Genomic DNA, 57,671 nt, shown 5'->3' on the forward strand with positions numbered 1-57,671 from the left:
GCCCTTTCGCATACATGCGACCTATGGGGAAACCATAACCAACATGCTGGATGTAATAGAAGAGGTAAACCATGAAAGCAACGGGAAGCTGTCATCCAAAAGATGGCTTTTTGATCATGCTGAAACAGTTAAAGACAAGGATTTAGAACGTATCAAGGCCTTAAACGGGGGGATTGCCATACAGGCTCGCCTAGCCTATGCCGGTGAGTATTTTGTGGAACGCTATGGAGCTGATAAGGCAAAACAGGCACCGCCAGTTCGGAAGATGATGGATCTGGGACTTCCGGTAGGAGCCGGAACCGACGGTACCAGAGTGGCAAGCTACAATCCTTGGCCGGCTTTATACTGGTTGATTACAGGGAAGACTGTTGGGGATTTTCAATTGGCCGAACCTTCAAACCGGTTGTCAAGAGAAGAAGCATTGCACTTATATACACAGGGAAGCGCATGGATTTCTGATGAGGAAACTGTAAAAGGAACGTTGGAAAAGGGAATGTTTGCAGACTTTGCTTTATTATCCGATGATTATTTTACGATTCCTGAGAAAGAAATAAACACTATAAAATCACTGCTTACCGTAGTAGGTGGTAAGGTTGTTTTTGCTTCAGATGAATATAAAAGTATGAACCCAAAGTTACCGGAAGTAATGCCAAACTGGTCTCCAATTAATTTTTACGGAGGTTATCAGAACAACTAAATTAATTATTTACTATTTAAACAAAGATATAATGAGCATGACAACAAAGACAAAGTGGATTATTGACACCGCACACTCCGAGATCGGCTTCAAAGTAAAACACATGATGATTTCTATGGTGACTGGTTATTTTGATGATTTTTATGCAACAGCTGAAAGCAGCAATGATGATTTTATTGATGCGGATTTTAGCTTAAGCGCTAAAACGAATTCTGTCAATACAAAAAACAGTGATAGGGATTCACACTTAAAATCTGATGATTTTTTTAATGCGGAAAAATATCCCGAATTATTATTTAAGTCAACATCCTTTGATGGAGAAACCTTAGTAGGGAATTTAACTATCAGGGATATTACCAAAGAAATTAAAATAGATGTTGATTTCAATGGTTTGGCCATAGATCCTTATGGTCAGACAAAAGCTGGTTTTGAAGCTACCGGAACTCTAAATAGAAAGGATTTCAATCTTACTTGGAGTGCATTGACCGAATCCGGAAATATTGTAGTGAGCGATACTGTGATATTAACTATAAATGCTCAATTTATTAAATCAGTTTAGTGCTTCAGTTCTAATATAAGTGTTTTGTTTAATGCACTTGATGTGAGGATCCTATACAAATTGTAAGTTGTGAAATTTATTGCATGTGTTTTACTTTTCATCACTTTTCAATTTGCTACATGTGCTCAGGAGTTTAGTTTGTTACGTCAGAATGATGATTTGAGAATGTTGGATACAATCAGAAATAATAAAATGTATCAGAATCTAAAAGCAATTAATCTATTTGAAAAAACCACACTTTCAATTGGTGGAAGTTGGAGGTTTCAAACTGAGTCATTTATTAATGAAGAATTTGACCGAGAAGGCAGCCAGGATAATATCTGGTTTTTAAATAGATTTTTAATTCATAGTCATTTGAAAGCAGGAAATTCTTTTGAGCTGTTTGTAGAGTTAGGGAGTAGTTTGGTGTTTGATAAAACCGAGATTTCCCCAGTTGACGTGGACAGGCTTTATGTAAACCAGTTGTTTGCCAAATACCAATTCACATCAAAATGGGATGCTGCCCTGGGGAGATATAATATGCGATTAGGTTCTGGAAGATTAGTAGATGTACGGGAAGGCCCCAATGTAAGAAGGTCATTTGATTTTGTTGAGTTTAATTATTTAAACTCGGGCTTCAAGTTGAAAACATTCTTCTCCATTCCTGTTCGATCAGAGCCAGGGGTATTCAAAAATGATTATTTAAATTTTAATGAAACCTTTTCGGGTGTTTACACTTCGACCAACATTTCCAGCACAACGGATTTGGATGTCTATGTTTTATATCAGAAAGACAATGATGCAATCTATGCCAGTGGTAAGGAAAATGAGCGGAGGGCATCTGCAGGGATCAGGCATTTTGGCAAATACAAGAAGCTAACATACAATAATGAAATGGTTTATCAATTTGGAAAATTTGGGGATCAGGCTATTTCGGCCTGGACACTTTCCATTAATATAGAAAGAGAAACAAGTCTTTTTGGGAATCAAATGGCTTTGGGTGTAAAAACAGAAGCTATAAGTGGGGATAAAGACGCTGCTGACGACAAATTGAACACCTTTGACGCGCTTTATCCCCGGGGGGCTTATTTTGGTAGAGTTGCACGGTTTGGTCCATCCAACTTGATCGATTTTCATCCTTATGTCAATACGTATTTCAATAAGTTGGAAGTGTCATTTGATTATGCTGCCTTTTGGCGGTATTCCATGCAGGATGGAGTCTATGGAGCTGCATTGACTTTGGATTATCCGGTTATTGGTAACGGAAGATTTATTGGACATCAGCTAGGGACAATACTCGGTTACCAGCTCAACAAGTTTATTTTCTTTGAACTTGAATCTAATGTGATTTTCCCTGGAGAATTTCTCCAGACCAGTAATAGAGAAGATACATTATATCATTTTGTACTTACTTCTGATATAAAATTTTAAAACTAATAAATTATGGAGATACTGTTAAAAGAAGAAGGTGCCAAAGGATCTGCAACTGCAAAAGAGAATGGCAGAAGTATAGGTACAATGACCTATTCCATAGCGGGAAAGGAACTGATTATCATTGATTCCACCTTTGTGGAGCCAGAATATAATGGTAAAGGTGTAGGTAGGAAAATGTTAGATAAAATCGTGGAAATGGCCAGAGAGAAAAAAATCAGGATTATTCCCTTGTGTCCTTTTGCCGCAGCTATGTTCCGAAAGTCGGATGATATTAGGGATGTCTTAAAATCATAAATCACGAAATTATGGAAACTATTAAAAAATACCAGAAGGATAATTTAACCATAATCTGGAAACCCCAAAAGTGTATCCATTCCGGTGTGTGCGTAAAAACCCTGCCAAAGGTCTATAATCCAAAAGCATCACCATGGATTAGACCGGAAAATGCTTCATTAGAAGCTCTAAAGAATCAAATTAATGCTTGTCCATCAAAAGCATTAAGTTACTTGGAATCGTAAAACAAATCTTATGCAACACCACATTCTTATAAATATATGTGCAATTTTTGGAGTAGCTACAGCTGTAATCATTATTTGCAGATTTCTTAAGATAAGATATATTATCGGCTATCTTATTACAGGTGTTTTACTTAGCCCAAATACATCAAGCTATTTTGCAGACATGGAAGAGGTTGAAGTATATGCTGAAATAGGAATTATATTGCTTTTATTCACTATTGGTCTTGAATTCTCGTTTACTAATCTTAAAAAAATCCAAAAATATGTTTTAGGAGGAGGTAGCGCACAAGTGTTTTTTACTATTATTATAACTACAGTACTTATTTGGCTTGTGATGCGACCCAGCTGGGAAGAAAGTGTATTTTGGGGGTTTTTATATGCGTTGAGTAGTACTGCTATTGTAATAAAAACATTGCAGGATTCCAATAAAATAGCTACACCCCATGGTAAATTTATTCTTGCAGTTTTATTGTTTCAGGATATTATGATTGTACCGCTGATGCTATTCACACCGATTATCGCTGGTGAAGGGGGAGATCTGTGGGCAGCACTAGGTTGGTTATTGGGCAAATTAGTGTTGATGGGAGGTATAGCCTATATACTGACCCGATTTGTGATTCCTTATTTCTTAAAAACCGTAATGAAAGTACAAAGCCAAGAAGTGTTTTTAATAGCCACCGTATTTATAGTGACCGGTATCGCGTTACTTACCGAGCAGTTGGGGCTATCTCTTGCTTTAGGTGCTTTTATCGCAGGGTTGATTATTGCTGAAACGGATTATAATCACATGGCCATTTCTTGTTTTTTGCCTTTTCGGTACGTGTTTATGAGTTTCTTTTTCATATCGATGGGCATGCTACTGAACTATGGGATCTTTATGACCGATTTGGGCTGGATTGTGTTTTGGATACTATTTGCATTTGCTGTGAAGGCATTAGCTGGAATACTTGCAGTAAAAGCTTTGGGACTTGAATGGAAAACAGCTTTTGCTGTTGGGTTCTCAATCGCTCAAATAGGGGAATTTTCTTTTGTACTTGCACAAAGCGGATTAAAGTATGAATTGATAAGTGCCAATAATTATCAAATATTTTTGGCGGTATCTATAATACTAATGTCTTTAACACCATTCATAGTGTCTAATGCTGAACGAATATATCCAATGTTTAAAAAATTAACTATAAGAAATGGATAAGCCGAAATTACAACTATACGGAACTGATTGGTGTCCCAAGTCAGCTGTCCTACGCAATTATATGCAAAGTAAATGGATAGAATTTGAGGATTTTAATGTAGAAACGGATGCTGAGGCAAATGCAAGCATACGTGCACTATATGATGGAAAATTAAAATTCCCCACAGTCATGATAGCTAATGATTTTATTAAAAACCCATCAGTGCCACAACTCAATGAATTCTTACTGAAGCATAATATCGATCATTGATAACATAGATTTTGATATACAATAATTCATCTGTTCCACTAAAATATATACATAATGACTGATCCACGATTTCCGGTTTTGACCCAAAAACAAATCAGTACCCTCAAGGAATTTGGTACTATAATGACCTTTGAAAAGGAAACCGCACTTTTTCAGGTTGGTGACCGCGACTATGATTTTTATGTCGTTTTGGATGGAGAGATAAATATGAAGGATCCACATGATGATAATCGTGTTTTGGCTACTCATATGATCAATGAGTTTACCGGCGACAGCAGTATGTTGTCCAATAGAAGCATTCCATTTAGTGCATATGCCTCCCAAGGGGCAAGTGTCTTGCGCATAAAGCCTGAGGTCTTGAAAGGAATTATTTCCAAACACAGCGGTATAAGCGATGTCCTTTTAAGTGCATTTCTCCTAAGGCAAGAGGTTATGCTAAAAGAGCTAAGTGGGGGAATAAAAGTGATTGGCTCCGAAAAATCCAAAGAGACCTATAGTCTCCGGGACTTTATGGATAAAAACCACATCTGGCACTCCTTTCTCAACATTGATGAATCAATTGAAGCCAAGGAACTGCTGGTAAGCTTTAATCTAAGTTATTCCGATTTGCCAATTCTTATCAGTATGTCCGGTGAAATTCATAAAAATCCCACTATAGCTGAACTTGCAAAATTTACAGGTGTATTGATGGATTTCGAGGATGCTGTCTATGATGTTTTGGTAGTTGGGGCAGGGCCTTCTGGGTTGGCTGCGAGTGTGTATGCCGCTTCAGAGGGATTAAGTGTGGTGACCATTGATGGCAATGCTCCCGGTGGACAAGCAGGGAAAAGCACAAAAATTGAAAACTACCTGGGCTTTCCAACGGGTATATCAGGACATGATCTTGCTAATAAGGCCTATCTCCAAGCTCAAAAATTTGGATGTACTATTTCCATTCCCCATAAGGCAGAAAAAGTGGAATATAATGGCGATTACTTTACACTGTGTGCCTCAAATGGAAAACATATCAAGGCAAAATCCATCATTGCTGCCACTGGAGCCGAATATAGACGGCTTCCTATAGAAAACATCGAAAGTTTCGAAGGCAGTGGCGTGTTTTATTCCGCTACCGGTATGAATGCCTCCGCCTGCAAAAATGAATTGGTAGGTGTGGTAGGAGGTGGAAATTCAGCAGGACAGGCTGCCTTGTTCTTGGCTGATCACGCCGCTGAGGTGCATGTCATCATCCGGGGCAATGACCTTGGTGACAAGATGAGTGATTACTTAGTACAAAGAATCTATTCCTCACCCAATATCATTGTCCACACTAACAGCAATGTCGTCCAACTAAATGGCGCCCACCATTTGCAATATTTGGTGCTGGACACAAGTGGAAAAAACCAAATTATAGGGATAACAAACTTATTCACTTTTATCGGGGCAAAACCCTGTTCAGAGTGGCTAAAAGGAATTGTATCAATGGATGATAAAGGATTTATCCATACGGGGGTAGATGTCGTGGAAGAGGCGATGTCCACATGTTCCATCTTTGATCACAGGAGACCACAATCTTTGGAAGGAAGCATACCTGGCTTTTTCGCTGTGGGAGATATAAGGAAAGGTTCTGTAAAACGGGTGGCTTCCGCTGTGGGCGAAGGTTCCATGGCCATTAGTCAGGTTCATCAATACCTGGCTGAATTAAAAATGAACAAAGTAGAACAACAATGATGGAGGATCCCAAAAAATATTGTGAGCATTTGAACTATGGGAAATTCAAAACCACCAGGACCAAGGTGTGCGAAGAATGTGTGAAAACAGGAGGCAAATGGATTCATTTACGACACTGCCAGACCTGTGGAGCAGTACTTTGCTGTAATTCATCCCAAAACCAGCACGCACAAAAACATTTTGAAGCAACCGGCCACCCGGTAGTTACTTCAATTCTTCCCAAACCATGGTCAAAATTTGCTTGGTGTTACATAGATAAGCTCAAAAGACCTTTAAACTAACCCAACGTCTTTATTCAATTTCAACCACATAAATCAACTATTATGAAATACACCGAATCATCAATTGCCGCATTTATTTTCATTTTAATCAACTTAACTACAAGTGTTATGGCACAAACAATTCCAGGGGAAAAAGACCCGAATATTTCAAAGGATACCAGGGCATTCCTTAAAGTCCTGAATAGTGGCGATGGGCCGCCTTTGGAGAAATTATCCCCAAAAGATGCCCGTCAAGTTCTTGTGGGGGCACAAAATTCAGTGTCCTACGATTATAGTGACATTGAAGAATCCGAAAAAACCATCATTCAGGATGGTCAAACCATCACCCTGCATATCGTAAAGCCGAAAGGTGCCAAGGATAACCTACCGGTGTTTATGTTTTTCCACGGTGGGGGATGGGTGTTAGGTGACTACCCAACGCACAAACGTTTGGTTAGGGATTTGGTGGTAAAAAGTGGTGCGGTGGCGGTTTTTCCTGATTACACACCAACTCCCGATGCCCAGTTCCCAGTGGCAATCAATCAAGCCTATGTGGCGACCAAATGGGTCAGTGAAAATGGAAATTCTATAGGTGTTGACGGATCTCGATTGGCTGTTGCCGGTAATAGTGTGGGTGGGAATATGTCCACTGTTGTGGCATTAATGGCAAAGGAAAATGAAGGGCCTAAACTGGCTTTTCAGTTATTGCTTTGGCCACTTGTTGATTCTGACACAAAACGCCCTTCCTATGAAAAGTTTGCGCAGGGGAGGTTCCTGACCACCCCTATCATGGAATGGATGTGGGATATGTATATCCCTAATCCAGAAGAACGTAAGCACAAGTATGTCTCCCCGATCAACGCTTCCTTAGAAGAGTTGGCAGGATTGCCTCCAGCATTGATTCAGGTTGCTGAAAACGACATCTTATATGATGAAGGAGTTGCTTACGGTCGAAAACTGGATGAGGCAGGAGTCCCAACCACTATTACAGTATATAAAGGGATGATACATGATTATGGAATGTTGAATCCTTTGTCCCACATTCCGGGTGTACAGGAAGCATTGAATCAAGCTGCGGCAGTATTGCGCGAAGCCTTATTTACAAAATAGGATTTTCATTAAAAATGACGCGATTGGTTAGTGTTGCTAAGCGGATAAAAATAGCAGTAGTGTACAATCGCGTCTATTTTAACTAGAATAAATTAATGAATAAGAAAATTGTATTAATAACAGGGACAAATAGTGGGTTTGGATGGCTTACAGCCAAAGCGGTTGCTTCACTTGGTCATAAGGTTTACACTTTTCCTACTGAAATGTCCCAAAAGATCCAATCTGGCTCAGACACATCAATTGAAGGCGCTTATGAAGTGCTGACTGAAGCTCAGAATAATTTCTTCAGTGCCGTTGGCCAACTACTCGAAAGTGTAAATCCTAATCCACAAGATGTGGCAGATACAGTAGTCAAATTGATTGATTCTCCGAAAGGACAAAGACCATTAAGGACGGTGGTTGACCCGACAACTGGAAAATATGTAAAAACTGCTAACGACACTGTACAAGCTGAATATGAAAAAACATTAACAGCATATGGAATGCAAAATCTTCTAAAGTAGATTATTCCTACCAATAGAGTGATTCGGTTTCTCCGAGCTAATCTATTGTTTAATTATAAAAGAAAAAATTATGAAAAAATTATCCCAAATAGGTTTAGATATAGAAAAAAGTAAAGAATTATCAATTTTACTAAACGAATTATTAGCCAATTACTCCATATTCTATCAAAATGTTAGGGGTTATCATTGGAATATTCAAGGTGATAAGTTTTTCGAATTGCATTCAAAATTTGAAGAATTGTACAATAATTTATTTCTTAAAATTGATGAGATCGCTGAACGTATATTAACACTTGGTTTTAATCCAAATTATAAGTTTTCATCTTATTTAAGTACTACTTTGATTAAAGAAAGTAATCTGGCGTCGAATGGAAAAAATTCTATCCAAGAAATCCTAGAATCAATTCAAATACTTTTATCCAAGCAAAGAATTTTACTAGAAAAATCAGAAGAATTAAATGATGCAGGAACAAATGATTTAATGAATGATTATGTAAGTGAGCAAGAAAAGCTGGTCTGGATGTACTCAGCTTATTTAAAGTCTAATTAATATAAAGTACTAGTCAGTATAATGATTCTAGGATTAACACTTGTCTTATTTTCTTTCAATTCAGAGAGTATAGGAGAGGCTAAGATGTTTAATGAAAAAAATTTAATTAATAAAAACCAAAATGAAAAAGAAAATTATAATTATCGTGTCCAATGCAAACGTGATTGGCCCGAACAACAGAAGAACAGGAATTTTTCTTCCTGAAGTGGCACATCCTTATGCCGAATTTACTCAGGCTGATTACCAGATTGATTTTGCGAGTCTGACTGGAGACACGCCTTATTTGGATGCCCTAAACCTGGCAGATGATCCCGATAACCTGAAATTTTTAACAGGAAAAGGATGGGAAGCCATGCAAAAAGCCAGAAAGCTATCGGAAGTAAACGTGGATAACTATGATGCCGTGTTTGTCCCTGGTGGGTTGGCCCCTATGGTCGATATGCCCGAAGATGAACTGCTTAAAAGTATCATTACCAAAACCTATGAACGAAATGCAGTAGTGGGCGCTGTATGTCACGGTCCTGTAGCTTTATTAAATGCGAAATTAAGTGACGGAACATACTTGGTAAGTGGAAAGAATATCACTTCGTTTACCGATGAGGAAGAAAATGCCTACGCAATAGCAGACGTTCCTTTTTTGCTGGAAACAGCTTTGACCGGACAGGGAGCAAAATTTCACGCTGCCGCTCCATGGTCCGATCATAGCATAGCAGATGGTAACTTGGTAACAGGACAGAATCCTGCCTCAGCCAAAGGAGTAGCTGAAAAAATGATAGGTATTTTAGAATCTTCTGATAGATAATAAAACCCTAATTTGGGGATGCCAATTTTTAAATAAAAGCATTTGTAGTAGGAAGAAAACTAAAACTCATTATAAAATATGGAAAATCAAGATCAGGTACATGTATTTGCTACATGGAAAGTTAAGCAAGGTGAAATAGACAAGGTCTTAGACTTGTTAAAGACGGTTAGGAAAGAAAGCCTCAGGGAGTCTGGTAATCTTTTTTATAAGATCCATCAAAGCAATACGGATTCAAACACATTGATTCTTTTTGAAGGGTATATCAGTGACACTGCCGTAGAAGCACACCGTAATACGGCTCATTTTCAAGACCTGGTCATTGGAAAGATCGTTCCTCTACTGGAAAAAAGAGAGATTGTTTTAACAACTCCATTGAACTAAAGGAAAAACAGAAAATGATGTTGAACAATTAGGCACAGGACAATTTAAAACAGCACTTATCCGAGACCACGAAAAGATGGTTTGGTTTCTACGCTCGCATAAAAAAAATATTATGGAAAGCATTATAAAGATTTTATCCCCTTACGATCAAAGTTTAATAAAGGAGTTGCCTTTGATTCAAGCCCGGGATCTGGAGAAAATAATCAATGCAGCTCAAAAGCTTTTTGATGATCAATCTCTCTGGATTCCGGCATATAAAAGAATTGAAATATTAGAAAAGGCCGCTTCAATAATGAATACCAAGATCGAGGAATTAACTTTTTTGGCTTTAAGCGAGGGTGGTAAACCCTATAAAGATTCAAAGGCGGAAGTACTCAGAGCTATCAAAGGGGTTAAATTAGCTGTAGAGCATATATCCCATATAAAAGGGGAACAGGTGCCTATGGCATTAACCGAAACATCCCTTAACCGGTTGGCATTTACGCAAATGGAACCCATTGGAGTAGTTGCCGCGATAAGTGCATTCAATCATCCGTTAAATCTCGCAGTACATCAAATAGTTACCGCAGTTGCAGCGGGTTGCCCAGTCATATTCAAACCGGCCATGACCACACCTTTATCAAGTATGGCCCTTGCTGATATTTTACAGGAAGCGGGATTGCCGTCAGGATGGCTTCACGTTATCATGTGTGGTAATGAAGTTGCAGAATTATTGGTTACAGATCCTCGTATAAATTTTTTCTCCTTTATAGGTTCAGCAAAAGTAGGCTGGTACCTAAAAAGTAAACTTTCACCAGGTACCAGATGTGCATTGGAGCATGGTGGGGCCGCACCGGTTATTGTTGAACAAGATGCGGATTTTGATGAAATGATCCCAGATCTGGTAAAAGGTAGTTTTTACCATGCAGGCCAGGTTTGTGTATCTGTTCAGAGAATTTATGTACATCAGGAACTCTTGGACTTATTTATAGAAAAGTTTCTAAAGGCCACAAATAAGTTAAAAGTCGGAAATCCATCAGAAAGTGATACAGATGTGGGGCCGTTAATCACTCCCAAGGAAGCCGACAGGGTAGAGGAATGGGTATCTGAAGCAATCGCAGATGGCGCTAAATTACTTTCAGGGGGAGAAAGGATTTCTGAAACGCTTTATCAGCCTACAGTGCTTCTTAATCCTTCAGAAAGTTCTAAGGTTTCCAGCAAGGAAATTTTTGGCCCGGTGGTATGTATTTATCCATTTACAGACCGTGATGAGGCTATCAAAAAGGCCAATGCACTGGATGTCCACTTCCAGGCAGCCGTTTTTACTAAAAGCTTGGATATAGCTTTGGATACTGTAAAAAAATTAAACGCTACCGCTGTTATGGTGAACGACCATACTGCATTTAGGGTGGACTGGATGCCATTTGGAGGTAGGGATGCCTCTGGTATTGGGATGGGAGGTATATCCCAGTCTATGGACGATATGACAAGAACAAAAATGACTCTATTTAAAAGCAAGTTTCTATAATCTGGGTATCAACATAGCAGTTTCCAGCTGTGAGGTGATGTGCTGGTTTCAGCTATTAAAGAATAAGGGATAAGATAAATTATGTAAGGGTATTTTATGTGCTGTAAACTAATATTAATCAGCTTGTTTGTTTAGTTATAATCGAGATTAAAAGCTGCATGGAACCTCTCGGAACTGGGGATTTACAAGCCAATTTATGACAAATTCAAGAATTATAAATAGTCATTACTGTCCCGTTAAAATTATTTAATGTTAAAACTGAAGAACTTATGAAATCAATATTTGAAGAAATCCCCTTGATAAAAAACGAAGATAAAAAGCGCTTCGAAATAGAGATAGAGAAGAAATTTGCCTTTACCAATTACGGTGAATTTGGGAGCCAGATAGCTCTTGTACACACCGAAACTGACCCTGAATTGGAGGGGACAGGAGCAGCAAGTGCTGTAGTGGAAAAGACCTTACATTATCTCGAGGATCATAATCTAAAATTGTTGCCTTTCTGTCCCTTTGTATTCGCTTATATCAAAAGGTTTCCTGAATGGAAACGCATTGTAAGTAAAAAATTTAAAGGGTATGATAAGCTGTAAAAACTATGCAGACTCAAATGGAAACATAGGATAATTTAATAGATACGTTAAGCGTCCTAAAGAAAAATGGGTATGTGTAGGATTTCTACATAAATAAATCAAAGTAATATGTCTGTCTGCCTTTTAAATCAGTTTAAAGCAGCTGCGATCAAATCAGAATCGGTGGTCGGCTTCATTAATTATTTTGACAATAGCGATATGTATATTTTGGAAAAGTTGAATGACAATGACATCCAATCGGTTTATTTAAACTTCTATAAAGGTCCCCTAAGTAAATATTTCCAAGAACTGGACTCTTCTTTTGGGAATACTCATTAAAACTTCAAATGTCAATGGAAAAAGTAAACAATACCACTGAAGGCCAAGACTTGCATTCTGAATACAGTCACATCATTATTGGAGGTGGATCCGCCGGAGCTGTCTTAGCCAGCCGCCTGAGTGAAAATCCAGCGTTTCACATTCTCCTCCTTGAAGCTGGGGAAGCATTTACAGAGGATAAGTACCCCGAGCTCTTGAGCAACAGTCAGATAATAGCTGCCAACGGAGACAGTAGGTATGATTGGGGATACCAATCGGTACCCAATGATGCAGGTCATGTTATCCCGATTCCCCGCGGTAAAGTATTAGGTGGAAGCTCGGCAGTCAATGCAGCTGTAGCCCTAAGGGCCATTCCCAACGATTTCAAACGATTTGTTGATATGGGCCTAAAGGAATGGTCATGGGAGCACGTATTGCCCTACTATAAAAAACTGGAAAAATCCAACAGCGGTGAGGAGGCGTGGCACGGGCATACCGGTTACCTTCCGGTGAACCAGCTTCATCAGATAGATCTCTCGCCTATGCAGGCTGCTTTTATGGAAGCGGCCAAATCAAAAAAATACGAAGAGATTGTTGACTTTAATGGGGAAAAGCAATACGGAGTCGGTGCGTACCCGGTCAACATTGTCAACGGTAGCCGGATGAATACAGGCATGACCTACCTCAATCAATCAGTAAGAAAAAGGCATAATTTGACTATTATGGGTAATGCCCTTGCCGATCGAGTCTTGTTTGAGGACAAAAAAGCAATAGGTGTTGTACTGTCCGATGGAAGATTGTTTAAGGGCAGGGAGATCATTTTATCCAGCGGTACTTATGGTACCGCCGCTATCTTACAGCGATCCGGTCTAGGTCCTAGAGAGGTTCTACAACCTATGGGGATACCAGTCATCGCCGACCTTCCTGTTGGAAAAAATATACAGGACCACCCATTCTATTTCAACACTTATGCATCAGATCCAGAGAAAATCGGCAGGCTTTCGCCTGTGACCGGTGTGAACTTATGGACACGTTCTTCTTTTGCAGGGCCGGATGAACTGGACCTTCATATTACCGCAGGTCACCTCTTCGATTCGGGGTTAAGCCCAACCAATTCCGGGTATGTGATAGGAGTTGCTCTGACCAATCCAAACTCACGAGGCTATGTAAAAATTATCAGCCGTGATCCGGAAACCCCGCCAATGATTGACCTTAATTTCCTAAGCAGCCAGGAAGATGGTCAAAGATTGCTTGAAGGTGTTAAGCTCTCAAGGGAGCTAGCCAGGACACCGCCGCTGAAAGACATGACGGTAATGGAATTGACCCCAGGTTGGGATATTACCGATGATAATCTGATGCTGGCTTCTATCAATCAAAATCTGCAGACTTATAACCACCCTGTCGGTTCAGCACCTATGGGGCCTAAAGAAAGTACAAATGCAGTTGTTGATGTGTGGGGAAAGGTCTTTGGTGTGGAACGACTCCGGGTGGTGGATGCCTCGATATTCCCGAGTTTTATTTCATCCGGACCAAATGTCACGGTTATCATGGCGGCGGAAAAGATTGCTGATGCGGTTAAAAGAGAAAACATTTAAAATTAAAGATACAATACATGCTAAATATAACTGAAAAAGCCTTGGCGCTGGAGCCTAAACTTCACTGGATCAACAATGAGTGGGTGGACAGCCAGATATATAAAGACAGTATCAATCCGGCCACAGGCGAGGTAATTGGCCGTTTTGCTGACGGAGGTAATGAAACTGCAGAAGCAGGAATAGCTGCAGCAAAAGCAGCATTTCAGCACAGCGATTGGAAGACCAACAGAATCCTCCGAGCCAAAGTCTTAAATGAGCTCGCAGATGCCTTTGAGGAATACGGTGAAAAATTGATCCATATTCTTTCATTGGATAATGGAAAGGTTAAAGCTGAAGCCAGCATGGAAGTTGGTGGGGTTCCATCAAAACTACGTTATTATGCCGCACTGGTATTAACTCAGAGTGGAAGGGCCTTGGAAACAAGTGTCGGTAGCTTCAGTATGGTACTGGAAGAACCGATAGGTGTAGCCGGTATTATCGCCCCATGGAACTCACCAGTGATTCTCATGGTACGGTCTTTGGCTCCAGCATTGGCTGCAGGTTGTACAGTGGTGATCAAGATGCCTGCACAGACCGCACAGGTCAATGCTGTAATTTGCGAGGTATTTGAATCGGTCAAAAGTCTGCCGATCGGCGTGATCAACCAGTTTACTGAAAGTGGTCATGAAGGCGCTGCCCATCTGATCAGTTCCCCCGATGTACCGTCGATTAGTTTCACCGGCAGCACCGCTACAGGAAAGATCATGATGAGAAACGGTGCCGAGTACCTCAAGCGTTTTGGCTTTGAGTTGGGGGGAAAGACCCCTATGATTGTTTTTGATGATGCAGATCTTCAAAAGGCAGTGCCCGTACTCGCTAAAGCTATAACACTTTTCACTGGCCAGTTTTGTATGACAGGAAGCCGCATCCTGGTGCAGAAAAATATTGCTGAGCAATTTATAAATGAACTGGTAGGTGAATTAGAAAAAGTCAAAGTAGGACCTGCCAGTGATCCTCAAAGCGATATGGGGCCACTGATCGACCAAGCGAATGTGGATCGTGTGGACGACTTGGTGGATGAAGCCATTCAAGACGGGGCAAAGGTTTTACTGCGTGGAGGTAAAATTAAGGATGGTGATTTAGATAAAGGAGCATTTTACAGTCCAGTTCTATTACAGGTAACAGACCATAAAATGGATATTGTTCAAGAGGAAATCTTTGGACCGGTAGCTACGGTGCAGGTTTTCAGTACTATAGAGGAAGCGATAGCATTGGCCAATGACAATAAATATGGACTGGCAGCCTCAGTCTGGAGTACCAATGTGGATCTTCCGTTGCAGGTAAGCAGAAGGTTGGATGCCGGGACAGTATGGATCAACAACTGGGCTAGAATCAATGATGAATTTGAGGAGGGCGGTTTCAAGATGAGTGGATTGGGCCGACTGAATGGTCTTGCGGCGATGCACGATTTTATCCAGTTCAAACACATACACCATGATGTCGGTGTTGGTCAGTAACATCTTTAATTCACCAAATTATTAACATGTCATGGAATCCATAAACCCTGCATCTGAAGCAACTATAGACATGGTTAATGGCGACCATTTACCGGTAATCACCATTGTAGAGTTAAGGCCTAAAGTGCCTTGTGAGGGAGAAGCTCTTGATTCACTTCAAAGGATAGTCAATGCCGCCGCAAAATTTAAGGGTTACCAAGAGGCAAATATCTATAAAAAAGTAAAAGAGGGCTCAACCACTGAATATGCCATTATACTGCGGTTTGACCACTACATTAACTTACGCTTATGGAATAATTCTCTGGAGAGAAAGCAGCATATAGCCAACAGCAAGCACTTTTTTGCAGAGGTAAAACCCGAATTAGCTTTGACCGGCCTTGATTTTTGGTTTGTCGGAAAGCATACTGCTGACGGACCTCCAGTTAAGTGGAAAATGATGCTGGTCACTGTCATCATCATCTTTGCCATGCTACAAATGGTCATGCCGTTCCTTGGCAAGATATTGGGATATTTAGAGTTGCCCGAATTCCTCAATACCCTACTGAGTATCATGGTCATGGTATCACTGATGACTTATTTGATAATGCCAGCAATAAATAAATTACTGTATAACTGGCTATTCAAAAATAAAAGATGATCATAACGAATTCTAATAAATAAACTAAATCAATTACTATCATGAATGAACAAAAGAACGAACAAAAACAGGGACGACATGAAGATTTTTATTTTACCAAGCATGGTTTTATAAAAGCCGACTGGCATGAGCACGCCCCATCTCCTGAGGGCTTTCAGCCGGCGTACCTGAGCAGTCCTGAATTTCAAAAGAACGGGTACCATTGTGAAGAGCTGAGAGATGGCTTTTATTGGGTTACTGCAGGCGGATATGACGCTGCCTTCATGGTTACCGATGCAGGAGTTATTGCAATAGACGCGCCTCCGATGTTGGGAGAAAACATGCTTGCAGCCATTGAATCAGTAACTGATAAGCCGATCGTAACTGTCATATACAGCCACTGGCATTCCGACCATATTGGCGCAGCTGCTATTTATCCTCCCGGAGTGGAGATCATCGCACACGAGATTACCCTTGAACTACTTGCCCGATTCCCTGACCCGCTCCGCCCGTTACCCACTGTTACCTTCAAAGATGAGTATTTGCTTGAACTGGGAGGTGAGCAACTGGAGCTGTCCTATAAAGGGGCTAACCATTGCCCCGGAAATATTTTTATTTACGCTCCCAAACAAAAGGCGCTGGTCAAGATCGATATCGTAAGCCCGGGATCATGCACATTCTTCCACTGTGATGCCTCAGAAAACATCAGCGGGTGGATCGAAGCCCATGATCAGATCCTGGAATATGATTTTGACTTCCTTGTAGGTGGGCACATTTTCCGTTGGGGAACGCGGGAGGATGTGATTACTGCCAGAGAATATTTTCACGATATGCTTGGTTTCGCTGATGAAGCACTGATGCAAATGAGCACTCCGGACGGGGTGGGCGAGTTCTTCGCCATACCCCCGGCAGAACAATATTCGGCTGCCAATGAAAACTGGATCAACTCCATGGTGAACTATGTAACAGAAAAAATGTTAACTAAAATCACTTCAAATGGACAGCTGTGGGAAGAACGCCTTGCCGGTGTAACAACGAACACGAAATACCACGCTTACACGGTGGTGGAATCCACACGTACCGAGCGCAGCCATAAAGGCTACCAAAAGCGTGGAACCGGAGGTGAGGATTTCTTTATATGATCCAAGATTAGCAATGCAATAACCTCAATATCTGTAAGGTGTTGCGGTTAGTTAAAGTTATGTATGCTGGAATCAATCGTGAAATTAAAAGAATTGCAAACCCAAAAGCACCCCCGGGTTTCTTCGGAGAGGGTCGTATTGCCGTTCGTGTGTTTGATGGCTCGTCTCCTGAAGATACCTACCCCTTATCCTTGTGATGGACTTCCCGCTCAACGTGCCTGGAAATGGATCTAAAGGTAAAAACTCTATATAGTTAGAATTACTGACTCATAATATAGCAATACACATCAAACCAGTGTTTCATGGTATCTTAAAACAAAGGCAAAAGACACTTCGAAATAGAAATAGAAGGGCAGTATGCCACTGCCAATTATGGTGAATTTGGGAGCCAGATAGCTCTTGTACGCACCGAAACTGACCCTGAATTGGAAGGGACGGCAAGTGCTGTAGTGGAAAAGATCTTACATTATCACGAGATCATAATCTGAGATTGTTGCCTTTCAGTCCCTTTGTATTCGCTTGTATCAAAAGGTTTCCAGAATGGAAACGTATTGTAAGTAAAAAATTTAAAGAGTATGACAAGCTGTATTAACTATGCAAACTCAAATGAAAACATACGATAATTTAATAGAAGCATTGACCGACTTGAAAAAAGAAGGGTATGTGGAAGACTTTAATTTAAAACAAAACTGTATTGAATGTAGAAACGGGATGTACAGAATATTTCATAATGAATTTAATATCGATAACTACATTAGGTTTGAAGATGACGACTCCAGTCCGGAGAATTCAGCAATATTATATGTGATTACTTCGGATAAGTATAGCCTAAAGGGTACTTTGATTAATTCGTTTAGTATTTATTCCAATGAGGTCACAGATGAAATGCTAAATAAACTGAAGTTTACACATTAAGTGGGAGGGTACATAATGGTTTCTGAAGAGTGAGAAATGACTAGGCCTAAAGAGGCACATTTAGTAAAAAGTATATGCCCTGGGAAGTAACATATAATAAATTAAAGCATTAGGAGAACATGAAAAAAATCGGAATAAATGGCTTTGGTCGAATAGGCAGAGCATCCCTTAAACTTATATCGGACACTCCGGATTTGGACGTTGTGGGTATAAATGATCTCATGACTATTGAAAACGCAGCCTACCTTTTAAAATATGACAGTATTTATGGTAGGTTTGACAAAGAGATATCTGTTCAAGATGACCACATAGTTTTGAATGGCAAGCCTATCAGATATACAATGATAAAAGATCCGGCAGCGTTGAAATGGAGCGAATTGGATGTCGATGTTGTTATAGAGAGTACTGGTTTTTTTACAAACAAACAGGATGCTGAGAAACACATTTCAGCAGGGGCAAAATTTGTGGTTATTTCAGGGCCTACCAAAGATACACCTACCGTAATTCATGGTGTTAACACCGAAGAGGGAAAAGCACAGGTGTTCTCGTGTGCCAGCTGTACAACAAATAGCATAGGTCCAATTATTGAAATTATAGGACGCAGGATAGGCATTAAAAAAGCCATACTAAACACAACTCATGCCTATACAGCATCACAGGCATTAGTAGATGCTCCATCAAAAAAAGAACCTAGAATGGGACGTGGTGCTGCTATCAATTCTGCACCGGCAGCTACGGGAGCCGCAATAGCGGTAACAAAAGCGCTTCCACAATACGAAGGTAAATTTGACGGGATAGCTGTGCGGGTACCAGTGCCCATAGGATCTATATCAGATATTACATTTATCACTGAGCGTCCGACCTCTGCTGAAGAAATAAATTCAGTTTTGACAGACGAAGCAAAAACATCACGTTACGAAAAAGTGGTAAGCGTCAGCAATGAACCTTTGGTTTCTTCAGATATGATAAAGAATCCATTTGCAGCCACTGTTGATCTTGAAATGACACGTGTAGTAGATGGAGATCTTGTTAAAATTATGGCCTGGTATGATAATGAATGGGGCTTTACCAGTCAAATGATTAGACAAATCCAGGAATTATAAAAAATGTTCATAATCCCTAAACTCAATTTAGTCTTAAAGAAAAATGTTGTATAAATTCACCTAAATATTTCATAATACAATTTGAGTTAGTAAGATCGGAGGGGATTATTTATTGGTTGATAGTCACTAGAAAGAATATTGACTGGTTTAATAGGTGTAAAAATAAATTATTATAAAACAATAATGGGAAATAAATCCATCGAAAATATAGAAGTTGGAACTAATGTTAAATTCAAGTTTTTGCTTTTATTATTCATAGTAATTCATTATAGCTCATTCTCTCAATCCACTAGGGATTTATATCCTATAGAAATAAAGAGGGGCGTCTTTAGTACTAAATATTTCTATAATGGTCAAAGTTTTGAAAGTCCATATGGGTTGCAAATTCCTATAATGCAGATGAATGATTCAGAGGTTGTAAGGGATTACAATAAGTTTAAAAATTCAATGAAAACGGCTAAAATAATTAGTATAATTTCCGCAGGTATTTCATTGTATCCTTTATTTAAGCCGGATAGACGGAATAGTGATTCCTATTGGGCTGTATTGGGTACTGCGGGTTTAGTTTCGGCCTTCTTTAACATTCGATCAAATATACTCTTAGATAGATCTTTGAAGCGGTATAATAAAATAGTTTCAGGGACTGAATTGGGTTTTCAATACAATAAAACTTATTATGGAAATAGTATTGTGGGTATTGGGATATCACATAGGTTTTAGGTGAATTAAGAAGAAATAGATGACTCAATTATAAAAGGAGGCAATTATGAATATACTTATAATAGCATTAATGGTCTTATTATCCAGCCAACCGCTTATAGCTCAGGATATAGCAGGTAAATGGAGCGGGAAGCTTACTATTCATGGAACTCGCTTGACTGTTTCTTTCAACGTTTCTAAAGACGAAAATGGCTATGAAACTACAATGGACAGCCCTGATCAAGGAGTGAAAGATATACCGGCTACAACAACATTTAAGGACTCGCTTGTTGTTTTTGAGGTCCCAATGGCAGGTATTTCATATAAAGGTATTCATAAGGATAGTTTAATTATTGGAACATTTAAACAAAACAATCAGGACTTCCCGCTCAATCTTTCAAAACAGTTAACTGAAGAAAAAGTCACTCCACGACCTCAGGAGCCTGAAAAACCTTACCCATACATATCAGAAAGTGTCACCTTTGAAAATCGCCAAGAGAAAATCACCCTTGCGGGAACCCTTACACTTCCTCACGATAAAGGCAATTTTCCTGCGGTTGTTTTGATTTCAGGAAGTGGCCCACAAAATAGGGATGAGGAACTGATGGGGCACAGACCTTTCTTGGTATTATCAGATTATTTGACTAGGAATGGAATCGCTGTCTTACGGTTTGACGATAGGGGTTTTGGGGAATCTACGGGAGATTTCAGCTCCGCTACCACTGCTGATTTCTCCACTGATGTAGCAAGTGCAATTGCCTATTTAAAGACCAGAAAAGAAATCGATACAACTAATATAGGACTAATTGGTCATAGTGAAGGAGGTTTGATAGCTCCAATGGTCGCAGCTGAATCAGCTGATGTTGGGTTTGTAGTTTTAATGGCTGGTTCAGGGATTAGGGGGGATAAATTGTTATTGCTTCAGGAAGAACTAATCGAACAGGTTATGGGTACCTCTGAAGCTAAAATTGAAAATTTACTACAAACAAATTCCAAGATTTTTGATATTATCTTGAGCGCTGAGGATGATTTAAGCTTAAATTCTAAGCTTAAGATTGCACTAGAAGAATCCCTTGAGGGTGATTATGCAAACTCTATTCCTGAAGGAATGACTAAAGAGGAATTTGCAACCGCACAGATAGATCTATTTACTTCTCCGTGGGTAAAGTACTTCCTGAGATATGATCCATCCAAGACCCTTGAAAAGGTAAAATGTCCGGTATTGGCAATAAATGGCGAAAAAGACCTTCAGGTTCCTCCAAAGGAAAATCTATCTGCGATTAAACAGGCTTTGGAGAAAGGAGACAATGATAGGGTTACTATTAAAGAGTATAAGGATTTGAATCATCTCTTTCAAGAATCTGACACAGGATCACCAATGGAATACTCAGTTATTGAACAGACAATAGCTCCTGTAGTACTCAGAGAGGTAGCAGATTGGATTATGGAACAAATAAAATAGTAGCTAAGACGTAGGTTGATATTAAAGTCCAAACGGGCCTAATTAAAATGACAGAACAAATGTTGGATTATGTACATAAATATGTCTTTTAAAAGACAAATTATAATCATAAGAAATCGAACATGTCATGACACACAGAGGGATGATATTCATCGCGAGAGATTCTATGAGACCATTATAAATCAAATTATAAACACATGAAAGCAGCAATATTAAATGAATTCGGATCTTTTGATAATTTTAAGATCACTGAAGTACCAACGCCAAAACCAAAATTTCAGGAAGTTTTGGTCAAGGTTCTTGCTTCTTCCGTCAACCCTTTGGATTACCAAGTCCGTCGTGGGGATTATAAAAACGAATTGACTTTACCGGTAATCACGGGGCACGATATCTCGGGGGTAGTTGTGGGAATTGGACCGGGGGTTGAAAATTTTAAAGTGGGTGATGAAGTTTACTATTCACCTGAAATTTTTAATGGACAGGGAAGCTATGCGCAATATCACTGTGCCCACGAATCCATCATCGGTCTAAAACCTAAGAACATAAGCCACTTGGAAGCCGCGACGCTTCCATTAGCTGCTGGTACAGCCTGGGAAATGCTTGTTACAAGAGCACAACTTAAAATCAATCAGACCATACTGATTCACGGAGGTGCGGGCGGAGTAGGAATACCAACTATCCAAATTGCTAAAGCTATGGGGGCAACTGTATTTACGACGGCAAGAAAGGTCCACCACCCGTTTCTTCTTGAGATTGGGGCTGATTATGTCATTGATTATAAAAATGAGGACTATATTAAGTCTATTAATCAATTGACTAACAATAAGGGAGTAGATGTGATCATTGATACCATCGGGGGGGACACACTTTCTGATAGTGGGAAAATACTTAGCCAGTTGGGTCAGGTAGTTACTATAGTTGATATTGATAAGCCACAAAACCTGTTAGAAGCTTGGGGGAAAAACGCCACCTATCATTTTGTTTTTACAAGGCAGAATAGAAATAAGCTTAATGAATTAACGAAACTTGTAGAAAGTAAAAAGCTTAAACCTGTTTTAACCAAGGTTTTTTCGTTATCAGATATTGGAAAAGCTCATAGCCTTCTGGAGAATAAAACCGGTGATGATAATTTCTATGGCAAAATTGCGATAGAAATTGAACATTAAGTTATTTGTTTTCAAGGAATGGCAAGATGAAATGTCCATGAGAAAGGCTTCTTACAGAGAGGGATGATTATTTTCAGTGGGACTTGCCTGTCGCAGGGATTCTCTGAATCGATTTCAGAACAGGCCATATGACCTTTGAAAGACAGATTATAAACACATGAAATACCCATGTCGAGAAGTCGATACCCGGGAGGATGATTATCCTGGGTATTTTTCCGATGAAAATCGGGACAGGCTACCTGACCGCTGAAAAACAAATTATAAACAGATGAAAGCATCAGATTTATTTATCAAAGCACTGGAAAATGAGGGTGTTGAATATATATTCGGACTACCGGGAGAAGAGAACCTCGATTTCCTCGAATCCCTCAGGAAGTCGGAAAAGATAGAGTTGATCCTTACCCGACACGAACAGGGTGCGGGATTTATGGCTGCGACTTATGGCAGACTGACCGGCAAACCGGGAGTTTGCCTCTCTACCCTGGGGCCTGGTGCCACCAATCTGGTGACTTCCGCAGCTTATGCTCAATTAGGCGCTATGCCTCTTGTTATTGTTACCGGGCAGAAGCCGATCAAAAAGAGCAAGCAGGGTAAATTTCAGATCATCGATGTGGTCAAAATGATGCATCCGCTTACCAAATATACCAAACAGGTCACCCATAGTTCTCATATCCCTTCAATGGTCAGGGAGGCATTTCGGTTGGCCCAGGACGAAAGGCCTGGAGCGACGCATATAGAACTGCCGGAGGACATTGCCGCGGAGGAGGTAGAAAATCCGAGGATATTTGATGTGGTGGACTTTAAAATTCCCAATGCGGGGAAAGATGCGATTCAGCAGGCCGCAGACCTGGTCAAAGAGGCCAGCAGACCTCTCTTGCTCATCGGTGCCGGAGCCAATAGAAAAAGAGCCAGTATGGCATTGACAGCTTTTGTTGATTCTATAGGAATACCTTTTTTCAATACACAAATGGGAAAGGGGATCATAGATGAACGTCATCCCTTGTATCTGGGAACGGCGGCATTGTCCGATTACGATTTTTTGCATGAAGCAATCAAGCAATCGGATCTGATTATCAATGTGGGGCACGATACCATTGAAAAACCTCCTTTTTTCATGCATTTCAAGGACAAACGCAAGGTAATTCATCTCAATTTTTTTCCTGCCGAGATAGACGAGGTTTATTTTCCTCAATTAAATGTCATCGGAGATATAGCAAACAGCGTTTTGGGGTTGACCGAATCTTTAAAGCCCTATGCCCATAGCTGGAATACTGATTTCTTTATAGGTGTTAAAGACAATGTGTCGTCCCGTCTGGCAAAATACGGGGATGACAATCGTTTTCCTATTTTGCCCCAACGTGTGGTGAAGATTGTGAGAGATACACTTCCTGACGACGGTATCATAACGTTGGACAACGGGATGTACAAAATATGGTTTGCAAGAAATTATCCTGCCTATGTACAAAACAGCCTGCTACTTGATAACGCACTGGCGACTATGGGAGCAGGGCTGCCTTCTGCGATGATGGCAAAAAAAATCAATCCGGACAAAAAAGTAATATCCATAAACGGTGATGGAGGGTTTATGATGAACTCCCAGGAATTGGAAACCGCCATACGCCTGAAACTTGACCTGGTAGTCATTGTCCTGAACGATAATGGGTATGGTATGATACAATGGAAGCAGGAGGTCGATGGCTTTGTGAAATATGGCCTGGATTATGGAAATCCAGACTTTGTCAAGTATGCCGAAAGTTTCGGAGCAACTGGATATCGGCCGACTTCAGTAGAAGAGTTTCACCAGACCCTGGGAGATGCTTTGAACTCCAATGGGGTACAGCTTATTGATCTGGCAGTGGATTATTCATTGAACCACGAAATTTTAAATGTATTGATTAAGGAATATTCCAATGAACCTAAAAAAACAAAATCATGAGTAAAGCACAGACAATTAACCCGGCAAACGGGCAAACAGTAGCCGAATACGAAAGGATAGCTATTTCAAAAGCTATGGAAAAGGTAGCCATGGCTAAGGAAGCGTATAATTCATGGAAGGAAAAAAGCTTTGCGGAACGTTCGCAGCTAATGCATGCGCTTGCTGACCTGTTCGATGCCAGTAAAGAGGAATACGCCGAACTGGCCACTACAGAAATGGGCAAAACTATTGTACAGGCTAGGAAGGAAATTGAAAAATGTGCCTGGGTATGCCGCTTCTATGCGGATAATTCGGAAAGTTTACTTGGGAAGGAGATGGTAGGAACTGAAGCGACCAAGAGTTACGTCACATTTCAGCCAATGGGGGTTATTTTGGCTGTGATGCCTTGGAATTTTCCGTTTTACCAGGTGATCCGTTTTGCCGCACCTGCACTAATGGCCGGAAATACCGGGGTACTGAAACATGCATCCAATGTACAGGGAAGTGCATTTGCCTTGGAAGATGCTTTTATCAAAGCTGGATTTCCGAAAGGTATATTTACCAATCTGAATATAGAGGCAAATAATGTAAAAGATGTCATAGAAGATAAGAATATCGCAGCGGTAACGCTTACAGGAAGCGACCCCGCAGGACGATCGGTCGCAACTATTGCCGGGGCCAATTTGAAGAAAACTGTACTGGAACTTGGTGGGAGCGATGCTTATATCGTTTTGGATGATGCGGATCTGGAAAAAGCGACCGATCTGGCTACGTTGGGAAGATTGCAGAACAACGGACAAACCTGCATAGCGGCCAAGCGTTTTGTGGTGCTCGATGCCGTTTACGATAAGTTTCTGGAGCTCTTCACCCAAAAGATGCGCCGGGCAAAAATGGGTGATCCCATGGACGAATCTACCTATTATGGCCCTATGGCGAGGTTGGATTTGCGCGATGAAATACATGGACAAGTTGTGAAAACCATTGCGCAAGGTGGCCGACTTATACTTGGAGGGACAATCCCGGAAGGAAAGGGGGCTTACTATCCGGCCACCATCCTGGTCGATGTACAGCCTGGCATGGAAGCTTTTGACAATGAACTATTTGGCCCTGTAGCCTCTGTGATCCGGGCAACCGATGAAAATGAAGCCATTGCACTGGCCAATAACTCTCAATTTGGTTTGGGATCTGGAGTGATCACTTCAAATAGAGAGCGTGGAGAAAAAGTGGCGTTGCAACTTGAAGCCGGTAGCAGCTTTGTGAATAGGCTGGTAGCTTCAGACCCAAGATTGCCCTTCGGTGGTATTAAGAATAGCGGGTATGGAAGGGAGCTTTCTGGCTATGGAATCCGCGAATTTGTCAACATCAAATCTATTTGGGTGGATTGACTAATCTTATTGGAAAGTCTCCCGCTCCTTGATTGAATCAATAGTGAACCTAGTATAAGGAAACAACAAAGCATAATAATGAAAAACAGAAAAATCTTGAAATCTCTTTTTATTGTATCAATTAGCATTCTCGGTTTTATAGCCATATTAGTATATTATCCAGTTTATTCCAATGCTCAGCATGTCGGTATATCTGAAGAAACAGCAGCTGTCTTGAGGGATAAATTCGAGGGGCCTCATCATTTGATTCAGACCACGGATGATGAAACTTTGTTTTTGCGAAGATGGAATCCAGACAAATTGCTTTCAGGCAAAAGTGAGATTGCAGTACTTATTCTTCATGGGATTACAGCACATAGCGGGGCCTATGATATGGCAGGAAAACCATTCTCTGAAAGTGGTTATACGACTTTTGGGTTGGACTACAGAGGACATGGCTTGTCAGGCGGCAATCGGGGGGATTCTCCAAGTGTGGACCGATGGATTGCTGATATGGCTGAAACGGTGGGCTATATCAAGGATTTGGGGTTTTCTGAAGTGGTGGTTCTTGGTCATAGTTTAGGAGTGGCCGCGGCGTTTTCTGTTGCAAATGCTGTACCGGATGAACTCTCAGGCATAGTTTTGCTTTCGGGGGCTTACGAGGGTAGGGAAGGTTTATCCGATCCTCCTTCCTTTTTTGAAAAAGCCAGGTTTTTGGCAAATGCGATATTCCGGCCCTCCCATCAATCTGTAAAATATTACAGGGAAGGAATGACAATTACTGAAGACAGCCTGTTTACCATGAGTTATACACCTAGATTTATGACGATGCTTGATGTCAAAACACTTCGACTTCCTGAGGGTATGGATATCCCTGTCTTGGTTGGTATTGGTGATGAGGACGAATTATTTACGGTGGAAAAAGTCAAAGAACTGTATGACCTGATACCCAGTGACAAAAAAGAGTTTTTGGTCATGGAAAACACCACACATTCAGTGATCCCACGTGAAAGCTGGATGGAGGTAGTTGGCTGGTTGGATCGTAACTACACAAGTCCTGATATAAATAATTGACTTGAATGCTCCAGTACACTACCTGTTATAATGTATTTAGAATCAGTAAATGTTAGTATTAATCCCCTTTTTCGGTTGATACATGAAGACTTCTGACTTATTGAGTTTAGCATGGATGTTTAGCATATGCTTACCAGGTCTATCTGTAAACGAGGTGATGGCTCAAAAGAATACATTGACTAAACAGGTTGGTTTTAAACATGATAACGACGTGTTTAGACTCAAGCATATCACGGATAAGTTTTATTCGTTTGGTTTAATAATTAATTATACGACTGCATTAAGGGATGATAATTTTCTAAAGAAAGCATCGGAGAACCTGGGTTTTAATGAGACAGACAAAGTTGTTTTTGATAATATGGTTTACCTCAAAGGATATACACCTGAATATGATACTGATCTATCCACAGGTACCTTTAGGCCTTTTGCCGGCGTATTGAATTGGGAACCTTCCCTGTATATCTCAAATGATAAAAGGTTATGGAGGTTTGGTACTGTCTTGGGAGTGAGAGGAAAAATATCCGGGGCAGAGTGGGTACAGGATAGTTTTCATGACCTGATCTCAGATCCGAAATTTGATGGATGGAGGTATCAGTTACCAAATAAATTTTTGTATGGCATTAACGGCTCCTTTATTAAACCATTGCCTTTTTTGAATTGGATGGATTTCTTTTCTGAATCGAATTTAGTTTTGGGAAATTACCAGACATTCCTGGAGGAGAATATAGGGCTACGCATAGGCAGATTTAACAGCCTCAATAATTCCGTTATGTATTTTGGCAACCTGGATCAGCTGAAAAGAAATAAAAATGAATATTTCCTGGTAGTTAAATTTTTCGGAAGGGCAATAGTTACTGATACCACATTAGCTCGTGATGGGAATAAACAGAATGTTCTAAATCCCCTTGATAAGAGAAATCTACAGGCAGGTTATTATGCCGCTTTTCACATTCAGGCAGGCAGGTTTGGAGCAAATGTTTCGCATACACGCAATTCAACCGAATCAAATGTAAGTGGAAAGCACAGTTATGGGTCATTGGGGGTAAATTATAGTTTCCATTAGTCTCTTTGTTTTTCAGAGAATTTAGGTGGTTGGATTACTGACTTGTTGGGTGAAAAGTTCATGCTGTCGTTCCAGTCAATAAGGCTTGAAAATGAATAGTTTATTGGTCACTGATCTTCTATACTACTGTACTACTGTTTAGCTATTCCAGCAAAGTATGAAGGCAGTAGCGGAAAATATTTTGACATTGATAAAAGTGCTTTTTCTGATGCTCACAATGTCGCATATGACAATGGTAAAATTTTAAAATTAATTTCTGAGACAAAAAAATAAACAGATAATGAGCACTCTTAACAAAATAGCAACCAAAGGTAAGTTGACATTAGGTCTTATATTTCCTCTTGAGGCATACAGTGGTTCAGTTGCGAAAATGGAAAACCAAGAAAAACTTGCCAAACGAGTAGAAGAACTAGGTTTTAAAGCACTTTGGTTTAGAGATGTTCCGTTCAATGACCCATCATTTGGTGATGCTGGGCAATTGTATGACCCTTGGATTTACATGACACATATTATGAACCATACAAATGAAATTGCTTTAGGTTCGGCAAGTATAATTTTACCGTTACGTCATCCGGTTCATACAGCAAAATCAATTAATAGCCTTCAAATCCTATCAAATGAAAGATTGATTTTAGGTGTAGCTTCTGGTGATCGACCTATTGAATATCCTGCATTCAATCAAAATTTAGAGGATAAGTCTGAGCTTTTTAGAGATAGCTTTTTTTATATCAAAGCATTGCAAGGTGATTTCCCAAACTATTCTTCAAAATATTATGGTAAAACTAATGGAGCCATAGATATTTTACCGAAGTATTACAAAAAAACACCAATGTTGATAACTGGACATTCTGGTCAATCCCTGGAATGGATTGCTGAACATTCAGATGGTTGGTTGTATTATCCAAGAGATTTCAAAACACTACCTATTGTAATGCAACGATGGAGAGAAGCAATAAAAGGGATTAATTCGGACTGGAAACCATTTATGCAATCGTTGTACATTGATTTAACGAAAGATCCTAAAGCTAGTCCGACTCCAATCCATTTGGGATTTAAATCGGGAACGGAATATTTGAATACGCATTTGAAATTGTTGGAATCGTATGTTGTAAATCACGTAATCTTGAATTTAAAGTATGGCTCAAGACCAGCGGAGGAAGTGATCGAAGAAATTGCAGAAAATATATCCCCAAATTTTTCTTGACCTTGCTGAAGTTATAGGAGTAAACAGCTTTGGCGACTGATTCCGATGAAGCCTCTTTCCTCGATTTTGTTACACCAATACCTCTTCCAGGTATAACCCTTGATTGGTACAATCGAAGAATCTGAACCTGATGATGTACGCGCACTCTACGAAACCAATTTTTTTGGACCATTGGCGGTAATTAGGAGGCATAGCCACTGTTGAGAAAACAGGGCTACGGAAACATTTTGGGAACATCGGGTAACCTTGGGCATATAAGATCTCATTCAATCCCAGGTTAAGTCCTCGGGTAAAATATGGTCAGGACTGTTATGATTTCAATGAAAGAGGGATGCTCTTTGCCTCACCAAATCAGATTATTGGGAGCGATAAAAGGGAGGCATTGCTACTTTCTCAGGAGAAAAAAGATACCATTGTCTCTCTTTTCAAAATTTAGTAGATTTGAAAGTGGGGTGGCAGAATTCGAAACTATTTTTTCGTTTGTAATATATTAATAATTAATCACTTACAACAAACTTAACATTGGTAGAGGAAAAGGAATGATGTTTTCAACACATATACTCGAATTGTATTGAATTCCCTATGCCTCATGGTAAGCGGCGGAACAAATAAAAATGAGAATTCTTTCAATATCACCGTCCCTAAAACCACACAAATCAAACTGTGTGAAACTTTGAATAATGCTGGATTCTCCATCTCCTATAATTTAAAGCAGCCAATTCTTTACTTAATAATCTCACCAAATCTCTATCAAAAGATCGATAAAATCCTCACTGAAAAGATTGAATAAGACAGCCATGGTAAATTTTAAATCCATTTCACCATGGGAAAGTCAAGACGATTTGCCAGATGTACATTTTTGGGAAATATCCTAAATCCATACTGATAATTTCCAGGTAAGAGTTTTCCAATTTTTCCTTTGAAGACCTTCCTTCCCCTATCGGAATCTCCCATAGCCAATTCAAATGTCTTAACTTCTTTCTGCTCTCCATCAACCGAATCTTTTTTCACGGCTATCAACTCAGCTCCGATTTCTTCAACTTTAAAATCACCCAATGTCAACTCCAGTTCTATTTCCAGCTCTTTATCCCGAAAATCAAGCTGGTCAGGCGTAATCGACAGCACATCCAAATCATTCCAGTTTTTCCTGACATGATGTTTCCATGCTGCCAAATCCTTAGCTAAAGCATAATTATCCGTTTTGATGTTTACCCCTCTTTGCTTCAAGGGATAATAGTACTTGTCCACATATTCCTTCAACATTCTGCCCATAAGGTATTGGGGGGTACTGGCCATGGAATTCTTCACCATCCTAATCCAATCCATCGGCAAATTCTCATCATTCCGTGAGAAAAACATAGGGATAATTTCGTTTTCAAGCGTCTTATAGATTTTATCTGAATCCAAATCGTTTTGATAATCCTGCCTCTCATATTCCTTTTCAGCTTCCAATGCCCAGCCTATCGTACCATTGTATGCCTCTGCCCACCAACCATCCCTAACACTAAAATTCAATGTCCCATTCAGAAGTGCTTTCATGCCACTTGTTCCAGATGCTTCTTGGTTTCTATCAGGAGTATTAAGCCATAAATCTGCACCCTGTACCAATAGCTTAGCTAAATTGATATCATAATCTTCTAAAAAAAAGACTTTATTTGCCAGATCTTTATGAAGGGATGTCTGCACTATTTTTTTTATATGGACAATACTTTCATTGTCCTGCGGGTGGGATTTACCTGCAAAAAGCAACAGTACAGGCTTTGTCTCATCACTAAGGAGTTTGGATAGCCGGTTGATATCAAGAAACAAAAGTTCCGGACGCTTATAGGTGACAAACCTTTTGGCAAAGGCAATTACCATAGCCTCTTCCTTTAAGTGCTCAATAGCTTGCCTGATTTTTCCTGGACTTTCATGCCGTGCGGACATCGTTTCCGCCAGTCTTTCCCGCACCGCATTCAACAACTCTCGTTTAAGAAGCAGGTTTGTATTCCAGATTTCGCTATCGGGTACCGCTTCTATTTTCTGCCAAAGAGAAGAATCCTGAAGGTAATTATCACCAAAATAATTGCGGTGTATCGATTTCCAACCTTCAGCCGCCCAGGTATCGTAATGGACTCCATTTGTAACATAACCAATAGGCAATTCCTCAGGTAAGTAACCTCTCCATACATTCTTGAACAGGTTACAACTTACCACCCTGTGAATCTTGCTTACCGCATTCACTTCCTGGCACAAGCGGAGAGCAAGATTGGTCATAGAAAACAGTTCTGGTTGTTTTTCATCGGACACACGGCCTAAATTCATGAACTTTTCCCAGGAGATATTAAACTGCTTGACTACATGTGAGAAATACAATCTCATCAGTTCTTCGGTATATTTATCAATTCCAGCCGGTACTGAGGTATGGGTTGTAAAAAGTGAGGTAGATCGAACCACTTCAATAGCCTCATTGAATGACAGATTTTCACCCAATACAAGATGCTGCATACGGGCTATCCCCACAAATGCTGTATGGCCTTCATTGCAATGATAGACTTCTGGTTGCAGACCGAGCAGATTTAATGCTTGAACCCCTCCCATACCCAGAACTATTTCCTGCTTTAACCTATTCTCCAGATTTCCACCATACAACTGAGAGGTAATCATCTTATCTTCCCCAGTGTTTGAGTCAATAAAAGTATCCAATAAATATAGTGAGATCCTGCCCACCTCTACCTTCCAAAGTTGGGCAGATACAGTTCTGCCAGGAAACGGAAGTAAAATCAAAATAGGCTGATTAAGATCATCATGCACCAACTGGATAGGTAATTCGGCAAAATTCATAGTATCCTCTTCAACCAATTGGTCTCCGTGGACGGATAACCGTTGTTTAAAATATCCGAATTTATATAGCAGCCCAACTGCTACTATCGGAACTGAGCTGTCACTTGCTTCCTTCAAAAAGTCCCCGGCCAATATTCCAAGACCTCCTGAATATAGCTTCAACATATTGTGCAAACCATATTCCATACAGAAGTAGGCAACCGTGACCTGATGCGATACAGGCCTACCGAAATATTCTTCATTAAGCCTACCTACCGCCTCCAACTTATCCAAAAACACCTGATCGATACTGAATTTATTGAGCGTTTTATAACGCAATGTCTGAAGAAACTTGATGGGGTTTTGATGACTGTTTTTCCATAGGTCATAGTCCATAGAACTAAAAACGGCCTTTGCTGGATCATTCCACGAATACCATAGATTCCCAGCCAATTCTTTAAGTAATGACAATGATTCCGGCAAAACGGTTTCGATGGATATTTCTCTCCAATATGGAGCCGTTACAGGCTCAACAAGATAATCGACTGGAAAAGCTTGGGGCTTGTTTCGGTAGGATTCCTCCCTCTGACAACTTTTATCCAGTGCAATCCCAAAAGCATCTCCGTAAAATTTAATTTGATCCACCCAATCAAAATGTGTGCTGATCCTGTGGGCAGATAGACGGGCAGATTGAATTTCTCCGTCAGACTGATTCTTGAAAAATTCAATCGTTTCTGCCAACCTCTTAGCGGCCAAATGGCTGGTTGTTTCTTTTCTTTCCAACACCACAAGTCCATTTGTATCAGCGGTATCCAGCTCCTTAAAAGCATTTGCAAATCCTGAAATATCCGTAGTTATTGTGGGAATGTAGTATGCTAAACTCTCAAGGGGTGTATATCCCCAAGGCTCATAGAATGATGGGAAAACCGCCAGGTCAAATCCCGGCAACAGGTCATAATATTGCATATCAAAGATCCCATCATGCCCATCCAGATAAGTAGGGACAAAAATCACCTTAACCCCGCCATCGACCGTACTGTTTAAACCCACATCATTGATATAAGCCACTATTGGATCCTTTAGGGCTCCTTGAAGGTTATGGGTAAGTAATTCAGATGGCAGAGGAGACCCCAAACTTGGCTGCAACATCCGGTCAATCAGTTCTTTTCTAGGCCCGGTTTGGTTGCCCGGGACAAAAATTAAAGCAATCACTTTTCTCCCAGATGAAAGACGGCTTTGCAATTCCTTCAGCGCTTCGATAAAAACATCTATTCCCTTATTAATAAACTCATATCTGCCGCTTTTGATAACCAAAAAACTGTCATTGTCAAAAGGTTGATTGAACAACGCTTCAACTACATTTAGCAGTTTATTGCGGGCAGCTTCTTTTTTTCGCATCACTTCCGCAAAAGGGGGCACCTCTGATACATCAAAACCATTGGGAGTAATGACATCCGGATATCTACCTAGTATCATCTCACATTCTTTGGCCGTAATGAAACTCACGGTAGTAAAACAATCCGCATGCGCGGCAGCGATTTTTTCCAGAGAATGTTTGGATGAGATATTGAACTCCCGGGCTTGTTGATCCGGATTGTAATTTTCGAGATTTTGATATAAAGCCAATCCCTTTCCGGCAATCGCCCTACCTGTTACTGTGGCATGCGTGGTGAATACCGTCGCTATCTGGGGTATATTTTCATTTAGATACAACAGTCCTGTCCCGGTCATCCATTCATGAAAATGTGACACCACATTATCAGTTGAATTGATGTGGTTCTTATAGAAACATTCTATTACCTTCCCGGCAGCTATACCAAACAAAGCGGGCTCAATATAATCCCAATGACCATGAAGTGAATCAAGTTTATATTTTATCCATAGGTGCTTGAAAATTTCGTTTTTTTCAAAAAACAAGGGGGTAAAATCCACCAATACAGCTATAGGATTACCTTTGATTTTCCACCTTCCTATTTTTGTTTTAAGCCCTTCTTGCTCCATCTGATGTCTCCACAGCTTGAAAAGTAGCTTATCCTCCGCAAATTCAGGATGCATACGCGTCCCTTTCCATATATCAGGGCCAATCAATATGTATTTTTCTTGTAGTCTTCGTTCTAAAATCGCAGCCTTGGTAGATAAAACCGTATGTATGCCCCCCACTTTGTTACAGACCTCCCAGCTGATCTCAAATAAAAAATCAGGTTGCTTTACCACCGTGTTTTCCATAATAATCTTTAGAATAAATTGAGAATTGGCAACGTAAACCAATTGTTATAAAGGATTATCCTATTTCAACTAATAATTGAACCCTTACCCAAAGTTACTTTCCAAAGCATTTCAAAAATATGATTACAGTCTGTCGCCCGGATGATTCCTATCACAGAAACATTTCGAAGAAAAGATCCCCATCAATCCTACGCCCCGATCAAATGCGCATATTTAATAAAGAGGGAATAATACCGGTCAAATGATTTGTATAATCGGCATTTAGCCTGTTCATCTGTGGTTTGGGACAATTTCACCGCCATGATTTTGGAACGGACATTGGCTCTAAGGCATTTAAAGTAATTGTACACCTTAGCACTGTCCCGAAGGCTAATAGTATCAAAGGATTTCTCATAAGTCGCTTCTAAAAGCATGGACAAATCACCTCTCCCCCAACTTTCCAAGTCCATGGTGAGAAAGGCAAAATCATACAACACATCGATTTGCCTATACTCATCATTAAATTCCAGACAGTCAAAAATCACCGGAGGATTCCCGAGAAACACATTTTCGCAATGCAGATCTCCATGGAGGTCCCTTTTTAGTCCATAATCTATTCTTCTCTGAAAAACATGCTGGTTTCTTTCGAGAAAAACATTACTCTTATTTATCGCAAAACTGATTTCACTGCTGATGTCATCCTTTTTATATACCCCATCCAACAGATCGGGTACTGAAGCGATATCATTAAAGAGTTTTTTTGCCTTGAGCAGGTCAAATTTCTTATTTATTCTTGACGCAAGTAGGTGAAACCGTGCTATAATGTGCGCTAAATCCACAATGGAATTCTCACCGATTTCTCCTGATTCAATCTTCCTATCCATCCTTTTTTCATCATCCATTTTTCTCATGACCACAGCGTAATCAAGCGGCTTATTGCCTTTTCCGCCTATGATCCAATCCCCATCCTTCAAAAAGATTGGTTCTATCCCCAGATAGATATCCGAATACCGGCTGTTTAACTGTATTTCCTTTTCACAATAAATTTTTCGAAGTGCTATTGTAGAAAAATCCACAAATGAAAATTTTACCGGCTTTTTGACTTTAAAAGCATATAAATCAGAAAACACAATCCAAGAAATATGGGTTTCAACTAGTTGGCCATTTAGCAATTGCCCATGATAGCTTCCTTTATTACGAAAATCCAAGACCTGTTCACCTGTCATTTCCTATCGTCAAATAATTGACAGTTTGGTTCAACATAGAATCAACATTGGAATCCGTGGAATAAAGGTGGAGAAATGGGTGCAAAACCGGATCAAAATCCTCCTTTAGTCGGAGATAGGTATTATAGTCAGCCTCACTTAATTTTCTTTGCTTTTTCAACCTTTCCCTTACAGTTTCCTCATCGGCCTCTATCAGTAAAGTAATAACCGGAACATTTATTTTATCCGCCATTGCATAAAACAATCTCCTATAAAAATCGAGATGGAAAGTCGCATCAACAACAACTGATTTATGATTTTCAAGTAGAGTCTTTGTCTGATCACACAACTCCTTATAAACAGAGTTCTTATCCGCTTCAGAATATTTGCCTTTAAGCCCCATGTGTACACGGATTTTATCACTTTGTAGGTGCGTAGCCCCAATTTCATTTGCCAGCCTGGCCGCAAAATAGCTTTTCCCAGAGCCAGGAAGCCCCATTACAATTACCAATAAACTGTTGGATCCCCATTTATTCTCCATATACCTCCTTTTTAGTTACTTAAAAATAAAGGTTATTGTCCTAACAACAACAGGACATAAATCATAAATCCATAGTGATACATATTATAGAAGGTCTTTAAAATCAGTCCTACCTTCATTGCTGTAGAAACACCCTGACACAATCTCTGCTGCAGGAAGTTCAGGAAGATCATCAAGCAGCAGAATGTCAGCGCACAGGTGCCATATCAACTTCATTAAAAACAGCATGTAATCTGTAAAATTAAATTATCAAAACATGGAAAAATTGGAGAATAAAGTCCTGCTAAAAGAGGAGATACTTAGAGAATGCGTGATAAAGCAACAATCCCTAATCAATGACTTCAACGCGAGGCTGGATGATATTAAGGACACTCAAAAACTGAATAGAGGGAACAATGATTATGGAGATTCAACAATTTCTGCATTTTCAGAACTTAACACACTTCGGGACGCTTTGGAATTTGCAAAAGAGGAAATGCGTGTTCTCACTTTTATTCGGCAAAATTTAAAAAGAATACATATTACCCCTGATTTGGGTGCTGTGGTAATAACAGATAAAGAAACCTTCTTTATATCAGTTAGTATTGAAGAATTTTTCGTCAACGGTACATGCTATTTTGGAATTTCAACCCATAGCCCTATATATAAGTCCATGCGGGGGAAAGTAGCTTTCGAAACATTTACGTATGGAGGATCAGACTACTTTATTAAGGAGATATTTTGATGTAACTCGATTAATTCAATCATTACTCATGGATCACAATACGTGATATTTGATAAATCGCATTGATTAAAATAGATTCTAACGCGATAGATGTGGTGATTATAAAAAACAAAATAATTCTGAATGGTACAGTTAAGTCCCTTGCAGAAAAAAAGAAGTCGAAAGGGCGGCCTGGTCATCTCTAGGGATTACTTCAGTAGAAAATAACTTAAAAATAGAACCAATCTACCAATCGGGAGTGTTTTTTTCATTTGCTTTAAACCCAGTGGCCAGTTGGTTGGAAAATAACCGGATACCCCGAGGTCTTTCCATAATCTTCAGCATTGCTTTAATTACAATTCTTGTCATTGGGGTAGTGTATCTTTTTAGTAAACAAATGGCAGGCTTATTAAAGGACTTCCCAGAAATTACTTCGGCATTAAATAGCAGGCTGGAACAGTATCAAGATTACCTGAATCGTGAGTTTGGGCTTGGAATTGAATATGCGCAGGCTCTGGAAAACGTGGGGAGTATGGTTAATCCGGAAAAATTCACGGGATTCGTGCTCACGACAGGTAAAACTTTGGCATTTATCGGAATTGTACCACTATATATTTTTCTTTTGATGTACTACAAAGATTTTTTCAACGAGTTTCTAACAAAATTGAACGAATCAAAAAACCAGAACTCCATATTGGAATGGTCTAAAGACTCTTCCCTATTGATTCAGGCTTATTTAACCGGAATTCTAAAGGTTACGGCAGTTGTTGCTGTTATGGCAGGGATATTTTTTTATGTAATAGGGGTAAAGTATTTCATATTGTTTGCATTGTTTGTGGCAGTAATGAACCTCATTCCCTATATCGGGGTTTTGTTCAGCTCAATTGTTTCAATTTTATATGTTTTTTTGACTACTGATTCTATTATGCTTCCATTTCTTACCATGCTTGTATTATGGGCGATTCAATTACTGGAAAACAACATCATTACCCCGGTGGTGGTAGGCGCTGAAGTGAAACTGAATGCTCTGGTGGTGTTGTTGGCGATTTTACTTGGAGGATGGATATGGGGCGTCTCAGGGATGGTTCTTTTTATCCCGATGCTGGGAATCCTTAAATTACAGCTGGAAAAATCAGAAAGACATAAAGCCTTAGCCTACCTGTTAGGAGATAAGATACCGGTAAGGGAGAAAAGGGAGAACCTATGGAAAATTGTTTTAAGAAAGATGAAAGGAAATGATCCCAAAGGCAACTAATGAAGATTATTATTTCCCGTTCGAGATTCCCAGTCCGAAAATAGACGGGCATGTGTCCTATAAAAACCAGGAACAGATGCAACACCGGTATATGGCGTTCACGGATTTGAGAAGATTTCGGGTCAGTTGATTATGATAGCTGAATAGAAGGATGAGATGTGTTTTATAGTCATAATTTTTATAGTCATTTTTTGTGTTGATGTGAAACAAGCCTACTATATTTCATTAAATTATGAATGCTGGTTCAGTCACCGGAGTTTTCGCTCTGGTGACTGCAGCAATCAAATCAGTTAAAAGAGGTAGAATTACTTTCTTTCAAGCTCAATTCCAACATCATACAGCTTTTGGTGAAGATCCTTCATCCAAGCCTCATCGAATTTCACGATCTTCCTGTCGTAGGTCATCAATCCGTTCGTCTCCACTTCCACATCAGTGGTTTGGGTATAGACAGCAGCTGAAAGCCCCGCCTTTATCAAAGTAACCATTGATGCCACCAGTTCGCCATACCGCTTGGACAGTGCGTCTTTATCCTCGAAGCTTTGATAACCCCAGTTGTCCTTTTCCTGCCAGGTATGGCCCTCTATCGGAAGACCTAGCCCACCGAATTCCCCCAACACGATGATATTGTCTCCACCATAGAGTGCCGGATCGGGCATCACTGCCGCAGGGTAGTTGTGAAGATCCAAAATATCCCCAGTGATACTAGCTCCTTGCATCTCGAAGTTGCCACCACTTGCGGAATTTACAAGTCTGCTCGGGTCATATGTCCGCGTCCATTCCGTGATTTCCCTTGTTTTAAACTGTCCCCAGGCCTCATTGAAGGGGACCCAAACCACTATAGAGGGGAAATTGTAATTGGCGTCCATGATCGCTTTCCATTCTTTTTTATATATGGCCTCCGATTCCGCGGTCCTTTCCCGGTCTGTTCCCTTACCAATGATGCCCGGACGCTGCTCCCACTGATTGCCATGGTCGCCGTTAGGCATGTCCTGCCATACAAGAAGACCAAGACGGTCGCAGTGATAGTACCAGCGTGCAGGTTCTACTTTTACGTGTTTTCTTATCATGTTGAATCCCATCTCCTTTGTCTTCATTATATCAAAGAGCAATGCCTCCTCATTCGGGGCAGTGTAAAGTCCGTCCGGCCACCAGCCTTGGTCTAGCGGGCCATATTGGAACAGATACTCACCGTTCAGCAGCATCCTTCGGATACCGTTTTCATCATATCCCATGCTGATTTCTCTAATGGCTGCGTAGCTCTCCACCACATCGATCACACGGTTTCCTGACAGTAGGCTGATTTCCAGATCATATAGAAAAGGCGAATTCGGCGACCATTGTTTAGGGTTCTGAATCATAAGCTCCACACCACTCCCAGGTTTTCCGGTTTGTTGAGCTACTAGCTCTCCGTTGGCGAACGCGGCCACTCTAATACCATCAGCTCTTTCGTCTTCCGAAACATCAATTTTTACTTTTATTGATCCTTTGGATAAGTCCGACGAGTTTTTGATTCTTGTTATATGTGATTCCGGTACAGATTCCAACCAAACCGTTTGCCAGATGCCCGTCACGGGCGTGTACCAGATTCCCTTTGGGACATTCACTTGCTTACCCCTTGGTTGTGGCCCATCATCGGAAGGATCCCAAACACGGACTTTGATTTCTTGCCTGTTTCCTTTGTTTAATGCACCACTTATATCAAAATAAAATGGGTCATAGCCCCCCTGATGGATGCCCACCGATTTGCCGTTTACAAACACTTCAGCTTCCCAGTCCACAGCCCCGAAGTGTAGTAGCACCTTGCCTTTCCTCTGTTTGCTTCCAAGATCAAAGGAACGGGAATACCATATTTCATTGTCCTTGCCTACCTTTTTGCCTACTCCCGAAAGAGAGGATTCTACAGGAAAGGGGACAGTGATCTTGCCTTGAAAGATCTCAGTAACCGAATTTCCCTTTGCGAGGATTGCATAGTCCCACTGCCCATTAAGATTTATCCAGTTGTCCCGTTTCATCTGTGGTCTCGGATATTCCTGATGAGGGCTCATTTTATCCACCTCAGCTGACCAAGGGCTAGCAATTACAGGCTTTTGGATCTCCTCCTGGGCACTGACATTAAAACAAAAAAACAGCAAAAAACACAGGTTAACATACTTATTAAAACAAACTTTCATTTTTTTAATTTTATAGTCGTGAATAATCTTCATTATCATGTGGAATGATTTTTATACAAAGTGATTCATTATTTTGTACAATAATTTTGAAAACAGTAATTGCTTTTCTCCGCAATAAGACATTACAAAAATCTCAATATCCTTAAATGAATTAGGATACAAATCCGTGACTGTGACTCTACATGTAAATAATCAGTATCCATCATTTTGCACCAAAGCAGGATTGGAATCTATTGCTCCAAGTGGTATTGGATACCTATTATGAAATGGCCTTGCGTTGGCGACCCCTCTGCTAATTGCCAAATCAATGAATTTCTCATGCCGGATGAGGTCTTCTCTTCGTAAACCTTCTGAGTAAAATTCCCATGCCCTTTCCTTTAATATATGAGCTCTTAATTCATCCTGGCCTGCAAAGTCTGACAATTGTAGATCCTCAAGTCCTGCACGTGTCCGGACCTGGTTGATTAAGTCCAAGGATATTTGATTCACCCCGTTCACTTCATTCAATGCCTCTGCCCTAGAGAGTATAATATCGGCTAATCTTATCTCCGGAACATCATTTCCATGATTCTCTCCTTGAGCATTGGGATCAGGCCAATATCTAAATGATCTTGTATTATCCGGCTGGTCTCTGAGGTTTATACTGTTTCCCGCATTGTTTAGGTATGCTGTCAAAATGGGTTCTTTCCTCAAATCCAATTCTTCAAAAGAATCGTAAAAACTGTCTCTCAACCTGTATTGGGTTTGAGGATTGTTCCAGTTGGATTGCATTTCCAAGCCCTTTTCTGGCCAACTACGGAATCCGATTGGAAATGCAGCGGGCATATAGTTGTTGGCAAACATCTGAGGAATTGCAGCATTGACCATGATCATTTCTCTATTACCGTCATTTTCTACTTTCAGCATGTCCTCAAACACTGGAAATAGCTCATAATAATTAAGATTCATCAATTCTAGAGCTGTGTCGGCACATTTTTGCCACTGTTTGGTATTTAAATAAAATTTGGTCAACGTGCCTAACGCCATTCCATTTGTGGCACGACCATACGCTTCCTCACTTCCCGGATCAGGAAGAATAGGGATCGTTTCCAACAATTCTTGCTCAATAAAAGTTAAAAACTCCTCCTCGGTTGCACGTGGCAAAACCAGCTCATCAGATGAACTTAAGCGCAAGGGTGTAGGGCCGAACCAGTTGTAAAGCCTGTAATAATTGAAGGCCCTTAAAAACCTAGCTTCTGATTTGAAAAGGTCAATCCGTTCCTGACTAATGGTCGCATTGTCAATATTCTCTAAAAGTACATTGGCATCTCTAATTGCCTGATAGGGTATGTTATAATACATATTGAAAAGGCTGACAGATGGATCCCAGCTAAATGTCAGAAAATTGATTGCTATTCCATTTTCAAACCCACCAGTTTGATACGCTATATCCGTAGGATATTCCCCCATATTTATTCGCTGCCTATCGGCATTTTGGGTGAAGCCATAGCTGGAACCCAGCAAAGCGACAATTCCGTCTTCAGTTGTAAGATTATCCGGTGTGATTTGGGAAAACACCTTTTCTTCTAAAGCGTCTATACAGCTGAATACAAGTGGAGAACACAGGGCCATTAATAATATATATACTAGTTTTTTCATCGCTTTTTTAATTTTAAAATGTTACTGAAATCCCAGCCATAAAGGTTCTGGCAAGAGGGAAAGTATTAAAATCAATATTTGAGGTAGCAGAACCATTCGAATTGACAGCCGGGTCAATTCCGCTGTAATTGGTCCAGGTAACCAAATTTTCACCTGTAATGTAAAAATTCGCCGATTTCGCAATTCCTCCAAGGAGCGGCTTTTGCCATGTATAGTTAATTCTTACCGTTTTTAACCTCAAATAAGAAGCATCTTCAACTGTATAAGTATTAATCACTTTCCTTCCTTGGCCAAGCGGTGTGACAAAAGACGGGTACACTTCTGAAGGATTCTCGGGTGTCCATCTGTTCAGATAGGGTTCGGCAAATTTGTTTCGGCGGAGTTGGATTGGAAAATAGGTGTCGATCAGATTGTTGTTGAGCATTTCAATACCCTGCACACCATCGAAAAAGACATCAAGGGAAATATTTCTGACTCTGACAGAGTTTGAAATACCATAGGTCAAATCAGGAAAACTATTTCCTATAATTTCCCTATCGTCAGAATTAACAATTCCATCATTATTAATATCCCTATACTTTAGGTCCCCCGGACGGACATTATCAGTTGTGATGCTAAAATCATCATCAGTTTGCCATATCCCGTCTATGTGCCATCCGTAAAATGAGCGGAGAGGATACCCTTCCTTTATTGTGAAAATCTGGTCTGTGAAGCCGGCATTACCGGTAATAATTTGAGAAATACCGCCCAAGTCAAGAACCTTGTTAGTTAGAGTAAACAAGGTGAGACTCGTACTCCATTCAAAGTTATCACGGCTTATATTTACGGATCTCAATTCTAAATCCAATCCACGATTCCGGATTTTTCCCACATTTGTAAGAACAGTCGAAAAACCTGTGGATCTGGGAACTGGCAGTGCAATAAGCATGTCAAAGGTGGTTTTTTCATAGTAATCCAAACCTCCGCTCAGCCTGCCCTCAAAAAATTCAAAATCCATTCCGATATCCCACTGCTCAGTAGTTTCCCATCTCAAATCAGGATTTGCCAGCCTTGCAGGATTAAGGGTAATAAACTGGACATCATCGAATACCGCAGGTGCACCAGCCCCAAATGTATTCAAGGACTGGAAATTACTGATTTCTTGATTACCTGTTCTGCCCCAACTAGCCCGTAGTTTCAGTGAACTCAACACCTGCTGATCTTTCAAAAAGTCTTCGTCAGTAATTCTCCATGCAGCCGCAAGGGAGGGGAAGAATCCAAATTTGTTATTTTGCCCAAATCGACTCGAGCCATCGGCTCTGAAAGAGGAGGTGAACAAGTATTTACCCATATAGGAATAGTTAACCCTTCCCAAAAATGATATAAGTCTATTTTTAAACTTATTGCTGCCCATTTGATATGTCTCTCTATCACCTAGTCCTATATTGTCAGTCTTGGTGATATCATTGGAGAAGCCCGTGGCAGAATTGTTTGATCTCACAGTTGTAAATTCCTGATCCATAAATCCTCCCAAAAGATTGATTGAGTGATTTTCCATTTTCTTCTGGTAAGAAGTAGTGAATTCTATTAGGTAATTGGTCTGAAGGCCATTGGCAATTGTAGCAATTCCGCCCAAGGCTGCCCCCCGCTGTGACTGTCTATCCACATATACATCTCTGCGCTGGAATCTTGCGTCTCCCCCGATGTTCAATTTCAATTTTAAGTCATCGTTTACGGCATACTCTCCGAAAAGTGTCCCAAACATTTGATAGGCATTGGAAAAATTTGTCGCACTGGCAGCGAGTGCCATAGGATTTTCGATTGTCAAAAAATCAGAACGCATATATCCGCCTGATTCGTTACGTAACGGTAGTGTTGGATCGAAGTTTATGGAGGTATATAACAGCCCACCATTTTCATTAATCGCATACCCGGTGGGTGCGACTTGGTCATTCGTGTAGGCTAAATTTAGATTGGCTCCAAAAGTAAACCTTTCTGTTATCTTAGTGTTTAAGTTTAATCTGGTACTATATCTCTGAAATCGTGATCCAACGACTACCCCTTCCTGATTCTGATAATTTAAGGAAGCATAATATTTTGTCTTATCATTTCCCCCAGAAAATCCAATGTTATGGTTTTGGATGATAGCATTTTTTTTGAATATTAAATCCTGCCAATCGGTCCCTATTCCACCATTGGCAATTTCACCCACTCTTTCTGACTCATTTCCACCACCTTCGTCAATGATGTCATTGACAACCTGACCATATTGAGGGCCTGTAAGCATTTGGAGTCTGTTCGCTGAATTTTGGATTCCAAAATAGGTATCGTATGTGAAGGAGCCTTTCCCGCTTTCTCCCTGCCTGGTTGTAATAAGTATTACACCGTTTGCCCCTCTGGCACCATAAATAGCAGTGGCAGAGGCGTCTTTTAAGATTTCTATAGATACAATATCGGAGGGATTCAATGTATTGAGCGGACTTCTTGGTGACCTAGTTGAGGGAACTCCTTGCCCTGAACCATCTATAGTTCCCTCATTAGCAATAGGCAATCCGTCAATGACAAACAAGGGATTTGTACCGGCATTAATGGAGCTGGCGCCCCTAATGCTAATGGCCAAGCCAGCCCCGGGATCGCCTGAGTTGGCAACTACTCTAGCTCCGGCAACCCTTCCCTGGATAAGCTGTTCCACAGTAGAGTTGGCACCTTGGTTGAAGTCTTTTGCGGTAATGGAAGAGACTGCCCCTGTTAAATCCGACTTTCTTACTGTGCCATAGCCGACTACAACGACTTCCTCCAGTTGACTGAAATCTTGTAATAAATTGACATTTATTTCTGTCTGGTTTCCTATTGGGATTTCCTGTGTATGGTACCCAATAAAGCTAATTTGCAATATTGCGCCTTCTTTTACGGTTAATGAGTAATTCCCGTCTATATCCGTAACAGTCCCATTAGATGTTCCTTTCTCAAGGATATTTACTCCGGGAATTCTGTAGTTCTCTTCCGAAGAGCTCACAGTACCTTTAACTTGGACAGTACCATCAACACGCTGTGCGAATACTGCGGATTGAATCGACCCTATTCCCAGTAGAAGGGGAATTAATATTCCGTATAGGCATATTGTAATCCCATCCGACATTGTTTGAAGTCGTAAAGTTGTTCTTTTCATAAGAGATTATTTTAGGTTTTGGGTATAAGCAAAGTTGTGATTTCGGAAAATAAATGGATGTAAAAAATGGGTATTTTACTATGACATTTGTATTAAAATAGGGAATAAAGCGATTCAACGATATTTTATATGGGTAGGCTCACATAAAAATTTGAACTGCCAAAAAAATCGTTCAGTGTGTTAGGAGAAAATTGGTAGTAAGGGGGATTTCGGACAATTCATTAAAATGATCTAAACCGATGTAGTGGGATTTTAGCCGTTTTGACCGATAGATTCTGAGATGAATTCGCTTGGGGTCATGTTAAACTGCACTTGAAAGCATTTTGAAAAATAGGAGGGAGATGTAAATCCCGACATATAACAAACTTCTGAAATATTATATACTCCACTATTAAGTAGTCTTGCTGCGGCTTTAAGCCTGATCAATTTGATGAATTCATTGGGCCCGAGCCCGGAGATTGTTTTAAGTTTTTTATGTAAACTTGACCTGCTCACGCCCATATTTTGGCTTAATTCAACAACTGATAGGGTCGGACTGGAGACATTTTCTTCAATATATTGAATAATATCTTTCACAAAAGTCTCATCTTTTGTGTTTTTGGTGATTTCATTTATTTCTGATAATGGCTGATGGGAAAATTTGAGTTTCATCTTTTCCCTAACATCCAGTAAATTTCTGATAACCAATTCAAGGTTTTTAAACTTGAAGGGCTTTACGACATAGGAATCAGCGCCAACCTCAAGACCGTCCAATTCCATTTCCGGATCTGCCTTTGCTGTCAATAAGATGACTGGAATTTGACAATAGTTAATACTGTCTTTGATATACCGGCACAACTCAAGTCCATCCACTTCATCCATCATAACATCTGAGAGTACCAGATCGATATGGTGTTCCTTCAATTTTACCATCGCATCACGCCCACTTATGGCTTTTTTGACCGAATAACCAATTTCGATAAGCGAATTTGATAAAAAGTCAAGTAGGGCAGCATTGTCTTCTACTACCAAGATCTTCGTCTTTTTGTCCTCATCCACATTGCTGAAATCAGTTGGATCTGACTCTGAATCATTTCTACATTCAATACTCTCGAGCGGAAACTCGACCGTAAAAGAAGTAAAATGATTTTCGACACTTTCAAGCTTCAATGTCCCACCATGGATTTCAGTGAGTTTTTTTGCCAAGAATAGTCCTATGCCTGTCCCACCGGAATTCCCATATTTAAATTTCCCTTCTGAAACTGTAAAAAATTTTTCGAAGACATTATCCATTTCCGAGTAGGGGATACCTATACCATCATCCCAGACTGACATCATCAATACACCTCCACCCGTGTCAATACAATCTCTCAGTTCCAAATTTAATTTCACTTCTGTTCTGGCATATTTGAATGCATTAATTATCAAGTTGTTGATAATTTTTGACATGGCTCCAATATCAATCATTACATATAAAGGAGCCTTTTTGCAAGTCACGCTAAAACTAATATTCTGCTTACCGGATATACCTTGAAATTTAGAATGGATTTCCTTTAAAAAATTGGCAATATCCGTTTTCTCCGGCTTCAACTGATACTTTGCTGACTCCACCTTTCTGAAATCCAACAATTGATTGATCAAGTCCATTAGGTCATCGGAATTTTTCTTGATTAGATTCAAATGATTTTCAGTGTTTTTATCCCCATGATCCCTCTCAAGCAATTTTTCCAATGGAGCGACAATCAAGGACAAAGGTGTCCTAATCTCATGGGCCATTTCAGTGAAAAATTGAATTTTTCTTTTATAAAATGCTTTCTCTTCCCTCTGCCGCAGCTGGGCATTCTTTTCCTTGTTTTTTCTTTTGACCATAGTATGATAGGATCTACTGAGCAGGAAAATTGAAAAAGTGATAAGTACAAAGTAAAAGAGGTATGCCAGATTGGACTTGTAAAAAGGGGGGGATATAACGATATCTATGGATTTGACTGATTTACTAAGCTCATTCTCAGGCCCTTCAAGCCGTACATGAAAGGTGTATTTTCCGGGAGGTAGATTGGTATAAGTTGCCTTGGTTTGAGAGGCCACAATATTCCAGTTTTGATCAAACCCCTCCAAAAAATAAGCGTATTTAAGGCTTTTTGGGTTGTCAAAATCCAAAGCTCCGTATTCAAAGCTTATCATTGATTGATCATGGGTGAGTGTAATTTGATCAGTGTAATTGATTCCAGTTGTTAGAATTCCTGTTGAGTCACCGACTTTAACTTCACTATTGAACAATTGAATACTATGGAAAAAAAGATTTTTTTCCACCTGTTTATAGGAATCCAATATTTTTCGAGGGTCAAAAGAATTGAACCCGTTTACTCCTCCAAAATAAATCTGTCCATTAGACGCAACCATGCCTGCGTTATAATTGAACTGTGGACTTTGAATAAATCTCAAGTTTGTAAGTTGGTGAACTTGACCTGTTTTCGCCTCAATACAAAAGAGACCTTCATTCGTTGATGCCCAAATATTGTCATCATTATCTTCCAAGATGGAATAAACAGGGTTATTCAATAATCTGTTATCCTCAAAAACCCTATAAAACTCCCCATTTTCGAACTTGAAAATACCCGCACCTTCTGTCCCTAAATACAACGTGCCGTTTTTGGATTCAAGCATGGTAATAAACCTTTTCTTTCCAGGCCCGGATTGTAAAATGAAACTTTCCCATTCATTGCTGTTTTTCTTTTTTTTGAATAGAGATTGTCCATGTGTCAAAACCAGTAAATCTCCTTGTTGATTCTCCGTGATTTTATGAATAAATTTTCTTGACAACCCAGGATACTCAATCCTAACAAACTGATTCGTTTCTTTCTCAAATCTGTTAAGACCGTAAATTGTACCCACCCACAAAACCCCATTGCTGTCTTTATATGTCGCATAGATTCCGTTATTGCTTAGTGTATTGTGGTTTTGCGGGTCATTTTTGAAATTTTTAACACTTCCCTTCTGTAAATCGATAAGATCAAGCCCTCCTGTATAAGTCCCAATCCAGTACTGGTTTTCTGATTCCCGTAGGATGGAGTGGATATTATAATAAGACAGTGGCATCTGGAAATCATGGAAAGGATATTTCGAAAATTCCTTAGTATGGGGGTCAAAAAGAAAGAGACCTGCGTCCTCTGTCCCCACCCATATTTTGTCTTCTATTTCCAAAAAACTACTTATCGCTTTTCCTTTTATGGACGTTGAGTCTTCCGAGGGATAAAAATAATTAAAGAAACCATCAGAAGTATTTAAATAACTAATTCCTCCAAAGTATGTTCCCACCCACACATTGTTTTTATTATCTACTAACAATGACCAAATAGAATTGTCGCCTAAGCTAAATTTGTCATATTTTATATTTGAAAAAGTCTCAAATTTTCCAGTTTCAATAGTTAATACATTAAGGCCTTTTTCAGTTCCTATCAGAAGTTCTCCAGTTTTTTTTTGGCTGATCACCCTTACTATATCACTGCTTATACTATTCTGCTTTCCTGATTTCTTGAAAAACTCGAAATTCCCACTTTCCTTATTCCATTTTCCAAGCCCGTTGGTCAATGTACCCACCCAAATGTTTCCGTCATCGCTTTTGAAAACTGTCAGAACCATTAAATTTCCCGTTCCGGATTCGGTGTCAGAAACCACAACTTCACTGAGACTTTTCCTGTCAGGATCATAGATTTTTATTCCATCCTGAAATGTCCCCATCCATATATTTCCATCATCATCCCGTGTCAAAGCCCTGATTTCTATTCCTAGGAAAAAAACATCTACAGCCACAGACTGGTCTGTCCTATCCATAAGGAAAACTCCCTGGTTGGTACCAATCCAAATATGACCCCTATCATCAACCTCGAACCCGTTTACTTTGGAATTGATCTCCGGAACAATCCGGTGGAACTTTTCAGTTTTTTTTTCAAACCTATACACTCCCGAAAGTGTCCCAATCAAGAGGTTTTCCTCATCCAATTCCATTAGACTTGTTAGGGAATTGTCGTCCAGGGTGTACTCCGAATCAGATTGTTGAAATCTTGACATAAAACGGCTGTCATATTTGTTGAGGCCGTTCTTTGTCCCAATCCAAATAAATCCCTCACCATCCTGAATAATTGCCGTAACCGTATTGGAGCACAAACCATCAGATACATTTAAATTGGTAAAGAGGTTTTGTTGACCCAAAACCGGTAATGGTAATAATAGCCATCCCAACGTTATCCAGAGAAATAGAAGGTCACAAAGTACTTTAGCATGCAACATCTTTTCTTTTTTTCTTCCAAGAAATATTACTCGGTCAAATTGCCTAAATCCTTTTCAATTTAACCAAAATTCAATTTTAATTTATCAAGAATGCATACTTGTTTAAAGACAGAAGTTTTGCTTGTTTTTGTATGTTCCTTTGTTTTTAGCTATTTAAAAATATAGGGTCCCCCTCGAACCAAGTTGGCGTTTTTCTCGTCAAATGAATCTGTTTCTTTATCTCCCTGTGAGTTTCTCCACTCGGACAAACTTGATCTAAACCTTTTAATCATTTCCTGATAGTGTTGGTTAAAAGCAAGATTTCTTGTTTCATTAGGATCTGCAATTACATCATAAAATTCTTCTAGCGGCCTATTATGGTAGCGTCCCAAAACAGCTCTTGCATGATCGTCCTGAAATGATTTTTCTATCCAGGTTGGCCAATAACCTTGTGTTACTCCCTTGTCCATATGTGTGGTGTATCTCACTTCCGGTGCCAAATTCAAAATATATTTATACCGTTTATTTCGGATCATTCTTATTGGAGTCCTGTTCATATCTCCATCGCCCGTATGGGAAGCATATAGGTAATCCCTGTGCCGGTTTGTTTGCCCCAGCAATAAAGGTAAAAAGCTAATCCCGTCAATTATTTCCGGGCTTTGGGGCGCTTCACCTTCAGCCAATTCCAAAAAGGTGGGCAGTAAGTCCACCAACGATACCAATGCATCCGTATCAGTACCTCCTGTAATAATCCCCGGCCATCTTACCAGCAGAGGAACCTTCACTCCATAATCGTAAAGGTTCCATTTTCCGAAGGCCCACTGCGGCCCCTGATCGCTAGTAAAAATAAAAACCGTGTTTTGCTCAAGATTTTGAGATTCAAGGATGCTTATAAGTTTCCCAACATTTGAATCCATCTTTGTGATATCAGTGAAATATTTTGCCCTGGCCAATCGGGTTTCTTCCGTATCAATATGAATAGTTGGGATTTCCACCTCGGACGGCGCATATTCTGGATTTTCAGGCCAGAATACGTGTGGACTATGATCATTTACCACCAATAAAAATGGTTTACCACTTCCATCCTCCGGTGTCGATAACCAATCCTCCACAGGATCAACTACCAAGTCAGTCCACAGTTCTCCTTTATCTTCATATCCAGGTTCGGGAATATTTGTGCCATGAATCATTTCGAATGGGAACGCATCCACTGGTCCGAGATGATACTTTCCTGCAATTCCTACCCGATAGCCTATCTCTTTTAAATATGCAGGTAACGTCTTTATGCCTTCTTTTATCCCGGAATGGTTGGCGTGCGCGCCATTTCTGAATGGCATCAAACCAGTATGGATGGAGGCTCTTGATGGAGAACATGTTGGAGAAGTTGCAAAGGCGTTGGTGAAAATCAATGATTCTTCGCCTAACTTGTCAAGGTTGGGTGTTCTCACCATTGGATTACCGTAAAGTGGCAGATCTATTGCTCCAAGGTCGTCTGCGATAAACAGAACAATATTTGGTCGGCTCTGACCAATGCTATCCTGGCTAAAATAAAAGGTTAGGAGAATTAAAAAACAGTAGTGTTTCATGGTAAGTTCGGGTTATTTTCGGATTGATTGTCATTTTCAGTTTAATTTTTCAACAAACTGATTTTTTTTGTTGATGATATGCAGATTTACAAGACGAGACTTGCGGAAATTGTGCGAGATCACGTAAAGGTGGGTTTTCAATTTCTGAGTATGTGTAAAAATTGTGGAATTTAATGCTAAAAATGTATTAACGGGTTTGTTTCCAGTACCCAATTTTAATGATAGGACAAAGGGTTCAAGTATTTTATAAAGAGTGAGTTATCTATCAATTTTCGATTAATTTTTTGTGACATATTGATCGAAGAATTAATTAGGATAGAAATCTTCAGAGGAATCTCACAAAGACTAAACTCACCCAACTATTGTTCAGGTAATCTTCAATCAGCTCAAATACAAGCCAGGATGCCTGTTCGTTACGCTAACACATTCTTACCTGTTCAACTCGAAATTCTCTGATAATCCAGCCTTTTTCTAACCTTAACTTGAGCAGATCGAGCACATTGTGCGTATTGGTTTTCTTTAGATTATTTTTCCGGTGGCTGGCGATTGTACTTATGCTTACGTCCAGCATCATCGCAATTTCATGGGAAGTCTTATTTGGAGTTGCTATTTTTAATGCGAGACAGATTTAAGAAGTAACTTTAAATTTGTAGATATGCATAGAAAATTTGATGATTCATTTAAGATACTGTTTGTTGAACTGAGCATTGCGGGAAGGCTCAGGCGCAGAAGTCGGTAAGGATTTAGATATTGATCCTAGTTTGCTTAGTAAAATGGCGTAGGAACCCAAGTTATATTGGAAATAAGGTTCTTCCGGGCAATCCTAACATATGCCCTGAGGAGTAGGGATTGAGAATTTTACGTAAAAGAGTCAATGAAGCACAGGTGGAGCGTGACATCAAAAATGGATTGATCTTTTACTCAGACTTAGGGATTCAGGTATGCAAAACCCATCGAAACAAACCAATCAGCCGTTAAAATCGAATTCAGGTTGACAGGTGATTTTTACTGAGAGTAGCTTAGATTCCAAAAATCAATTACGGTGCTAAGCAATTGTATTGCTTGATGTAATATTAGTAACAACTCACATATCCAGCCACTTCTTGAATTCTGAAGAGCGCTCCCTTGCGACTATTACTTTCTCTTCCTGATCAGGCCTCAATTTCAACAAAAGCCGACTGTTAAAGTAATTGTGTATTTCCTGCACAGCTTTTAAAGCCACCATATACTTTCTGTTGATTCTGAAAAACTCAATGGGATTCAGTATTTTCTCCAGTTGATCGATGGAATATTCTATAGGATAATTTTTGCCGTTAACCGTAAAAAGAGAAATAGACCCGTTTTCGGATTTGAAATAATGGATGTCGTCAACATTAAAAGTTCCGTAATGATTGCCTATTTTGACCATAAACCGATGTTTATACTCTTTTTTGAAGAGACTTTTGAAGTCCTGGATCTTTGTGTCTTCAACCACCTTACTATAAGGTGAAATGCGGTATTTGTCCAATGCTCTTTCCAGGTCTTTTTTTTCTATGGGTTTTAATAGGTAGTCAAGTCCGTTGTATTTAAAACCACGTATCGCATATTCGTTATAGGCAGTTGTAAAAATGACTGGAGGATGTTCTCCCAGTGTATCCAGAATATCAAAACCATAGCCGTCATTCAGTTGAATATCCAGAAAAATCAGGTCAGGCAGGGGGTTTTCCTTAAACCATCTGGTTCCACTTTCTACGGATGAAAGGGTAGTTACCACTTTGATGTCAGAAGCAACTTCAGCGACAAGATGTGCGAGTCTGTTGGATGCGATATGTTCGTCCTCTATGATTACTGCTTTCACCATGATAGATTTTGTAAGGGTTTTATTTGACTGATATCCTTTTTGAGCAGAGGAAGGCAAATAGTGAAGAGACCATTTTCCTGGATAATTTCAACAGGTTTTGTGCTATAAAAGGAAAAACGCTTTTTGATGTTTTCCAATCCCAACTGTGTAGAAGATTGGGGATCGTTTCTTTTTCTTAACGTATTGGACACTTTAATAGAAGCACCTTCAATTAGAATCGTGATAGACAGGGGGCGTTCATTTGAGAAATAGTTGTGTTTCAAGGCATTCTCCACCAGCATCTGCAAACAGAGCGTAGGGATTACGTACTCTCTGGGGTTCAGATCTATTTTTGTCTTTATTTTGAGGGACATTTTATGACGCACATCCATCATAAAGATATAGGAATCCAAAAATGAAAGCTCCCTGTCCAGTCCAATTAAATCCTGGTCTTTATTGTCCAGGATATAGCGATAGCAAGAGGCCAGTCGTGAGGTGAAGTCGGATGCCAGATCTCTGTCCTCGTACATCAGTGAGGTAAGTGTGTTAAGACTGTTAAATAGAAAATGGGGGCTTATCTGGCTGGTTAACGTTTTGTAATTGGAAGCGAGTACTTCATTCTCAAGCTCTACCATCTTTTCATGAAGACTGCTTTTCACTTTTCCTGCAAAATAAAGCAAGTTGAGCAGAACTATGGTTGTTACAATGATTGAAGCTCTTGAAAAATCCGTTCGGAATTTAAACCAAGGATTTGGTGCATCGATTTCAAAAATCCCCGAATACTGAAATACAGCCAAGTAATAGGTGATTCCAATCAAAGGGATTATGATTAAAAGTGTGGTTCCCAGAATTTGTAATCCGGATTTCCAGTCCAATCCAATAAAATGGTCCTTTTCAAGCTGGCGCTTGATTAACCAGTCGTTTAACCCCCAAGTCAGAATAAAGAAAAAATACCCGCTCACATAGTAAAAGGAGGTGGTGATGTTCATAAAACCATCACTATAGTCAGCGTCTATCATTAGTTTAATGAAGACAAAAGTGACTGTAGCTACGAGCACTCTAAAGCCTAATTTCTTTATATCTAAACCAGCTGGCATATTTTAATTAATCAAGTAATTAATACTAATAGAATTGTCAAAGATGGATAGGAGTTTCGGGAATTCTTTAGATGTATCCCATGAATTGTTTTTTCAGACGTTGGATTGTCAATATTTCAGATGAATAGATATTAACCTGATTAAATCAGACAATCCTGATTTAAAGCTTAAATGGACACTCCAGCTCGTGATTGCACGATTGAAGAAACATCGCTTTCACGAAAGTACGTATGGTTTCACTTTTGGGAAAAAACAGATGAAATCGAGCATGACGCTAACGTCACCTACTGGGATGATTATCCGGACATGGGAGATTTCTTCTACCTCTAAAAACAAATCATAAAACATGAAATCATTCCTCCTATTTCCACTCCTGATAATTTATGGATCGCTGAGCGCCCAAACCGGAATTATCAAAGGTCAAATTAAAGATGCCCAATCAGAAATTGGTCTTATTGGTGTTACCATTGAACTCCTGGGTCAAGAAATTACTACCGGGGTAGTATCTGATGATGGGGGTTATTTCCGATTGGAAAACGTTCCTATAGGAAGGCAATCCATCCGGGTGACTTATTTGGGTTTTGAGAGCGTAACATTACCAAACATTGATGTCACTTCAGGTAAAGATGCCGTTGTGGATGTTAAACTCAAAGAATCATTTGGTGAATTGGGAGAAGTTGTCGTTACTTCAGAGACTCCCAAAGATATGTCTATCAATAGACTGACTTCGGTGTCAGCTGTCCAGTTTGGAATGGAGGAAACCCAGCGATATGCAGGAGGACGTAGCGATATCGGGCGTCTGGCTTCAAATTTTGCCGGAGTTTCTACACCGGATGATAGCCGAAATGATATTGTGGTCAGGGGTAATTCCCCTGTCGGATTGCTTTATAGACTAGAAGGTATTCCCATTCCCAATCCCAATCACTTTACCTCAGCAGGAACTGCGGGTGGGGCAGTTTCCTCTGTCAATCCCAATCTTTTGAAGAATTCAGATTTTTTGACCTCAGCGTTCCCTTCGGAATACGGGAATGCAATAGGAGGGGTATTTGATCTGGGATTTAGGACCGGCAATAAAGACGATTATGAATTCTCAGCGCAACTAGGCGCTTTCACAGGTGTTGAAGCATTGGCAGAAGGCCCGTTGGGCAAAAATAACGGTTCTTTTCTTATAGGCGCCCGTTATTCATTGATTGGCTTGCTCGGAGGAGCTGGAATCACATCTGCGACTCCTAACTACTCTGATATTTCCTTAAATGTTGATTTGGGTGATACTGACTGGGGAAGATTTTCTGTATTTGGAATTTTGGGTTCTTCCAGTATCGACTTCCTAGGTGAGGAATTTGAAGAAGAGGATTTGTTTTCATCTGAGGACGAGGATATGTTTGTCTCTTCTGATTTTGGAGTTTTCGGGATTAAGCACCGACTTAATTTGGGGAAATCCACCTATTTGCAGAGTGTTGTATCTACCTCTTTTTCTAATGACGGAATAGAGTCACATAGATACATCAATTTGAATGAATCGGACGAAAGACGCCTCCTATATACGGAAGCTGACAATTCGGAAAACAGGTATACTTTTTCTTCATACCTCAATTCAAAAATAAACAGCAAGACCACTCTTAGGACAGGAATATTGATGGAAAATTTCAATGTGAAATCTATCCTCAGAGACAGGGATGAACAGCCTGACAATGATGGGGACGGAGATCCGGACTTATTTACCTTTCGGGATATTGATGATGGCTTCAGCATCATTCAACCTTTTGTCCAGACCCAGTATAGGGTGACAGAAAATCTTACGTTGAATGCCGGACTTCACGGACAATTCAGCAATCTGAACAATCAATTTGTAGTTGAGCCGCGTGCGGGGCTGAAATATCAGGTAGGACAAAACCATACATTTAGTCTGGGATATGGTATTCACCATCAGCCTGTATCGTTACCCGTTCTTTTCTTAAATGAATCGGTTGACGGTGAATTGGTTCAGACCAATAGGGACTTGGATTTTGTAAGAAGCGATCATTACGTTCTTGGATACGATTTACTGATGGGTTCCGGATGGCGTGCAAAGGCGGAAATTTATTACCAAAATATTTCTAATGCAGCAGTTGAGGCATTTCCTTCCAGCTATTCCTCACTTACTGAAGGTGCTGACTTCTCTTTTGATAATGATAGAGTGTCTTTGGAAAACACTGGAACGGGATTTAATCAAGGCATTGAGCTCACCCTGGAAAAATTTTTCAGTGACGGTTATTATGGATTATTGACAGCCTCCTTTTTTGAGAGCAAATACGAAGGTAGCGATGGAATTGAACGAAACTCTCCTTTTAACAATGGCTATGTAACCAATCTGCTCGGTGGGCGGGAATTCAAAATCGGGAAAAACCAGCAGAATGTGCTATTTGTGGATACCCGTATGTCTCTGGCAGGTGGGAGATATTATACCCCGGTCGACTTAACAGCATCACAGGAGGCTGGTTACGAGGTGTTACAGGAGAATCTAGCTTACAGTCAGCAATATGATGATTATTTCAGATGGGACGTGAAGGTTGGGTTGAAACTAAACGTACTTCATAAAAAACAGTCTCACCACTTTTATGTTGACTTTCAAAACGTGACCAATAAGGAAAACGTGTTTGAGAGAAGATATAATCGTTTAACCAACCAGGTCAACCAAGTCAACCAAATGGGATTTTTTCCCGACTTAGGATACCGCTTCCAGTTCTGACCTACAATCAAAAAGAAAGTCTATGAAATCCATCCGGTTGATATCAACGACAATTTAATTCACTTCAACTATTTTAAACAAAGCAACTATGGGACAATCAAATTCAGCAGACCAGGACTCAAACATTTCAAAAGACATGCGGATATTTCTAAAAACCTTAAATAGCGGTGATGAGCCTCCTTTGGAAACCCTGTCACCAAAAGATGCACGAGCTGTTCTAACGGGAGCTCAGGAATCGATTATTCAAGCTTCTGCTATGTTGCGAATTGCTTTATTCAGTGAATATAATAGAGATTGAGAAAGGCCAACTAACTACCGAATGAAAAATTATAGCGATTTACGCAAAATATCCAAGGTGTTCCGGCAGTACGGAATAGCCTTGACGGGCAGTAAAAAATATGCTTCGTTTAAAGATGACTTAAGAATGGACAAAATTTATGTCTATGGGTTGATTTTTGAATTGGAATTTGAATTAAGTAAGCAAATTGCTGATGACAAAGTTGATGAAGTATCCGCTCCCGTTCAGATAATAGATTTACTGATGAGCTGAAATTAAATTAAAAGGAGTTCCGTATGTGCGGGACTTTTTTATTTTCTCATGCAGATGTTCTATATGAAAATTTCATCCCCTTATGATCAAAGTTTGATAAAAGAGTTGGCTTTGATGCATAAAAGTAGTCTAGACCAAGTAATAAATACTGCTATAGTCTTGTTCGATGATCATTCACTCTGGACCTTGCTTACTAAAGGATGGAAATATTGGAAAAAGCGGCTTTGTTGATGAATGAGAGGGTTGAGGAGTTAACAATTGTAGCCTTGTAAACTAAATGCTACCTCAGTAATGGTGAATGATCATACTGCTTTCAGGGTGAAATGCATGCCACTTGGCGATAGGGATTCTTCCGGCATCGGTATGGGATATCCCCCCATACCGATGATATGACCAGAACCAAAATGACCGTAGTCAAAGTAAGTATCTATTATTAATTGGGTTAATCCTACATTGCGAATAACTTCACTTCTATGTATTTCATATTCCAGGTAATAGTTGCTTAAGTTTTGCGTGGGAAATGGCACTATTTCTTCTTAATTAAGCGAAGAACTGAGCTTGAAGTAGTGGGAACTTAAAGGGGGCCGCATAAATTTGCTACTATTAAAGAATACATAAATTATAATCATCTATTTCACGTTCGGACAATTACTTAATTTAGTTAAATGCTTCCCAAAAATATCCAGATAAAAGATTTACATGAATTATATGAAGCAATGGGGCTTCCTCTGAATGAAGTAGATTCATCCTCAGGTTTTACTATTCATTATTTACAGCAAACATTTAAGGAATTACCTTTTAAATCCATTCCTTTTCGTCCTAATTATTTTA

General features: G+C 39.9%; 50 protein-coding genes and 1 pseudogene (2 of these 51 cut by a window edge). 38 read left to right on the forward strand and 13 right to left on the reverse strand.

Translation table 11 applies throughout. From position 1 onward, the window contains the following. The 31 genes from LZF95_RS05955 to LZF95_RS06105 form a co-directional block, all read left to right on the forward strand. On the forward strand, positions 1-697 hold the 3' end of the coding sequence (locus LZF95_RS05955; protein WP_233754065.1) for an amidohydrolase. It extends 1,154 nt beyond the left edge of the window; 697 of the gene's 1,851 nt are visible here — the last part of the coding sequence; its start codon lies beyond the left edge, outside the window; it ends in the stop codon at positions 695-697. A gap of 31 nt (positions 698-728) precedes the next feature. Next, positions 729-1,256 (forward strand): YceI family protein, encoded by a 528-nt coding sequence (locus tag LZF95_RS05960; protein ID WP_306422279.1) that lies wholly within the window; start codon positions 729-731, stop codon positions 1,254-1,256. 69 nt (positions 1,257-1,325) lie between these two features. Beyond that, entirely contained in the window at positions 1,326-2,666 is a 1,341-nt protein-coding gene (locus LZF95_RS05965; protein ID WP_233754066.1) for an alginate export family protein, read from the forward strand. Between the two features lie 12 nt (positions 2,667-2,678). Continuing rightward, entirely contained in the window at positions 2,679-2,963 is a 285-nt protein-coding gene (locus LZF95_RS05970; protein ID WP_233754067.1) for a GNAT family N-acetyltransferase, read from the forward strand. A gap of 11 nt (positions 2,964-2,974) precedes the next feature. Further along, positions 2,975-3,187: a (4Fe-4S)-binding protein gene (locus LZF95_RS05975; RefSeq protein ID WP_233754068.1), complete on the forward strand. Its 213-nt coding sequence runs from the start codon at positions 2,975-2,977 to the stop codon at positions 3,185-3,187. A gap of 10 nt (positions 3,188-3,197) precedes the next feature. Then, complete coding sequence (locus LZF95_RS05980; RefSeq protein ID WP_233754069.1) at positions 3,198-4,379, forward strand: cation:proton antiporter; 1,182 nt, start codon at positions 3,198-3,200, stop codon at positions 4,377-4,379. Continuing rightward, complete coding sequence (locus LZF95_RS05985) at positions 4,372-4,629, forward strand: glutaredoxin domain-containing protein (RefSeq protein ID WP_233754070.1); 258 nt, start codon at positions 4,372-4,374, stop codon at positions 4,627-4,629. The genes LZF95_RS05980 and LZF95_RS05985 overlap by 8 nt, the downstream gene beginning before the upstream one ends. Before the next feature lie 54 nt (positions 4,630-4,683). Continuing rightward, positions 4,684-6,336, forward strand: a complete 1,653-nt coding sequence (locus LZF95_RS05990) for an FAD-dependent oxidoreductase (protein ID WP_233754071.1) — start codon at positions 4,684-4,686, stop codon at positions 6,334-6,336. Beyond that, positions 6,336-6,617 carry a UBP-type zinc finger domain-containing protein gene (locus LZF95_RS05995; protein ID WP_233754162.1) on the forward strand — a complete coding sequence of 94 codons (282 nt, stop codon included), beginning with the start codon at positions 6,336-6,338 and terminating at the stop codon, positions 6,615-6,617. Before LZF95_RS05990 ends, LZF95_RS05995 begins: the two co-directional genes overlap by 1 nt. A 108-nt stretch (positions 6,618-6,725) precedes the next feature. After that, entirely contained in the window at positions 6,726-7,706 is a 981-nt protein-coding gene (locus LZF95_RS06000) for an alpha/beta hydrolase (RefSeq protein WP_233754072.1), read from the forward strand. Positions 7,707-7,801: 95 nt separating this feature from the next. Beyond that, complete coding sequence (locus tag LZF95_RS06005; protein WP_233754073.1) at positions 7,802-8,209, forward strand: hypothetical protein; 408 nt, start codon at positions 7,802-7,804, stop codon at positions 8,207-8,209. A gap of 70 nt (positions 8,210-8,279) precedes the next feature. Further along, entirely contained in the window at positions 8,280-8,759 is a 480-nt protein-coding gene (locus LZF95_RS06010) for a Dps family protein (RefSeq protein ID WP_233754074.1), read from the forward strand. 121 nt (positions 8,760-8,880) lie between these two features. After that, complete coding sequence (locus tag LZF95_RS06015; protein ID WP_233754075.1) at positions 8,881-9,561, forward strand: type 1 glutamine amidotransferase domain-containing protein; 681 nt, start codon at positions 8,881-8,883, stop codon at positions 9,559-9,561. Between the two features lie 78 nt (positions 9,562-9,639). Next, on the forward strand, positions 9,640-9,942 hold the full coding sequence (locus LZF95_RS06020; protein WP_233754076.1) for a putative quinol monooxygenase: 303 nt from the start codon (positions 9,640-9,642) through the stop codon (positions 9,940-9,942). A gap of 112 nt (positions 9,943-10,054) precedes the next feature. Continuing rightward, entirely contained in the window at positions 10,055-11,449 is a 1,395-nt protein-coding gene (locus tag LZF95_RS06025) for an aldehyde dehydrogenase family protein (protein ID WP_233754077.1), read from the forward strand. A gap of 269 nt (positions 11,450-11,718) precedes the next feature. Further along, entirely contained in the window at positions 11,719-12,036 is a 318-nt protein-coding gene (locus LZF95_RS06030; protein ID WP_233754078.1) for a GNAT family N-acetyltransferase, read from the forward strand. A 108-nt stretch (positions 12,037-12,144) separates the two neighbouring features. Beyond that, a complete protein-coding gene (locus LZF95_RS06035) occupies positions 12,145-12,354 on the forward strand; it encodes a hypothetical protein (RefSeq protein ID WP_233754079.1) in 210 nt (69 codons plus the stop codon). A 14-nt stretch (positions 12,355-12,368) separates the two neighbouring features. After that, on the forward strand, positions 12,369-13,928 hold the full coding sequence (locus tag LZF95_RS06040; protein ID WP_233754080.1) for a GMC family oxidoreductase: 1,560 nt from the start codon (positions 12,369-12,371) through the stop codon (positions 13,926-13,928). A 17-nt stretch (positions 13,929-13,945) separates the two neighbouring features. Then, positions 13,946-15,424: an aldehyde dehydrogenase family protein gene (locus tag LZF95_RS06045; RefSeq protein WP_233754081.1), complete on the forward strand. Its 1,479-nt coding sequence runs from the start codon at positions 13,946-13,948 to the stop codon at positions 15,422-15,424. 31 nt (positions 15,425-15,455) lie between these two features. After that, positions 15,456-16,061 carry a hypothetical protein gene (locus LZF95_RS06050; RefSeq protein WP_233754082.1) on the forward strand — a complete coding sequence of 202 codons (606 nt, stop codon included), beginning with the start codon at positions 15,456-15,458 and terminating at the stop codon, positions 16,059-16,061. Positions 16,062-16,102: 41 nt separating this feature from the next. After that, positions 16,103-17,182 carry an MBL fold metallo-hydrolase gene (locus LZF95_RS06055; protein WP_233754083.1) on the forward strand — a complete coding sequence of 360 codons (1,080 nt, stop codon included), beginning with the start codon at positions 16,103-16,105 and terminating at the stop codon, positions 17,180-17,182. Between the two features lie 594 nt (positions 17,183-17,776). Beyond that, positions 17,777-18,097 carry a phosphoribosylpyrophosphate synthetase gene (locus LZF95_RS06060; protein WP_233754084.1) on the forward strand — a complete coding sequence of 107 codons (321 nt, stop codon included), beginning with the start codon at positions 17,777-17,779 and terminating at the stop codon, positions 18,095-18,097. 119 nt (positions 18,098-18,216) lie between these two features. Continuing rightward, positions 18,217-19,200, forward strand: coding sequence for a type I glyceraldehyde-3-phosphate dehydrogenase (locus LZF95_RS06065; protein ID WP_233754085.1), 984 nt, complete (start codon positions 18,217-18,219; stop codon positions 19,198-19,200). A gap of 138 nt (positions 19,201-19,338) precedes the next feature. After that, entirely contained in the window at positions 19,339-19,920 is a 582-nt protein-coding gene (locus LZF95_RS06070; RefSeq protein WP_233754086.1) for a hypothetical protein, read from the forward strand. A gap of 46 nt (positions 19,921-19,966) precedes the next feature. Next, positions 19,967-21,361, forward strand: a complete 1,395-nt coding sequence (locus LZF95_RS06075; protein WP_233754087.1) for a S9 family peptidase — start codon at positions 19,967-19,969, stop codon at positions 21,359-21,361. Positions 21,362-21,558: 197 nt separating this feature from the next. Beyond that, on the forward strand, positions 21,559-22,527 hold the full coding sequence (locus LZF95_RS06080) for a zinc-binding dehydrogenase (protein ID WP_233754088.1): 969 nt from the start codon (positions 21,559-21,561) through the stop codon (positions 22,525-22,527). A 268-nt stretch (positions 22,528-22,795) separates the two neighbouring features. Further along, positions 22,796-24,463, forward strand: a complete 1,668-nt coding sequence (locus LZF95_RS06085) for an acetolactate synthase large subunit (RefSeq protein WP_233754089.1) — start codon at positions 22,796-22,798, stop codon at positions 24,461-24,463. Continuing rightward, entirely contained in the window at positions 24,460-25,827 is a 1,368-nt protein-coding gene (locus LZF95_RS06090; protein ID WP_233754090.1) for an NAD-dependent succinate-semialdehyde dehydrogenase, read from the forward strand. Before LZF95_RS06085 ends, LZF95_RS06090 begins: the two co-directional genes overlap by 4 nt. Before the next feature lie 78 nt (positions 25,828-25,905). After that, positions 25,906-26,880: an alpha/beta hydrolase gene (locus tag LZF95_RS06095; RefSeq protein WP_233754091.1), complete on the forward strand. Its 975-nt coding sequence runs from the start codon at positions 25,906-25,908 to the stop codon at positions 26,878-26,880. A gap of 82 nt (positions 26,881-26,962) precedes the next feature. After that, the gene (locus LZF95_RS06100) at positions 26,963-27,943 is read left to right on the forward strand and encodes a lipid A-modifier LpxR family protein (RefSeq protein WP_233754092.1); all 981 of its coding nucleotides are present in this window, start codon (positions 26,963-26,965) and stop codon (positions 27,941-27,943) included. Between the two features lie 280 nt (positions 27,944-28,223). Continuing rightward, positions 28,224-29,147, forward strand: a complete 924-nt coding sequence (locus LZF95_RS06105) for an LLM class oxidoreductase (RefSeq protein ID WP_233754093.1) — start codon at positions 28,224-28,226, stop codon at positions 29,145-29,147. Positions 29,148-29,954: 807 nt separating this feature from the next. On the opposite strand, the gene glgP is transcribed toward LZF95_RS06105, so the two are convergent. From glgP to LZF95_RS06120, 3 genes are all read right to left on the reverse strand, one after another. Next, complete coding sequence (glgP, locus tag LZF95_RS06110) at positions 29,955-34,175, reverse strand: alpha-glucan family phosphorylase (protein WP_233754094.1); 4,221 nt, start codon at positions 34,173-34,175, stop codon at positions 29,955-29,957. A 188-nt stretch (positions 34,176-34,363) separates the two neighbouring features. After that, the gene (locus LZF95_RS06115) at positions 34,364-35,380 is read right to left on the reverse strand and encodes a hypothetical protein (protein WP_233754095.1); all 1,017 of its coding nucleotides are present in this window, start codon (positions 35,378-35,380) and stop codon (positions 34,364-34,366) included. After that, on the reverse strand, positions 35,370-35,900 hold the full coding sequence (locus LZF95_RS06120) for an AAA family ATPase (RefSeq protein WP_233754096.1): 531 nt from the start codon (positions 35,898-35,900) through the stop codon (positions 35,370-35,372). Before LZF95_RS06120 ends, LZF95_RS06115 begins: the two co-directional genes overlap by 11 nt. A gap of 256 nt (positions 35,901-36,156) precedes the next feature. Between LZF95_RS06120 and LZF95_RS06125 the strand changes: the two genes are divergently transcribed. Then, entirely contained in the window at positions 36,157-36,624 is a 468-nt protein-coding gene (locus LZF95_RS06125; RefSeq protein WP_233754097.1) for a hypothetical protein, read from the forward strand. A 238-nt stretch (positions 36,625-36,862) separates the two neighbouring features. Beyond that, entirely contained in the window at positions 36,863-37,858 is a 996-nt protein-coding gene (locus LZF95_RS06130; protein WP_368670763.1) for an AI-2E family transporter, read from the forward strand. Between the two features lie 305 nt (positions 37,859-38,163). Here LZF95_RS06130 and LZF95_RS06135 read toward each other — a convergent pair whose 3' ends face one another. The 9 genes and pseudogenes from LZF95_RS06135 to LZF95_RS06165 form a co-directional block, all read right to left on the reverse strand. Further along, the gene (locus LZF95_RS06135) at positions 38,164-40,029 is read right to left on the reverse strand and encodes a glycoside hydrolase family 2 protein (protein WP_233754099.1); all 1,866 of its coding nucleotides are present in this window, start codon (positions 40,027-40,029) and stop codon (positions 38,164-38,166) included. A gap of 192 nt (positions 40,030-40,221) precedes the next feature. Further along, entirely contained in the window at positions 40,222-41,667 is a 1,446-nt protein-coding gene (locus tag LZF95_RS06140; RefSeq protein ID WP_233754100.1) for a RagB/SusD family nutrient uptake outer membrane protein, read from the reverse strand. 13 nt (positions 41,668-41,680) lie between these two features. After that, positions 41,681-44,815, reverse strand: coding sequence for a TonB-dependent receptor (locus LZF95_RS06145; protein ID WP_233754101.1), 3,135 nt, complete (start codon positions 44,813-44,815; stop codon positions 41,681-41,683). Between the two features lie 252 nt (positions 44,816-45,067). Next, positions 45,068-48,862 carry a two-component regulator propeller domain-containing protein gene (locus LZF95_RS06150; protein WP_233754102.1) on the reverse strand — a complete coding sequence of 1,265 codons (3,795 nt, stop codon included), beginning with the start codon at positions 48,860-48,862 and terminating at the stop codon, positions 45,068-45,070. 36 nt (positions 48,863-48,898) lie between these two features. Next, positions 48,899-49,081 (reverse strand): annotated as a pseudogene (locus LZF95_RS27745) (two-component regulator propeller domain-containing protein); the annotation flags it as partial. Between the two features lie 149 nt (positions 49,082-49,230). Beyond that, positions 49,231-50,646 (reverse strand): sulfatase, encoded by a 1,416-nt coding sequence (locus LZF95_RS06155; protein ID WP_233754103.1) that lies wholly within the window; start codon positions 50,644-50,646, stop codon positions 49,231-49,233. A 418-nt stretch (positions 50,647-51,064) separates the two neighbouring features. After that, positions 51,065-51,274, reverse strand: coding sequence for a LuxR C-terminal-related transcriptional regulator (locus LZF95_RS27750; protein ID WP_368670765.1), 210 nt, complete (start codon positions 51,272-51,274; stop codon positions 51,065-51,067). A 456-nt stretch (positions 51,275-51,730) separates the two neighbouring features. Beyond that, complete coding sequence (locus LZF95_RS06160; RefSeq protein ID WP_233754104.1) at positions 51,731-52,486, reverse strand: LytTR family DNA-binding domain-containing protein; 756 nt, start codon at positions 52,484-52,486, stop codon at positions 51,731-51,733. Then, a complete protein-coding gene (locus LZF95_RS06165; protein WP_233754105.1) occupies positions 52,480-53,562 on the reverse strand; it encodes a sensor histidine kinase in 1,083 nt (360 codons plus the stop codon). The genes LZF95_RS06160 and LZF95_RS06165 overlap by 7 nt, the downstream gene beginning before the upstream one ends. Positions 53,563-53,733: 171 nt before the next feature. Here LZF95_RS06165 and LZF95_RS06170 point away from each other — a divergent pair, with 171 nt between their 5' ends. From LZF95_RS06170 to LZF95_RS06185, 4 genes are all read left to right on the forward strand, one after another. Next, positions 53,734-53,892, forward strand: a complete 159-nt coding sequence (locus LZF95_RS06170) for a hypothetical protein (protein ID WP_233754106.1) — start codon at positions 53,734-53,736, stop codon at positions 53,890-53,892. Positions 53,893-53,908: 16 nt separating this feature from the next. Then, positions 53,909-56,290, forward strand: coding sequence for a TonB-dependent receptor (locus LZF95_RS06175; protein WP_233754107.1), 2,382 nt, complete (start codon positions 53,909-53,911; stop codon positions 56,288-56,290). Positions 56,291-56,378: 88 nt separating this feature from the next. After that, positions 56,379-56,588 (forward strand): hypothetical protein, encoded by a 210-nt coding sequence (locus tag LZF95_RS06180; protein ID WP_233754108.1) that lies wholly within the window; start codon positions 56,379-56,381, stop codon positions 56,586-56,588. Between the two features lie 21 nt (positions 56,589-56,609). Further along, complete coding sequence (locus LZF95_RS06185) at positions 56,610-56,840, forward strand: acyl carrier protein (protein WP_233754109.1); 231 nt, start codon at positions 56,610-56,612, stop codon at positions 56,838-56,840. Positions 56,841-57,142: 302 nt separating this feature from the next. Here the strand turns inward: LZF95_RS06185 and LZF95_RS06190 are convergent, their stop codons facing one another. Beyond that, a complete protein-coding gene (locus tag LZF95_RS06190; RefSeq protein ID WP_233754110.1) occupies positions 57,143-57,367 on the reverse strand; it encodes a hypothetical protein in 225 nt (74 codons plus the stop codon). A gap of 138 nt (positions 57,368-57,505) precedes the next feature. Here LZF95_RS06190 and LZF95_RS06195 point away from each other — a divergent pair, with 138 nt between their 5' ends. Next, positions 57,506-57,671: the 5' end (the start) of an AraC family transcriptional regulator gene (locus tag LZF95_RS06195; RefSeq protein ID WP_233754111.1), read on the forward strand. It continues 767 nt past the right edge of the window; 166 of the gene's 933 nt are visible here — the first part of the coding sequence; its start codon is at positions 57,506-57,508; its stop codon lies off the right edge, out of view.

Source organism: Algoriphagus sp. AGSA1 (assembly GCF_021390545.1).
In the GTDB taxonomy this organism is placed as follows: domain Bacteria; phylum Bacteroidota; class Bacteroidia; order Cytophagales; family Cyclobacteriaceae; genus Algoriphagus.

Coding starts and splice junctions, on each gene's coding strand:
- LZF95_RS05990 (WP_233754071.1), top strand. CDS start 4,684: ATGACTGATCCACGATTTCCGGTTTTGACCCAAAAACAAATCAGTACC.
- LZF95_RS05975 (WP_233754068.1), top strand. CDS start 2,975: ATGGAAACTATTAAAAAATACCAGAAGGATAATTTAACCATAATCTGG.
- LZF95_RS05960 (WP_306422279.1), top strand. CDS start 729: ATGAGCATGACAACAAAGACAAAGTGGATTATTGACACCGCACACTCC.
- glgP (WP_233754094.1), bottom strand. CDS start 34,175: ATGGAAAACACGGTGGTAAAGCAACCTGATTTTTTATTTGAGATCAGC.
- LZF95_RS05995 (WP_233754162.1), top strand. CDS start 6,336: ATGGAGGATCCCAAAAAATATTGTGAGCATTTGAACTATGGGAAATTC.
- LZF95_RS05970 (WP_233754067.1), top strand. CDS start 2,679: ATGGAGATACTGTTAAAAGAAGAAGGTGCCAAAGGATCTGCAACTGCA.
- LZF95_RS06010 (WP_233754074.1), top strand. CDS start 8,280: ATGAAAAAATTATCCCAAATAGGTTTAGATATAGAAAAAAGTAAAGAA.
- LZF95_RS06175 (WP_233754107.1), top strand. CDS start 53,909: ATGAAATCATTCCTCCTATTTCCACTCCTGATAATTTATGGATCGCTG.
- LZF95_RS06005 (WP_233754073.1), top strand. CDS start 7,802: ATGAATAAGAAAATTGTATTAATAACAGGGACAAATAGTGGGTTTGGA.
- LZF95_RS06075 (WP_233754087.1), top strand. CDS start 19,967: ATGAATATACTTATAATAGCATTAATGGTCTTATTATCCAGCCAACCG.
- LZF95_RS05985 (WP_233754070.1), top strand. CDS start 4,372: ATGGATAAGCCGAAATTACAACTATACGGAACTGATTGGTGTCCCAAG.
- LZF95_RS06000 (WP_233754072.1), top strand. CDS start 6,726: ATGGCACAAACAATTCCAGGGGAAAAAGACCCGAATATTTCAAAGGAT.
- LZF95_RS06060 (WP_233754084.1), top strand. CDS start 17,777: ATGCAAACTCAAATGAAAACATACGATAATTTAATAGAAGCATTGACC.
- LZF95_RS06100 (WP_233754092.1), top strand. CDS start 26,963: ATGAAGACTTCTGACTTATTGAGTTTAGCATGGATGTTTAGCATATGC.
- LZF95_RS06145 (WP_233754101.1), bottom strand. CDS start 44,815: ATGAAAAGAACAACTTTACGACTTCAAACAATGTCGGATGGGATTACA.
- LZF95_RS06125 (WP_233754097.1), top strand. CDS start 36,157: ATGGAAAAATTGGAGAATAAAGTCCTGCTAAAAGAGGAGATACTTAGA.
- LZF95_RS06120 (WP_233754096.1), bottom strand. CDS start 35,900: ATGGAGAATAAATGGGGATCCAACAGTTTATTGGTAATTGTAATGGGG.
- LZF95_RS05980 (WP_233754069.1), top strand. CDS start 3,198: ATGCAACACCACATTCTTATAAATATATGTGCAATTTTTGGAGTAGCT.
- LZF95_RS06045 (WP_233754081.1), top strand. CDS start 13,946: ATGCTAAATATAACTGAAAAAGCCTTGGCGCTGGAGCCTAAACTTCAC.
- LZF95_RS06180 (WP_233754108.1), top strand. CDS start 56,379: ATGGGACAATCAAATTCAGCAGACCAGGACTCAAACATTTCAAAAGAC.
- LZF95_RS06160 (WP_233754104.1), bottom strand. CDS start 52,486: ATGGTGAAAGCAGTAATCATAGAGGACGAACATATCGCATCCAACAGA.
- LZF95_RS06165 (WP_233754105.1), bottom strand. CDS start 53,562: ATGCCAGCTGGTTTAGATATAAAGAAATTAGGCTTTAGAGTGCTCGTA.
- LZF95_RS06055 (WP_233754083.1), top strand. CDS start 16,103: ATGAATGAACAAAAGAACGAACAAAAACAGGGACGACATGAAGATTTT.
- LZF95_RS06080 (WP_233754088.1), top strand. CDS start 21,559: ATGAAAGCAGCAATATTAAATGAATTCGGATCTTTTGATAATTTTAAG.
- LZF95_RS06095 (WP_233754091.1), top strand. CDS start 25,906: ATGAAAAACAGAAAAATCTTGAAATCTCTTTTTATTGTATCAATTAGC.
- LZF95_RS06140 (WP_233754100.1), bottom strand. CDS start 41,667: ATGAAAAAACTAGTATATATATTATTAATGGCCCTGTGTTCTCCACTT.
- LZF95_RS06105 (WP_233754093.1), top strand. CDS start 28,224: ATGAGCACTCTTAACAAAATAGCAACCAAAGGTAAGTTGACATTAGGT.
- LZF95_RS06020 (WP_233754076.1), top strand. CDS start 9,640: ATGGAAAATCAAGATCAGGTACATGTATTTGCTACATGGAAAGTTAAG.
- LZF95_RS06015 (WP_233754075.1), top strand. CDS start 8,881: ATGAAAAAGAAAATTATAATTATCGTGTCCAATGCAAACGTGATTGGC.
- LZF95_RS06050 (WP_233754082.1), top strand. CDS start 15,456: ATGGAATCCATAAACCCTGCATCTGAAGCAACTATAGACATGGTTAAT.
- LZF95_RS06170 (WP_233754106.1), top strand. CDS start 53,734: ATGGACACTCCAGCTCGTGATTGCACGATTGAAGAAACATCGCTTTCA.
- LZF95_RS06025 (WP_233754077.1), top strand. CDS start 10,055: ATGGAAAGCATTATAAAGATTTTATCCCCTTACGATCAAAGTTTAATA.
- LZF95_RS06150 (WP_233754102.1), bottom strand. CDS start 48,862: ATGTCAAGATTTCAACAATCTGATTCGGAGTACACCCTGGACGACAAT.
- LZF95_RS06030 (WP_233754078.1), top strand. CDS start 11,719: ATGAAATCAATATTTGAAGAAATCCCCTTGATAAAAAACGAAGATAAA.
- LZF95_RS06155 (WP_233754103.1), bottom strand. CDS start 50,646: ATGAAACACTACTGTTTTTTAATTCTCCTAACCTTTTATTTTAGCCAG.
- LZF95_RS06135 (WP_233754099.1), bottom strand. CDS start 40,029: ATGAAAGTTTGTTTTAATAAGTATGTTAACCTGTGTTTTTTGCTGTTT.
- LZF95_RS06065 (WP_233754085.1), top strand. CDS start 18,217: ATGAAAAAAATCGGAATAAATGGCTTTGGTCGAATAGGCAGAGCATCC.
- LZF95_RS06040 (WP_233754080.1), top strand. CDS start 12,369: ATGGAAAAAGTAAACAATACCACTGAAGGCCAAGACTTGCATTCTGAA.
- LZF95_RS06085 (WP_233754089.1), top strand. CDS start 22,796: ATGAAAGCATCAGATTTATTTATCAAAGCACTGGAAAATGAGGGTGTT.
- LZF95_RS06115 (WP_233754095.1), bottom strand. CDS start 35,380: ATGACAGGTGAACAGGTCTTGGATTTTCGTAATAAAGGAAGCTATCAT.
- LZF95_RS06035 (WP_233754079.1), top strand. CDS start 12,145: ATGTCTGTCTGCCTTTTAAATCAGTTTAAAGCAGCTGCGATCAAATCA.
- LZF95_RS06090 (WP_233754090.1), top strand. CDS start 24,460: ATGAGTAAAGCACAGACAATTAACCCGGCAAACGGGCAAACAGTAGCC.
- LZF95_RS06185 (WP_233754109.1), top strand. CDS start 56,610: ATGAAAAATTATAGCGATTTACGCAAAATATCCAAGGTGTTCCGGCAG.